This is a genomic window from Salegentibacter haimaensis (assembly GCF_054121495.1).
In genome coordinates this window covers 163,369-221,039 of the sequence record NZ_JBSYGH010000002.1, presented here as the reverse complement: position 1 = coordinate 221,039, position 57,671 = coordinate 163,369, and the positions used below count along the sequence as shown (strand labels likewise).

47 protein-coding genes and 1 tRNA gene (1 of these 48 running past the window's edge) are annotated in these 57,671 nt (G+C 39.6%); 26 read left to right on the top strand and 22 right to left on the bottom strand.

From position 1 onward, the window contains the following. Positions 1 to 10 precede the first annotated feature (10 nt). The 13 genes from ACW6QP_RS04295 to ACW6QP_RS04235 all read left to right on the top strand — a co-directional run bounded on the left by ACW6QP_RS04295 (position 11) and on the right by ACW6QP_RS04235 (position 12,091). Positions 11 to 1,414: a hypothetical protein gene (locus tag ACW6QP_RS04295; RefSeq protein ID WP_457909609.1), complete on the top strand. Its 1,404-nt coding sequence runs from the start codon at positions 11 to 13 to the stop codon at positions 1,412 to 1,414. A gap of 2 nt (positions 1,415 to 1,416) precedes the next feature. After that, positions 1,417 to 4,791, top strand: a complete 3,375-nt coding sequence (locus ACW6QP_RS04290) for a hypothetical protein (RefSeq protein ID WP_457909608.1) — start codon at positions 1,417 to 1,419, stop codon at positions 4,789 to 4,791. Position 4,792: 1 nt separating this feature from the next. Next, positions 4,793 to 5,725 carry a hypothetical protein gene (locus ACW6QP_RS04285; RefSeq protein WP_457909607.1) on the top strand — a complete coding sequence of 311 codons (933 nt, stop codon included), beginning with the start codon at positions 4,793 to 4,795 and terminating at the stop codon, positions 5,723 to 5,725. After that, positions 5,722 to 6,132, top strand: coding sequence for a hypothetical protein (locus tag ACW6QP_RS04280; RefSeq protein WP_457909606.1), 411 nt, complete (start codon positions 5,722 to 5,724; stop codon positions 6,130 to 6,132). Before ACW6QP_RS04285 ends, ACW6QP_RS04280 begins: the two co-directional genes overlap by 4 nt. A 6-nt stretch (positions 6,133 to 6,138) precedes the next feature. Then, entirely contained in the window at positions 6,139 to 7,452 is a 1,314-nt protein-coding gene (locus ACW6QP_RS04275) for a hypothetical protein (RefSeq protein WP_457909605.1), read from the top strand. Further along, positions 7,452 to 8,096, top strand: coding sequence for a hypothetical protein (locus ACW6QP_RS04270; protein ID WP_457909604.1), 645 nt, complete (start codon positions 7,452 to 7,454; stop codon positions 8,094 to 8,096). The genes ACW6QP_RS04275 and ACW6QP_RS04270 overlap by 1 nt, the downstream gene beginning before the upstream one ends. After that, positions 8,093 to 8,833, top strand: a complete 741-nt coding sequence (locus ACW6QP_RS04265) for a S1C family serine protease (RefSeq protein WP_457909603.1) — start codon at positions 8,093 to 8,095, stop codon at positions 8,831 to 8,833. The genes ACW6QP_RS04270 and ACW6QP_RS04265 overlap by 4 nt, the downstream gene beginning before the upstream one ends. Positions 8,834 to 8,843: 10 nt before the next feature. Then, positions 8,844 to 9,419, top strand: a complete 576-nt coding sequence (locus tag ACW6QP_RS04260; protein ID WP_457909602.1) for a thermonuclease family protein — start codon at positions 8,844 to 8,846, stop codon at positions 9,417 to 9,419. Positions 9,420 to 9,582: 163 nt separating this feature from the next. Then, entirely contained in the window at positions 9,583 to 9,963 is a 381-nt protein-coding gene (locus ACW6QP_RS04255) for a DUF805 domain-containing protein (protein ID WP_457909601.1), read from the top strand. A 48-nt stretch (positions 9,964 to 10,011) separates the two neighbouring features. Continuing rightward, the gene (locus ACW6QP_RS04250) at positions 10,012 to 10,440 is read left to right on the top strand and encodes a hypothetical protein (RefSeq protein ID WP_457909600.1); all 429 of its coding nucleotides are present in this window, start codon (positions 10,012 to 10,014) and stop codon (positions 10,438 to 10,440) included. Between the two features lie 56 nt (positions 10,441 to 10,496). Then, entirely contained in the window at positions 10,497 to 11,123 is a 627-nt protein-coding gene (locus ACW6QP_RS04245; protein WP_457909599.1) for a hypothetical protein, read from the top strand. Between the two features lie 237 nt (positions 11,124 to 11,360). After that, entirely contained in the window at positions 11,361 to 11,810 is a 450-nt protein-coding gene (locus ACW6QP_RS04240) for a glycoside hydrolase family 25 protein (RefSeq protein ID WP_457909598.1), read from the top strand. Continuing rightward, positions 11,780 to 12,091: a GH25 family lysozyme gene (locus ACW6QP_RS04235; RefSeq protein WP_457909597.1), complete on the top strand. Its 312-nt coding sequence runs from the start codon at positions 11,780 to 11,782 to the stop codon at positions 12,089 to 12,091. The genes ACW6QP_RS04240 and ACW6QP_RS04235 overlap by 31 nt, the downstream gene beginning before the upstream one ends. A gap of 14 nt (positions 12,092 to 12,105) precedes the next feature. Here the strand turns inward: ACW6QP_RS04235 and ACW6QP_RS04230 are convergent, their stop codons facing one another. Together ACW6QP_RS04230 and ACW6QP_RS04225 are read right to left on the bottom strand one after the other, a co-directional pair. Beyond that, on the bottom strand, positions 12,106 to 12,588 hold the full coding sequence (locus ACW6QP_RS04230; RefSeq protein ID WP_457909596.1) for a hypothetical protein: 483 nt from the start codon (positions 12,586 to 12,588) through the stop codon (positions 12,106 to 12,108). Beyond that, positions 12,585 to 13,352: a hypothetical protein gene (locus tag ACW6QP_RS04225; RefSeq protein WP_457909595.1), complete on the bottom strand. Its 768-nt coding sequence runs from the start codon at positions 13,350 to 13,352 to the stop codon at positions 12,585 to 12,587. Before ACW6QP_RS04225 ends, ACW6QP_RS04230 begins: the two co-directional genes overlap by 4 nt. A 386-nt stretch (positions 13,353 to 13,738) precedes the next feature. On the opposite strand from ACW6QP_RS04225, the gene ACW6QP_RS04220 reads away from it, so the two are divergent. From ACW6QP_RS04220 to ACW6QP_RS04205, 4 genes are read left to right on the top strand one after another with little or no spacing between them, the layout of a single operon-like run. Further along, entirely contained in the window at positions 13,739 to 14,308 is a 570-nt protein-coding gene (locus ACW6QP_RS04220; RefSeq protein WP_457909594.1) for a phage holin family protein, read from the top strand. Further along, the gene (locus ACW6QP_RS04215; protein ID WP_457909593.1) at positions 14,305 to 14,658 is read left to right on the top strand and encodes a M15 family metallopeptidase; all 354 of its coding nucleotides are present in this window, start codon (positions 14,305 to 14,307) and stop codon (positions 14,656 to 14,658) included. The genes ACW6QP_RS04220 and ACW6QP_RS04215 overlap by 4 nt, the downstream gene beginning before the upstream one ends. After that, positions 14,655 to 15,014, top strand: coding sequence for a hypothetical protein (locus tag ACW6QP_RS04210; RefSeq protein WP_457909592.1), 360 nt, complete (start codon positions 14,655 to 14,657; stop codon positions 15,012 to 15,014). The genes ACW6QP_RS04215 and ACW6QP_RS04210 overlap by 4 nt, the downstream gene beginning before the upstream one ends. Further along, positions 14,938 to 15,321, top strand: a complete 384-nt coding sequence (locus ACW6QP_RS04205) for a hypothetical protein (protein ID WP_457909591.1) — start codon at positions 14,938 to 14,940, stop codon at positions 15,319 to 15,321. Before ACW6QP_RS04210 ends, ACW6QP_RS04205 begins: the two co-directional genes overlap by 77 nt. A gap of 51 nt (positions 15,322 to 15,372) precedes the next feature. Here ACW6QP_RS04205 and ACW6QP_RS04200 read toward each other — a convergent pair whose 3' ends face one another. From ACW6QP_RS04200 to ACW6QP_RS04175, 6 genes are all read right to left on the bottom strand, one after another. Then, positions 15,373 to 16,683, bottom strand: coding sequence for a sugar porter family MFS transporter (locus tag ACW6QP_RS04200; protein WP_457909590.1), 1,311 nt, complete (start codon positions 16,681 to 16,683; stop codon positions 15,373 to 15,375). A 3-nt stretch (positions 16,684 to 16,686) separates the two neighbouring features. Continuing rightward, positions 16,687 to 17,802: a glycoside hydrolase family 130 protein gene (locus tag ACW6QP_RS04195; protein ID WP_457909589.1), complete on the bottom strand. Its 1,116-nt coding sequence runs from the start codon at positions 17,800 to 17,802 to the stop codon at positions 16,687 to 16,689. Between the two features lie 18 nt (positions 17,803 to 17,820). Continuing rightward, positions 17,821 to 19,293 carry a RagB/SusD family nutrient uptake outer membrane protein gene (locus tag ACW6QP_RS04190; protein WP_457909588.1) on the bottom strand — a complete coding sequence of 491 codons (1,473 nt, stop codon included), beginning with the start codon at positions 19,291 to 19,293 and terminating at the stop codon, positions 17,821 to 17,823. Positions 19,294 to 19,313: 20 nt separating this feature from the next. Beyond that, positions 19,314 to 22,361, bottom strand: a complete 3,048-nt coding sequence (locus ACW6QP_RS04185) for a SusC/RagA family TonB-linked outer membrane protein (RefSeq protein WP_457909587.1) — start codon at positions 22,359 to 22,361, stop codon at positions 19,314 to 19,316. Between the two features lie 221 nt (positions 22,362 to 22,582). Next, positions 22,583 to 23,611: a LacI family DNA-binding transcriptional regulator gene (locus ACW6QP_RS04180; protein WP_457909586.1), complete on the bottom strand. Its 1,029-nt coding sequence runs from the start codon at positions 23,609 to 23,611 to the stop codon at positions 22,583 to 22,585. 117 nt (positions 23,612 to 23,728) lie between these two features. After that, complete coding sequence (locus ACW6QP_RS04175; RefSeq protein ID WP_457909585.1) at positions 23,729 to 24,700, bottom strand: type I phosphomannose isomerase catalytic subunit; 972 nt, start codon at positions 24,698 to 24,700, stop codon at positions 23,729 to 23,731. 597 nt (positions 24,701 to 25,297) lie between these two features. Between ACW6QP_RS04175 and ACW6QP_RS04170 the strand changes: the two genes are divergently transcribed. After that, positions 25,298 to 26,248, top strand: a complete 951-nt coding sequence (locus ACW6QP_RS04170) for a Fic family protein (RefSeq protein ID WP_457909651.1) — start codon at positions 25,298 to 25,300, stop codon at positions 26,246 to 26,248. Between the two features lie 483 nt (positions 26,249 to 26,731). On the opposite strand, the gene ACW6QP_RS04165 is transcribed toward ACW6QP_RS04170, so the two are convergent. Further along, entirely contained in the window at positions 26,732 to 27,796 is a 1,065-nt protein-coding gene (locus ACW6QP_RS04165; protein ID WP_457909584.1) for an IS110 family RNA-guided transposase, read from the bottom strand. Between the two features lie 430 nt (positions 27,797 to 28,226). Here ACW6QP_RS04165 and ACW6QP_RS04160 point away from each other — a divergent pair, with 430 nt between their 5' ends. From ACW6QP_RS04160 to ACW6QP_RS04150, 3 genes are all read left to right on the top strand, one after another. Then, on the top strand, positions 28,227 to 28,655 hold the full coding sequence (locus ACW6QP_RS04160) for a hypothetical protein (RefSeq protein ID WP_457909583.1): 429 nt from the start codon (positions 28,227 to 28,229) through the stop codon (positions 28,653 to 28,655). A gap of 990 nt (positions 28,656 to 29,645) precedes the next feature. After that, positions 29,646 to 29,945: a nucleotidyltransferase family protein gene (locus ACW6QP_RS04155; RefSeq protein WP_457909582.1), complete on the top strand. Its 300-nt coding sequence runs from the start codon at positions 29,646 to 29,648 to the stop codon at positions 29,943 to 29,945. Then, positions 29,938 to 30,294, top strand: a complete 357-nt coding sequence (locus ACW6QP_RS04150) for a HepT-like ribonuclease domain-containing protein (protein ID WP_457909581.1) — start codon at positions 29,938 to 29,940, stop codon at positions 30,292 to 30,294. Before ACW6QP_RS04155 ends, ACW6QP_RS04150 begins: the two co-directional genes overlap by 8 nt. Positions 30,295 to 30,333: 39 nt before the next feature. Here the strand turns inward: ACW6QP_RS04150 and ACW6QP_RS04145 are convergent, their stop codons facing one another. After that, positions 30,334 to 30,774 carry a hypothetical protein gene (locus ACW6QP_RS04145; RefSeq protein ID WP_457909580.1) on the bottom strand — a complete coding sequence of 147 codons (441 nt, stop codon included), beginning with the start codon at positions 30,772 to 30,774 and terminating at the stop codon, positions 30,334 to 30,336. Positions 30,775 to 30,829: 55 nt separating this feature from the next. Between ACW6QP_RS04145 and ACW6QP_RS04140 the strand changes: the two genes are divergently transcribed. Together ACW6QP_RS04140 and ACW6QP_RS04135 are read left to right on the top strand one after the other, a co-directional pair. Beyond that, complete coding sequence (locus tag ACW6QP_RS04140; RefSeq protein WP_457909579.1) at positions 30,830 to 31,624, top strand: hypothetical protein; 795 nt, start codon at positions 30,830 to 30,832, stop codon at positions 31,622 to 31,624. Between the two features lie 414 nt (positions 31,625 to 32,038). After that, positions 32,039 to 32,677 (top strand): DUF6266 family protein, encoded by a 639-nt coding sequence (locus ACW6QP_RS04135; protein ID WP_457909578.1) that lies wholly within the window; start codon positions 32,039 to 32,041, stop codon positions 32,675 to 32,677. A gap of 201 nt (positions 32,678 to 32,878) precedes the next feature. Here the strand turns inward: ACW6QP_RS04135 and ACW6QP_RS04130 are convergent. After that, a tRNA-Arg gene (locus ACW6QP_RS04130) sits at positions 32,879 to 32,952 on the bottom strand. 45 nt (positions 32,953 to 32,997) lie between these two features. Beyond that, a complete protein-coding gene (locus ACW6QP_RS04125; RefSeq protein ID WP_457909577.1) occupies positions 32,998 to 33,450 on the bottom strand; it encodes a GatB/YqeY domain-containing protein in 453 nt (150 codons plus the stop codon). Between the two features lie 193 nt (positions 33,451 to 33,643). Between ACW6QP_RS04125 and ACW6QP_RS04120 the strand changes: the two genes are divergently transcribed. Both ACW6QP_RS04120 and ACW6QP_RS04115 read left to right on the top strand, forming a co-directional pair. Continuing rightward, entirely contained in the window at positions 33,644 to 34,543 is a 900-nt protein-coding gene (locus ACW6QP_RS04120; protein ID WP_457909576.1) for an alpha/beta hydrolase, read from the top strand. Positions 34,544 to 34,581: 38 nt separating this feature from the next. Then, positions 34,582 to 37,170, top strand: coding sequence for a glycoside hydrolase family 2 TIM barrel-domain containing protein (locus ACW6QP_RS04115; RefSeq protein ID WP_457909575.1), 2,589 nt, complete (start codon positions 34,582 to 34,584; stop codon positions 37,168 to 37,170). A 642-nt stretch (positions 37,171 to 37,812) separates the two neighbouring features. Here ACW6QP_RS04115 and bglX read toward each other — a convergent pair. The 10 genes from bglX to ACW6QP_RS04065 all read right to left on the bottom strand — a co-directional run bounded on the left by bglX (position 37,813) and on the right by ACW6QP_RS04065 (position 55,993). Next, the gene (bglX, locus tag ACW6QP_RS04110; RefSeq protein ID WP_457909574.1) at positions 37,813 to 40,086 is read right to left on the bottom strand and encodes a beta-glucosidase BglX; all 2,274 of its coding nucleotides are present in this window, start codon (positions 40,084 to 40,086) and stop codon (positions 37,813 to 37,815) included. Positions 40,087 to 40,116: 30 nt separating this feature from the next. Beyond that, the gene (locus tag ACW6QP_RS04105; protein ID WP_457909573.1) at positions 40,117 to 41,925 is read right to left on the bottom strand and encodes a family 43 glycosylhydrolase; all 1,809 of its coding nucleotides are present in this window, start codon (positions 41,923 to 41,925) and stop codon (positions 40,117 to 40,119) included. After that, positions 41,926 to 42,735: a carboxylesterase family protein gene (locus ACW6QP_RS04100; protein ID WP_457909572.1), complete on the bottom strand. Its 810-nt coding sequence runs from the start codon at positions 42,733 to 42,735 to the stop codon at positions 41,926 to 41,928. It abuts the gene before it with no gap. A gap of 68 nt (positions 42,736 to 42,803) precedes the next feature. Next, entirely contained in the window at positions 42,804 to 43,790 is a 987-nt protein-coding gene (locus tag ACW6QP_RS04095; RefSeq protein ID WP_457909571.1) for a metallophosphoesterase, read from the bottom strand. 146 nt (positions 43,791 to 43,936) lie between these two features. Then, the gene (locus tag ACW6QP_RS04090) at positions 43,937 to 45,301 is read right to left on the bottom strand and encodes a glucoamylase family protein (RefSeq protein WP_457909570.1); all 1,365 of its coding nucleotides are present in this window, start codon (positions 45,299 to 45,301) and stop codon (positions 43,937 to 43,939) included. A gap of 21 nt (positions 45,302 to 45,322) precedes the next feature. Further along, positions 45,323 to 46,660 (bottom strand): glucoamylase family protein, encoded by a 1,338-nt coding sequence (locus ACW6QP_RS04085; RefSeq protein WP_457909569.1) that lies wholly within the window; start codon positions 46,658 to 46,660, stop codon positions 45,323 to 45,325. A 173-nt stretch (positions 46,661 to 46,833) separates the two neighbouring features. Further along, positions 46,834 to 48,552, bottom strand: a complete 1,719-nt coding sequence (locus tag ACW6QP_RS04080; RefSeq protein ID WP_457909568.1) for a LamG-like jellyroll fold domain-containing protein — start codon at positions 48,550 to 48,552, stop codon at positions 46,834 to 46,836. Between the two features lie 4 nt (positions 48,553 to 48,556). Beyond that, positions 48,557 to 50,119: a RagB/SusD family nutrient uptake outer membrane protein gene (locus tag ACW6QP_RS04075; RefSeq protein WP_457909567.1), complete on the bottom strand. Its 1,563-nt coding sequence runs from the start codon at positions 50,117 to 50,119 to the stop codon at positions 48,557 to 48,559. Positions 50,120 to 50,129: 10 nt separating this feature from the next. Continuing rightward, complete coding sequence (locus tag ACW6QP_RS04070) at positions 50,130 to 53,132, bottom strand: SusC/RagA family TonB-linked outer membrane protein (protein ID WP_457909566.1); 3,003 nt, start codon at positions 53,130 to 53,132, stop codon at positions 50,130 to 50,132. A gap of 224 nt (positions 53,133 to 53,356) precedes the next feature. Further along, positions 53,357 to 55,993 carry a LuxR C-terminal-related transcriptional regulator gene (locus ACW6QP_RS04065; RefSeq protein WP_457909565.1) on the bottom strand — a complete coding sequence of 879 codons (2,637 nt, stop codon included), beginning with the start codon at positions 55,991 to 55,993 and terminating at the stop codon, positions 53,357 to 53,359. 220 nt (positions 55,994 to 56,213) lie between these two features. Between ACW6QP_RS04065 and ACW6QP_RS04060 the strand changes: the two genes are divergently transcribed. Then, positions 56,214 to 57,671, top strand: partial view of a sulfatase family protein gene (locus ACW6QP_RS04060; RefSeq protein WP_457909564.1) — the 5' portion only. The gene runs 225 nt beyond the window's last position; only the first 1,458 of its 1,683 coding nucleotides appear in the window; the start codon lies at positions 56,214 to 56,216; the stop codon falls past the right edge of the window.

The window sequence follows — 57,671 nt, the reverse complement described above, 5'->3', positions numbered from 1 at the left end:
AAAACACATTATGTCTAAATTATATGTATTCGGAATTGGCGGTACCGGGGCCAGAGTTTTAAAATCTCTGGGGTTCTTGTTGGCCTCCGGTGTAAAATGTAAAAGTTCTTCAGTTGTTCCCATATTAATTGATCCGGATGCTGCTAACGGAGATGTAAATAAAACGGTTGAAATTCTTCAGCGTTATAAAAGCATCAGAAGTAAGCTTTCCTTCGACGGTGAAACTTCTAATCAATTCTTCAAAACTGATATATCACCTTTAAATCCTAACTTCCGAATAAACATCCAGGATTCTAAAAAGAAGTTTAGAGAATTTATAGATTTTCAGGATTTAGATAAAAAGAACAAAGCACTAATATCTCTGCTTTTTAGCAAAAAGAATTTGAGTGCTGATCTTGAGGTGGGATTTAAAGGGAATCCGAATATGGGGAGTGTTGTTTTGAATCAATTCAATACTTCTAAGGATTTTGAAGACTTTGCCAGCAGTTTTTCCCAGGGTGATAGAATATTTATTATCTCCTCCATATTTGGAGGTACTGGAGCGGCCGGATTTCCCCTTTTGCTTAAAAATATTCGCTCGGCGAGTCCGGGATTAAATAATCACGCCTTACTGCAATCTGCTCCTATAGGTGCTGTTTCAGTGCTACCATATTTCGGTGTGAAAAAAGACGCCGATAGCGATATTGAGAAATCAACTTTTATTTCAAAAACCAAAGCTGCATTGAGGTATTACGAATATGGAGTTAACGATTCAGTTAACTCTATGTACTACCTGGGTGATAAATTGGTGAAAGATTACGATAATAATGAAGGTAGTGTGGCTCAGCAAAACGATGCCCATTTTATTGAATTGGCCTCGGCCCTGGCTATATTAGATTTTGCCAATGATACAGATATATCTAACAATAAAGTTAAAGAATTTGGCGTGGAAAACGAATCTTCCACGCTTACTTTTAATGACCTTAGTGACGGCACTAAAACCAGTCTTCTAAAGCCATTAAGTAAGTACTACTTCTTCCATCTCTATCTAAAGAATCAGCTGCGAAATAATTTGGAAGCCGATTTTGCCAAAAGGCTAAAGCTAAAAGAACCTTTCCTGAACGAGGATTTTTATCAAAAACTGAGCAGGTTTAATGATTATTACTGGGAGTGGTTACAGCAAATGAGCGGAAACCAAAGAGGTTTCGCTCCATTTACGCTTAACCCTCAGGAAGATGTTTTCAATAATATTAAAGGCCTCAAATCTCATAAAAGTTTCATAGGGATTAATAGCTTGAAGCATTACGAAAGAGTGACTGCAGGTCTTAACAAAACAGCAAAGAAAATGAACACTTCTGAAAGTATAGAAGACAGGTTTATGGAGGTGTTTTATGAAACTACCGATGATCTAATGGCAGATAAATACAAATTATAATTATGGCTTACGTATTCAGATTTCATACAGGAAGGAATTTAAAAGGCTGGGAAGACTCTAATCCGTTAAATGAAGTTGCTATTAAGGCAATCGAAGATCCTAATGGAGCACACTCAAGTAGAGAGATTACTTCTATTCCGAGCCCATTTGCCAGGATCGATTTGGTTAAAACTGCTTTTAAAGAAGTTTCTAATATTGGACCTGATGGGAATACTATCTTCCATAAAATGGTTTCAGATGCTTTAGATATAGGCCAGATCTTTTTCGAAGCCGATAAATATGCCGACAAAATCGAAATTATAAGCTGGGATAGAAAAGGAGATCTTGACAGGTTAATTGAATCTTCCAATCCGCAACATAGAATGCTGGGAGAAAGTTTAAGACTTTATCTTGAACAGGATCAAGAAACCTATAATTTTGATGCCTTATCAAAAATTTATCTGATTAATTATACTCGTGGCCCGGAACCATTAAATATTATAGGTGGTACCTCTCCATCAACCCTATTTTTTACCTCAGCTAATAAATATGAATTAGAGGGTTTTCAAATAGGCAATGATGTTTTGTTAGATGATGATTATCATCCATTATATCAACGGGATGAGGAATTTATAAAGTATCTCTTTGCTCTCAGAAATAATATTCCAAATTTTTCATCTAAAATGCCTGAGTTGGATAATTATTTCGAATTAACTTATAAGCATCTATCCAGAGAACTTAAAGATCAGGTTGGACAATTAGGAGATCATTATAAAAATCTTCCAAACCTTAATATCTCTGGTGGTGGTGAAATAGTTGAGGTACTGGGGATAAATCTTAAAAAGGCTAAGGGTAAACAGGATCTCATAAAGGAAAGTGATTTTGTGATTAAATCAGAACGATCAATTCAGGAAGAATATCTGCCATTAGTTCTACCCAACGAAATATATAATGCATCGTTGAAATACGTAAGCGCACCCTGGGACCCTAATAACAAAGCTCCACACAACGATTCAAGAGATTTAGACCAAAGAACACTTCCTGCAGATGGAAATAAATATCCTTATCTAACTATTAGTGATTTTCTTGAGCCAGTATTGATTAGAACCGAATTCCCTGTAGATAAAAACTACTTTTTAGATGGAGGGTTTAAGCCTCTGGATGATGAAAAGAAAGGATTTTTATTACCCCTTAAACCTCTTTTCTTTAAATATTTTTCTGTTGATACATTGAAGAATACCATAAATGGTGAAAAGGTTTTTGAAATGAACCCTTTAGCCAACAATTATGTTGAAGCTATTCTGCGAATACCTATTCAAAAAGATGCGCATATCACTTTTAGAAGAACTTATGCTAATCCGGTTAATCAAGCCCATAAACCTGAATATGATATAAATGCTAATAAAGGGGCTATTATAGAAAACAGGATCAATCTGGGAATTACTCCATTTTATAAATTTCCCGATTCCATCCACCAGGAATACAATATCGCCCTTTATGATGCCGATTTTGTTTTCGATAATAATCGCTTTGAGTTACATTACTTCGATGCAGAAAATAAGGCAGTACCAATGGAGAAGATCCACCAGGTACAACGACGATTTAAGCAGGAAGAAACTTATAATATGTTTGGAGAGGTCGTAAAATCTAATTTCGACTACATCCAGCTTAAACATAATTTTGCTTCTGGGATACTGGTTCCGCAATTTTTCGAACGTATTGGGGGTACCTCTCAATTTGATTTTTCAATAGACTTTGGGACCACCAATACCCATATCGAATATGCCATTGAAAAAGGAAAACCTAAACCCCTCGAAATTGAAAAATCAGAGAAATATCATATTGGAAGCCTAATTGCCTTTAAGAATTTTGAGGAAGTTTACTTAAAAGCGCTAAGAGATGATCTGTTTCCGGAAGAGATTCACTCTGATGACAATTATCAATTTCCACAGCGTACAGCAATAAATTACCATAAGCAAACCAACTTCAATCAACCTGTATTTTCCCTGGCTAATATTAGTATTCCCTTTAAGTATGAAAAGGAAAGTTTTGATCTAAATTCCAAAGTGCGAACCAATCTCAAATGGAATAGTGCCACTGGTGAAGATCAGAAAATTCTAATAAGCTTCTTTGAAGAATTGATTAAGATAATTCGAAACAAAATCTTGTTGAACGGAGGTGACCTGGCGAACACTCAAATTACCTGGTCCTACCCGGCCAGTATGCTGAAGTATCAACTTAACCTAATGGAGAATGATTGGCAGGAAATCATTTCTACATACCTGGGAGAAAAAGTAAAAATTAGAAAAGTTTGTGAGAGTTTAACTCCCTATTACTATTACTATAAATTTGAAGGTATACCCGCAATGGAGAAACCTCTGGTTTCAATTGATATTGGTGGGGGAACCTCAGATGTTGCAGTATACAGAGAAGAAGCTCCTATTCTTTTCAGTTCGTACAAATTCGCCGGGGATGCAATTTTTGGAGATAATTTTAACCGAAATATTAATATAAACGGATTTGTCAATAAATACTATTCTAAAGTAATTCAAAAACTCGATGAAAATGATCAAAGAGTTCTTATTGAAGCGGTGAATAAAATTAAAGACAGCAACTCATCTCACGATGTTATAAATGCTTTCTTTAGTCTTAAGGACAATAAATCCCTCAACGATCGAAATATTGATGTAGATTTTCTACAATTTCTTCGAACCGACAAGGAGTTTAAAATCATATTCCTTTTGTTTTATGTGAGTCAAATTTATCACATAGCCCAACTTTTAAAATCGAAAATGATTCCTATCCCCGGGGTTATTAGTTTCTCAGGTACTGCTTCCAAGTTGTTAACTATTATTGATGCTGGTCGTAACCACGAGAATCTTAAATACCTTGCTTCGGAAACTTTCAGGTATGTTTTCGAGAAAGAAAAACTACCTGATATAGACATTAAACTTCCCGATAATCCGAAGGAAATCTCCAGTAAGGGAGGCCTGTCGATTTCAAACGAACATAAATTTAACCTCGATGAGATCAAAGAAACTCTTATCACCAATTCTCAGCTTCAATCACAGAATAATAGTCGAATTAGTTATGAGAAAATCAAGGAATTTGAAAGTACAGCCATACAAAGTTTCGATGAATTTTTAAAGTATTTCTTCGAGCTTAATAAAACCTATTCCTTCCGGGATAATTTTGGAATCGAAAAAGCTACTTTGGATTTCACTCTCGAATTTTTAAATAAAAAGAAGGTTAATGCGCTTAAAACGGGCATCAAGAATAAGCTTAACGAAATTAGTAATGAAAGTGATGAGGAGATCAATGAAACTTTATTCTTCTATCCACTGGTAGGTACTCTTGGTGAACTGGCGTATGAACTGGAAAAAAAGAAAGTGAATTAGTATGAAGAAATTTAGTTTACTTATTCTTCTCATTTCGCTGATGTCGCTTGCCTGTGACCGGCAAGCCAGTCCTACCCAAACCGCCGGGATCAGAGAATCTTCTCACAGCTCTGTTGCGGAAAGCATTGAGCAGGAACCACTCCAATCACCGTCGATAAACGATTCCGTTGTAACAGCAGTTGATAAAAATGAAACAGAAACTGTGGAACCGGTATCACGTTCTGAATTTGAAAAGAATCCAGGCTGGATGCCTGCAAAAACCTCAGGTTATAACTGGTGGATGTTTGGAGCTATAGCATCACTTCTATTAAATTTCATGTTGATCTTTTTATTAAGAAAAACTGTCAAAAGTAAGGAGGCTTATAAGGATAGAAAAGACCACTATAAGGCCGAAAATCACAGTTTAAATACTCGAATCTCACAATTAATCTCCGATAACAATACTGTGATTCAGCAATATCAGAAGCTAAAGACGGGTAAAACCTCTACAAATCGTTTGAATTATCAAAAAAGGCAATCACCAGTTTATGATAACGAAAAACCGGTTGAAGTTGAACTGGAGGTAATTAATTCATCCAAAGCGGAAAATGAGAAAATCAATCCTCATCCGATAAACTTATATGCTGAAAAGGCAACCGATAATCAAATCTTCTCCCAGGTCTCAGATCAGCAGGATCAACATAAAAGTATCTTTAAATTAACTCTGGATAATGAAAATGCTGAAACGGCAAAATTTGAAGTTATCGATTCCGAATTTATTCTAAAACTGGTGGTTAATTCACCAGATACCTATTTATATCCGGTATGTAAACCAGAAAATAATAACCAGAACTTTTCAGGAGAAATTCTTACTACAAAACCCGGCATTGCTCATAGAGTTGACGGAAAATGGCAGGTAAAAGACGAAAATAAAGCAAGAATAAAATTTCAATGATGGAAGGACTACACGATATCATTCTGATAATTATTATAGGTGCTATTATCCTGTTTCAGTTAATTGTATTCAGGAATAATTACCGTAAGATTCAGGATTATAAAAAAACTATAGAAAAGGCTCGAAATTTTAAAATTGTGGAGGTGGCCGTACCAGAAGATATGGTTAAGGAGATAGAGGTAGATGAAATTCTACGAAATCCTGAAGCTTTTCAAAATGATTTTTCTAAAGTTTCATCTTCCATTATTGGAGCTGCCGAAGTGGATTCCTTACTGGAGTCTGAATCTGAAGAAATTGGATATGCTGGAGCTGACTTAGAAGAGTTCGAAATTTCTGATGCTGCTGAAGATGAGGAAGAGTATGAGAGTGATTTCGAATATGAAGAACCTAAAAATAATAAAAGATAAGCGCCGATGTCTGATAAAATAAATATTTCCCTAATCGACTATGAAGGTGAAAAAAATGAAACCCTGGAAGATATCCTCAATTCAGTTAATGGATATCTTCTGCGGAATAAAGGTGCGGTGAGTGACTTCAATCTGGTTAAAGATATTGTAGATCGCAATATCGATAAAGCCGATGACGAGATAAGCAATCACCTTCCCACCCCATTATATTTAGGCTTAATGGGGACTATGCTCGGTATTGTGGGAGGGCTCATTTTAATGCCGGCCGTTTCAGGCGGTGATACTGAAAATGCTATTGGAGGTATCGATGCCCTATTAAACGGAGTTAAAATAGCGATGATTGCCAGTGTTGTAGGTTTATTTTTAACCATTCTTGGCAACTATTTTTTCTTTAAAGCCCGAAAAAAAGTAGAGCATCAAAAACACGATTTTTTTACGTTTATTCAAACCCGCCTGTTGCCTATCCTATCAAAGAATACCTCCTCCAGTATCTATTCCCTGCAGGCTAACCTCCTAAAATTTAATAAGGATTTCACTATTAATATGAATTCCTTTAGTTCAACAGTTAATGAGGTGAGACAAACCTTCGATAGCCAATTGGAAGTTGTTCAAGAATTGAAAAGAATTGATGTTGCTAATATTGCTAAGTATAATATCGATGTTATGCAACAGCTTCAGATTTCCTTTAAGAAATTAAAAGACTTATCTGAATACCTGGATAATATGAATCACTTCATTGGTAATACCAGGGAGCTTAATTTGGCTATAAATCAGCAGTTAAAAAAGGTAGGAGAATTATCGGAAATCATTAACCGCTTCGATTCTAATGCCGGCACTATATCCGATAACTCAACTTACTTAAAAAGCCATTTTAGAAACTTTGACGCCCGTGAAAAGGCAATTAACGATCGATTAGCAGATTTCGATAGTAACACTGTAAAAATGATCGATAACCTTGAAAGATCATTCCATAAACGCCTGCAGGAATTTAATGATAAGGATGTAGAAATTCAATCTGGTTTCGATAAGCTTTTTGCCGATCTAAGAAAGAAAACTCAGGAAGTTTTTGATGACGAAGCCAGTAATATAAAGGCTATTAAAAAAGACGTAGATAACCTGAAAGGGGTCTCTACCGAATTATCAGGTCTAAATCAAAAGGTTACACAACAGGATAATACAATTAGAGAGTTACTTGATATACTTAAAGATAAACCTGTCCAAATGAAGCAACCTAAGTTTATCACCATCGGAAGTATTGTTTTAGCTTCAGTAGGCACCATAACCTGTGCAGGGATACTTTATAAATTATTCTTTAGCTAATGGCAGGAGGTAAAAAAAAGAACGACTTTTTCTGGGTTAGTTTTTCCGACCTAATGACTACGATGTTCTTTGTAATGCTGGTGTTGTTCGTGCTTACCGTGGTTTATTTAAAGATAGAGCAGGCAAAAACTGTCGCAAAAGTTGAGGAATTGGAAAAAATAGTACAATTGGAAGAACAGTTCAAACCTTTACAATCCGATAGCCAGTTCCATTATCTGGAAACCTGTAAAAAGTTTGTTGCTAAAGATCTAATGGGGCAGGAAATCTTTGAATCTGAAAAAACTGAAATACTCCCGGCTTATGTGAATACGACCATTCGTATTGGCAAAAAACTAGAACGTTTTCTCAATGAATTACAGACCCAAAATCCAGATTTCTCCTATCTCCTGGTAATTGAAGGTAATATGGCCAATACCTGGAATCAGAGATACGATAAGAATTCTCCCTATGCTTACAAAACCAGTTATGAGAGGGCCTTAGCGGTTTATAATCTTTGGCTTGCCAATAATATAAATTTCAGAAAGGATAATGTTGAGGTTCTTATCTCAGGGAGTGGTTTCCACGGTTTATGTCGCGAGCCTGTAGAAGATAACAATAAGCGATTCTCTATTCAGATTATACCAAAAGTGAGTAATAACATATGAGAATTCTATTATACATTTTTTGTGCGATTTTCCTTCTGATGGCTTGTAAAAGACCGGATCGAAGTAGATCGAAACCACCAAACACCGAAAGAAATTATTCTGGCAGAAATGCTACAATAGACCCAAATCCACCTGTGGTCCAAAATCCTGATAAAAGTGAAACTAATTTCGACAAGGCTTCACCTAAGAATATTTCCGATATGTTTCAGGATCTTCAAAAGGAAGTATTTATGGTCTTTACTTTAGATGAGTATGAGCAATTATCTCAGGGGAGTGGATTTTTTATTGCACCTGGAATAGGCATTACTAATGCACACGTTTTAGAAGATAGTGAAGATGCTGTTATAAAAATTAATGACAATTTCTATAAGATAACCAGCATACTTCAAAGTAGTAACTCAGGTAATTTAGACTACGTCATTTTTGAAACAAATTACAGAACCTCTTCTCCATTAAAAGTCGCTAAGCGGTCTCCTAGAGTAGGGGATGAAATTTTTGCTATTGGCAGTCCTAAAGGCCTGTCAAACTCCCTAACAAAGGGAACGGTTTCAGGTTTGCGAGCCAATAACAGAATACAGATCGACGCAACAATAGATCACGGAAGTTCAGGAGGCCCTTTATTTAATTTAGACGGCGAAGTTATTGGAATTACAACCTCTGGAATAGGTACTGGTTCAGAACTTAATTTCGCAGTAGATATTCAGGCCCTGCCATATAATAGATATATAATTAATTAAAGCAATTATTTTGAAATTTACCAGTTTCTTATTGTCCTTCTTATTCATCCTGGCCTCTTGCAAAAGAACGGTTAGCGGCAGGCAAAGTCTGGAAGCTCATAATTCTGAGCAGACGATGGAAGTCAATAATCCCGAAATTCTCGAGGAAAATAACGCTCCTGAAGGAAAGCTCCTGCTCAATGCAAGGATTATTCGTATCGTAGATGGCGATACTGCCGAGCTACTCTACAATGATGAATTACCCCTTATGCTGCGCCTGCAACATATAGACGCTCCCGAAAAAAGAGGTAGTCAGCCTTATGGTAATAAGGCAAAAACTGTACTCTCCGACCTCTGCTTTGGTCAACAGGTTACCATCGTAACCGATGGCGATTTTGATATGGGTGGCCGAATTATAGGTGAGATTATAAATGAAGATGGCTTGAATGTAAATAAAGAAATGGTCCGACTCGGATATGCCTGGCATTTTAAAAAATACTCTGACGATATGAGTTATGATGCCCTGGAACAGGAAGCCTGGCATAACAAAAGAGGACTTTGGCAGGAACCAAATCCTGTAGCTCCTTGGAATTACAGGAAAAAGTAAATAATAGCCGCCCGGACAATACCCTACTGCTGTCTGGGCTATAATTTCATAACAATTAAAAACCTTGGTTTGGATTAGTGTAGTTACGCTTATTATGGTGTAGTTATTTGGCTATAATATCCGAATTATTAAAAAGAATTAATCAATCTTAAACCTTTAAACTATGCATTATTATTTCAATGTTCTATCCAACTACTTTAATTTTTCAGGCCGTGCGCGCCGCAGTGAATACTGGTATTTTATACTGTTTAATGCCATATTCGCATTCACCTTTATGTTCCTGGATATCCTTTTAGGATTCTCAGAATTGGGTTATGGTGTATTATATGTACTGTATTCCCTTGCTGTATTTATTCCTGGAATAGCCGTAACAGTTAGAAGACTCCATGATGTTGGTAAAAGCGGCTGGATGTATTTTATTGTCTTAATTCCTATCATTGGAGCTATTTGGTTATTGGTGCTACTTCTCACCGAAGGCGACCACCGGCCCAATAAATATGGTCCCAGCCCATATACTACAGTCGCCGAAAATTACGCAACCTAAATTTCCCTTAGTTAATTGAGATAAATTCCAAAATTTAAATCTACAATTATGAAATCTCTCGTTTCTTTATTTATACTGATGTTTTTATTTCTTGGCTCCAAAGATACTCGAGCTCAGATCTTTCAGACCAAATCTCAAATTCTTGAAGAATTGGGAACCCCCGATAATACAGGAGTAGCTGATGACGGATCTAAGTACATCTCCTACGAAACCGAATACAATACCGAAGCCAGCGGAAAGTATACCCGACATAAAGTCCGCTACTTTGTTGAAATGGAGGATGGTACTGAAGTTTGCAATATGTGGATGATTCTGGAGCCTTCCACAGAAACCAATTCTTTTATCTCTTATTTTAGAGACAACTTCGTCAAAACCGATTATATGGAATATAAAGATTATGAAAATGAAATTTTATACGACGTAAGAGTTGAGGACGGAATTTGTATTGTGAAAGCCCGATTTGATAATATCAAATAATCTTCTTTCACAAAAATGGGCATAGCAATAAGATTGACTAATAATTATTATTCATTATGAACAACAATTCCAAAAATTTTATCTGGTTGGGAATTATCGCTTTCATCCTGGTTATGGGCTACCAATCTTATGTGAAAAGAAACCCAGTTGAAAAAGCAGTAGACAGTGAGCCTGAATTTGTAGATAATGTCGAAGAAATCCTTCTGGACTTACCCGAATCTGAATATAAAGGAAACAGCTTAACCAATGGTGCCAGCCCTTTTGGAATCCTGTATGGTCCCGGCAAGCATTCTCCTACCGATCATACCCTCACAATTAGAAACCAGGGTTCCAGTGATGTGGTGGTTTTTCTTAAACAAATAGATAATGACCACATTATACGAAACCACTACGTTAACGCGAATTCGGTGTATACCTTTAAAAACATTCCAAATGCAACCTGTTATGTGAAATTCTATTATGGCAACGACTGGAACCCAAATCTTAAGACTAAAAATCAAGTTACCGGTGGATTCGAATCCGATATACAATTTGTAGAATCCCCTGAAGATTTGATGACCTTTGAAGTAACAGAAGATGAGCACTACATTTATTCAGCTCAATACGAAATCACCCTGGAAACCCTGGAAATTGAAGGCCAGGCGCTTCAGGAAAAATCCGTATCCGCTGCTGAATTTTTTTAAACTTTATCACCGTTTTTAAATAACTAATTTGAATATCCCGGGCTTAAAAACTATAAATCCTTGCTCCAATTTTTAGATCCTCTTTTCAATTTTAAACAGCTGCACCCCATCAGGTTCTGGGGCTTTATTGTTATCCTTTTCCTGCTTGTAGCAACTTTTATTTTTTTACTTACGAAGTTAAAACCTCTAAAGAAGAAAGGATCCAAAAAATTAAAACAAAAGAAGTCCTGGCCCCCGATGCTTGTAATTATTTTTATCTTCGCCATTTTCGGAGCAGGTACCGCGTACCTGTATTTTTCTTACAGATCATCACCTAATACTATTGTTTCTTTTACCGGCCCTGAAAATACCTGGCTCACTCAAACTAAACAATCCTTCGGCATCGATATCTCCCATTATCAGGGAATAATAGACTGGGAGAAATTATCAGAATCAGATCACGATATCAATTACATTTTCATTAGGGCAACTATGGGCGCCGATGGCAAGGACTATCAATTCAAAAATAACTGGGATAATGCTAAAAAGAATAACTATCTCAGGGGAGCCTATCATTATTATCGCCCTAATGAGAACTCAGAACTTCAATTCAAAAATTTCTCAAAACGGGTCAAACTAAGTCCGGGAGATTTCCCTCCTGTACTCATATTGAAGAAATGGGAAAATACGGCACTGAGAACCTGGTAGCCGGGGTCTTGAACTGGCTGAAACTGGCAGAAGAACATTACGGAGTTATTCCTATTGTCTATACCGGAAGCATTTTTTATCAGCTTTACCTCAATGGGCGTATTGAATCCTATCCATTATGGATTGCAGCTTACTCCGGCTCCAACAGGCTCAAAGGCATCGACTGGCATTTCCACCAGTTCAGCGATAAAATAAGGATCAAAGGGATTCCTGCTTCCGTAGATGGAAATTCCTTCAAAGGAGAGATAGAAGAACTCCTGGAACTCCTTATAAAAACTTAGTTCAGAATTGTGATTTAGAATAACCTCCCTAAGGCTTCATTTAGTGGAATAGTTAAATCTATAGCAGTGAATTTTAGATTAAATCCATCTTTTAAGGGTTCGATCATTTTAGTAAATGATTTTAAATCCTTGGTGATATAGGCATCAATTTTTCTATTATGTATCTGAGCGAATAACTTCAAATCATTAATAACAACTTTCCGGTCTCCAAAATCCCCAAATTTTCCTAAACTCTTCAAATATGCTAAAAATTCTCCCGAGAATCTTGCATCAGTATAATCAAACTCTAATAGGCGAAAGACATTTAAGGAGAGAAGGTGCTCAGGATTATCGCCAACTGCATATTCACTAATAACTATTGTCGACAAATAAATGTCAATGTCATTTTCAATAAAATATTCGAAGTAATCTACACAATGTTGATGATATGGATCATCCCTTTTTAAAAGTCGGATACAAAAAGAGCAATCTACCAGGACGCTTTTTACTCCATTCATATACCTTCAGCTTTAATATCCCGAAGCCAGCTATCTACATCAGTAATTTTATTTAAATTTTCTGAAGCCCTGTCAATAACCTTGTCCAGCAAATTTTTATTAAAAACCGGTTTGTATTGAATAAATTCCAGCAGAACTAAATCAGACAACTTATCATCCTTTAGGCTTTTTTTCCCCCTAACTTTTATTCCATATGGTTTATAGGTTTTTTTCTCCCCATCCATTATTTGATCTTTAGTCGCCGAAATGGTTAAATTCCCATATTTTTTTGTCGAAATATGTAAGTTTGGATTCTTGCCGCCTTCCTGGTAAATTTCACCATATAAATAAAATTCACTCTCGTAGAACCGCGGAGAGATCATTTCAAAATTAGTAGTTTCATTAATAACTAATGACGATTCCTTGGATAAGGAATTATTTAGTTCAATAATGTAACCTTCACTTAGAGCCTTTTGTTGAAACTTGTGTATAATAGTTTGCCGCTTATAATCCAAAAAATCCAGGTTGTTCCGGTTTTTCAATTCATTGGTTAAACCATTGAATAAGATTACGGCGGTTATGGGTAGAAAAAAAGTATGTTTTGCAGAACCTTCCTTTAAATCATAGGAGATATGAGGTCGGTTCTTCTTTTCCTTTCTGTTAGGGTATAAAAAAGTTTCTACATCAGATATTAATTCCTTTACCTCACTAATATCAATGTCTTTGGGAGATAAAGAATTATCTCTGTTTGTAATCTTTATTTCTATGTAACCCTGTTCTTCCACAGCACTAAATTACAAAAATACCGGTTAAAAAGAACCTGATGTAATCTTAAAAACACACCAGCTTATATCCCAAATCTCAAATTTCAACTTAATCCAAACATTCCCCAATTAGCCAATTAACAAACTCACGAATCCCGAAGCAACGTCCCGAGACTCTTGACTCTTAAATCCTGACTCCACACCCAGGGAACCGGCAACCGGCAACAGGCAACTTGCAACACTTAGAACCCGAAACCCGCAACACCTAACCCAATCAACCTTGAATCTTAAATCTTAAATTTTGAATTTCCCGCAGGGAATCGGCAACGGGCAAATCCGCGCAATCCTAAAACCTTTTCCCTACTTCAATAAGCTATACCTCTACTTTCCCCGGAAATTAGAGAAGTATGAAACCTAAAATTCCCGGCTTTGCGGCCTTTGCCCAAAAACTCGCTACCCGAAACTCGGGGGCTTATTTTCTCCTGGCTACCCCGGGATCTATAAGCATAATCGGACTGCTCAATCTTGTCCTGGAACAAACCCCGGTCAAAGCTTTGGTGTTGCCTTTACTGGTGGCGGCAGTATGCCTTTTTGTGTATTTTATCACTTTTGTCCTGGACATTATTTCAGGACTAAAAGCATCCAGGTGCGAATCGGTGGCTGGGGTAGATTATTTCTCCAGTGCCAAAGGATGGAATTCAATCTGGAAGATCTCTGTGGTTTTTATCCTGGTGGTGGCCTCCTGTTTCTTTTCAATGCTTGCCGCCATTGCAGGGGTAAACTTCCTGGCTAATTTTTTTCTTTTTTCCGCAGGCATAGTGGCGATAATGGCTACACTTCTTGATGTGTATTCTATCGGTGAAAATCAGAAGCGCATTTCAGGCAGCAAGTCCAGGATCTTCGATTGGCTGGACCAGATCACCAAACTACTCAACCAGGGCATTCATCAAAAGTTGAAATCGATTTTCAGGATATGAAACTCAGCGAAAAACAGCAGATTTTCAGCAAAAACATCGCCCTGCTAATCTTCTTTGCCGATAGCCAAAACATCGGACTCACCTTTGGCCACGCCTGGCGATCGCTGGAAGATCAGAAACGACTGTTCGAGACTAAGAAAACTAAAACTCTAAACTCGCAGCACCTCAACCGGCTGGCGGTAGATTTCAATTTTTTTATCGGTGGGGTGCTAACCTATAAATGGGAAGATGTAAAACCTCTGGGAGATTTTTGGGTGAGTTTGCACCCTCAAAACCGCTGGGGTGGCGATTGGAATAAAAATGGCCTGCCCGACGGATTCATAGACACCCCTCATTTTGAAATGTTATGATACAGAAACAAACATTAATCCTGGCCGGGACTGTTTTTGGGTTTTTATTGATATCCATTTTGCTATTGGCTGCCCTAATCGAACAGAAACAGCAGAAAAAAGCCTATAAGCATCAATTGGAACTTTTAGAATCCCAATTAGAACAGCAAAAGCAGGAAAATATAAAAAAGGTTGAGGTATTGGAGGCCGAGGTAAAAAATCTAAACGAGAAAAATCAAGACCTCAAACAAGAACTTCAAAAACTTGAAAAATCCAGGGCACTTATTAACCGAAGATCTAATGAAAAGAAAGCTACTATTATTCGCATTACTACTGCCGATAGCCTTTATGGCGAGATCGCAAGACACTATAAATGAGCCATACCTTAGCATTCCCTATTGGATGGCAAAGCAAATCGCCCTGGATCTGGAAGACCGGGCAAGGCTGATGGCTTTGGAGAACATTTCAGCAATGGAGATTTCAACTTTAAGAGCCCTGATCACCAATCTTGAATCTTCCAATGCCAAGCAAACTCTACAAATAAGCTTATTGCAGGAAAATAACCTCATCCTCACCCGCCAGTTCCAATCCTGCAAATCATCCAAACCCGGCAACAATACTTTTCTATGGCTGTTGAGGTTGATGGGGGCAGTGGGGGTTGGGGTAGTGTTAGGTAGGATATAACTAAAACAGCCCGGGAATTCCCGAGCTGAATTAAGGCTAACAGACTAATTTTCAAACTTCTTGCTCTAAAGTTTTTCCTTTTGTTTCAGGGAATAATTTTAAAACGAAAAGTAATTGAAGAAACATTGCAAAAGCAAAAGCTCCGAAGGCATAGGTCCCTCCATTAGGTAGTTCGGCTACCACAGGGAATAACCAGGTTAAAATAGCTGCCCAAAACCAGTGTATAAATGTTCCGAAAGACTGGCCTGAAGCCCTTGCCTTATTGGGAAAAATTTCTGAAATAAACACCCAAATAACCGCTCCCTGGGAAAAAGCAAAACTGGCGATGAAGAATAGTATTGGAATAATCAATAAACCCGATCCGACAGCGGATTCATTTAAATAAAATGCACTAAAAACTAAACTAATGATCATCCCAATACTTCCCCATACCATTAATTTTTTTCTACCAATTTTATCAATCAAGGTCATAGCTAAAATTGTGAATACCATATTAACAAAGCCAACACTGGCTGCTTGCAAAAAAGCACTATCCTTTCCAATCCCAGACATTTCAAAAATTCTGGGGGCATAATACATAATGGCGTTAATTCCTGAAAATTGATTAAAGGTTGCCATCAAAAACACCAACATCAAGGGTTTAAAATATTTACGTTGAAATAAATTATCCTTTTTTACATTATTATTCAGGGAATTTTTAATGTTTGAAAGAGTTTTCGAGGCTTCCTTGTCACCCAAATTCTTTAAAATTTCCAAGCCTTCTGTATCTCTTCCTTGAAAGATTATCCAACGTGGACTTTTAGTGATGAAAAAAGTAAGTATGAAGAATATCCCTGCAGGAATTGCTTCTACTCCCAGCATCCATCTCCAGGCTTCAAAATCAATATTTAAATTGATGAAGTAATTAGAAATAAATGCCAGGAGGATTCCAAAGACAATACTAAACTGAAATAATCCTACCAATCTGCCCCGATGGGAAGCAGGAGAAATTTCAGATATATACATTGGCGCAATAACTGACGATGCTCCAACTCCGAGGCCTCCTAAGAACCTGAAAAACAGGAATAATTCCCAATTACTGGTTAAGGCACAACCAATAGCTGATAGGCCAAAAAATGCACCGATAACCAGTAATGAGTTTTTTCTTCCAAATTTTTGAGCCGGCCAAAAAGCAAAGATAGCCCCGATAATAGTTCCAATTAATGCAATGGAATTTGTGAATCCGTGTGAAATCGCATCCAGTTCAAAAAATTCTTTAAGTCCCTGTTCTGCACCTGAAATTACAGCGGTATCAAAGCCGAAAAGCAAACCTCCTAAACTAGATACTATAGCTCCTGTTAAGAGTTGTTTGGATAATTTCATTCTTTACTCTTCCTCTTCATTTGACTTCACCACGCCAACCATACTATCAGCGGTACCATAATATAGATACCAGGCTTCATTAAAGTAAACCAAACCCTCCAGAAATGTCGTTCCATCTTTATACTGTCCAGATTTTTCAAAAGGTAATTCAGGCTTAATAAATGGCTTATCTGATCTGTCTAATAACTTCCAGGGTTCATTCAAATCATACAGAGCCTGACCTCCGGTGTAAATTCTATTGCCTAAATCCTTAACTCCAATGTTTTGTGAATTTCCGGCATTATACATTACCACAATTCCATCTTCAGTAATTACTGGTGGCGGCCCGGCTTCAACCAACCAGGAATCAAAATAACCAGGTCTAGGACTCAAAACGGGGGCCAAATTACCTTCATAATCTTCAACAGGCTCCCAATTAATTAAGTCTTCCGAGCTGGCCAGCCAAATATGGGGTACTCCGTAATACATCCAGTATTTACCGTTAATTTTAGCAGCTACAAGTTTTCCGTCTTTTAATTCGGTAACAATAGCTCCAGATTTAGTTTCAGTGTTATGGTATTTACCATCCTTCCATTCCTGAAAAATTGGTCCTTTTTTCTCCCAATTTTTCAGATCCTCTGAAACTGCAACTGCAAGTCTTGGATATTCCCGGTTCCATTGGGTATAGGTTAACACATATAAACCGTCCTCGGTTTCTACAATTCTAGGATCTTCAGTACCGCCTGTCCACTCAAATTCTTTTTGATTATCATCTGCCGGATAGAAAATTGGCTCTTTTTCTCTTTCATAATTTTCACCATCTGATGAAGTGGCTAATCCAATACGTGAGGTGTGACCTCCAATTTCTTTTTCTCCTAGCTTTTCTTCTGCACGATATAAAACGTGAATTTCTCCATCTTTGACAATTGCCGCTGGATTAAAGGTAGCCATAGACTCCCAGTTAATTACCTTACCGGTCATTGGGTCCTTAAATTCTGTCTTTGAATCCTTTTCAATAATGGGTTGTGCGTTTTCAAACCTGTTAAATGGTCCCATCATCCAATCTTTCTCCAGGGTTTCCTGTGCAAATCCTAAAAATGTTGAAAGGATTAAAAATTTTATCAATAATAATTTTCTCATAATTCTAATATTTATCTTTTAATAACCTGGATTCTGTTCTATCTGACCGCCACTTCTGTCTATCTCACCCTGCGGGATAGGGTATAAGTAATTGTCCTGCTGAAAATTCTTTCCAAGATCAGTAAGGTACTCCAAAGCAATACCCCAACGTTTTAGGTCATTAAATCTATGTGATTCGAAACCTAGTTCTACTCTTCTTTCAGCTCTAAGAACTTCAATAGCATCTTGTTGACTTAAACCCTGCCCTGAATATTTTTCTAAATTGGGTGTCAGGTCATTTAGTGGAGGAGTATTTTCGGCCCTGGATCTAATCTGGTCAATAATTTCTAACCCGGCTTCAACGTCTCCTGTCATAATTAGGGCTTCCGCTTTCCATAATAAAACATCAGCGTATCTTATATAAATCTTATTGCCTGGTGAATCTTCATTTCCCTTATATTGACCATCGGTAGATCCCAGTAATTTATTTATTGATTGATTTTCTACATCAACTGTATACTCCAACCGGGGATCTCCCTCTTCAAATGCAGAAATAAAATCCTGTGAGGGTGCAACAAAGCCCCATCCCATTAAGGCAGCAAGACCATTCCCTCTACTGGGATTTCTTTGTTCCTGATGATCATAAGCAAATATTACTTCCGATTCTGCAAATTCCTTCTCAACATCGAATGAATCATAATAATGCTCATTTAATGAATAGAAACCATAGGATTCCAGTTCCTGAATGAAGCTTAAAGTAGAACTCCATTCTTCCCTATATAATGCTACTTTCGCCTGCATTGCCTTTACAGCTCCAATTGAAACTCTCCAGGGTTCATTAGGCGCCGAGTACTTTTGAACTGGTAAAAGAGTTACCGCTTTGCCCAGGTCTTCCATAATAAAGTTTTGAATTTCTTCTTTGGAAGTTCTGGAGGTAACTTCGTATGCCGCGGCAAAATCTTCTAATGGTTCAGTTAGTAATGGAACATCTCCAAAATGATTAATAAGATCAAAATAATAGAAAGCCCTTAGAAAATAAGCTTCTCCAAGCAACCTGTCAGATACTTCCTGAGACAAGCTGGTATTAGCCACTACTTCCTCATTTTCAAGTGTAGCAATCGCTTGATTAGCTCTTGATATACCTTCATAATTATAGCTCCAAATACCATTAAATGCCGGGTTGATTGAAGTGAAATTAAAAGCACCAATCTCATCCATCCAGGCTTGATCTCCATCTGGATTCCATTTCTTATTCATATCACCAGAGGCAATATCATGTAAGATGAAATCATTTCTGGTAACTGTACCTTCATTCCAGGCCCAATCCCCTATAATATTTAAAGTGTTGGATAATGTTTGATATGTTGAATTAACACTCGAAGTTATGGTATTGGCAGTTGGTTCACTACTAATTTGATCCTGGGTGATCAAGCCTATTGGTTCTTCATCCAAACTGCAACCCACGATGACAACGCTTAAAATTGCAATACCGAATTTTTTTATATTTTTCATAATACTATTTTTTAATGATTCTAAAGAGATATGTTTACTCCCATTAAAATGTTTAAAGCCTGAGGATAAGTTCCAAAATCAATAAGATCTGTAGATTCCGGATCCAAACCACTATAATTAGTGAATGTCAAAAGATTTTGACCTGAAGCATAAACTCTAAGATTTTTTACTCCAATAGCTTCATTTAAATTAAAGGTATAGCCCACCTCCAGGTTTTTTAGTCTTAAATAAGAGGCATCTTCAACAAATATATCTGAGACTCTACTACTACCGTTATCAGTAAAACTTACACGAGGAATTGTATTACTGGAGCCTTCACCATCCCAGCTATCCAGTACTCTATCTGTGAAATTGAAAGGACGGGTATCATAATCAATAATTTTCTTTAGATCATTATATCGTTCAACACCACTTACACCCTGGAATAGTATACTGAAATCAAACCCTCTGTAATTGAAACGGCCGTTTAATCCATAACTCACTCTGGGATTTGGATTACCGATAAAATCCCGATCCTCATCATTTATTACCCCATCTCCATTTAAATCTCTGAATTTTATGTCACCGGGTCTTTGTGGCGGGTTATTAGTACCATACAGGTGTTCATTAATTTCAGCTTCATTTTGATAAATTCCTTCTTGTACAAATCCGAAATATGCATTTAATGGTTGCCCCGGCTGGGTTCTTGTAACCCTTCCGTCGATATATGGTAAATTTGGATGTAATGAATTTACTTCATTATTCAGGCTAGCTATATTTCCGCTAATCTCGTACTTAAATTCATTGTCATAATTGCGGTAAGTTAAGCCAACTTCTAATCCGCTATTTGAAACTTCCCCCGCATTTAAGAATGTAGGTGAAACGTCCCCTACGAAACTGGGAAGCGAAATAGGTAAAAGAATATCACTGGTTACCTTTTTGAAATAATCTACGCTTCCGTAAACCTTATTACGATACAAGCCAAAATCAACTCCAACATTGGCCTGGGTAGTGGTTTCCCATTTTAAATCAGGATTACCATATCTGCTAATTAAGTACCTGTCAGCATCCCTTCTATAAAGGGTTAAATATGCGAAATTTGGAATCTCCTGATTTCCTAATTGTCCCCAACTCGCCCTTAATTTAAGTTCAGAAAGCCAATCTAAATCTGTTGTAAAATTCTCTTCAGAAATCATCCATCCGGCAGATACAGATGGGAAATACCCCCATTGATTTTCTTCAGCAAATCTGGATGAGGCGTCTGCACGTAAATTGGCAGTTACCATATATCTATCCTCGAAGGAATATGTCATCGATCCGAAATATGAAAATAAAGACCATTCTTCAGCAATACCTCCATTCCAAATATCTTGTTCAGTATCACCGAAATCCATATACCTGAAATTAGGCTGGGTGAAATCAAAGCGGGTTCTTGAAGCGTTTAATGTGGAAATTCTGGAATTTATGTATTCAGTACCTAAAAGGGCGTCAAATGAATGAGAGCCGAAGGTTTTTGAATATATTAAGCTATTATTCCAGGTAAATGTATATTCTTCCCCTCTAACTTCACTTAAGCTATTAGGCCTATTATGTCGCCCGAGGCCTCTGTCTCTTTCTGCTCCGCCGCCATCGTCATCTCCATAATTAACCCCAAAAGCTTTATTATGAAGAAAATTGATATCAGCTCCTAAATTACTTCTGAACCTAAGAGAATTATCTTCCAATAAACTATACTCAGCAAATAAATTTCCGAAAGTTTTAAAGGTTCTGGCAGCATCATCTGTAAAATGAGCCAAAGCGATTGGATTTTGAGAAAATTCATATTTACTACTCTCAAAATTCCCCGGCCCTTGATAGAAAGGTAGATCAGTAAAGGGGTTCTCTTCAGAATATGTTGGATCTGAAGGATCCTTTCTTACTGGAATAATAGGGGGTCTAAGAAATGCGTGTCTTATAATTCCAGGAGCATCACCACTAGAAGAAATTCGATCTTTATATTCATGAGATAATTGTAAGTTCGCACCTACCTTTAATCGATCAGTAACATTAGACTGGATATTAGATCTTAGATTGAAACGTCGGTATTGGTCATTATCATAAATCACAGGACCATTCTGTCCAAAATATCCACCTGCTAAAAAATAGTTGGTCTTATCATTTCCACCCGAGGTAGTTACCTGAGCACTATGAGTTCTCCCGATTTCAAATAACTCATCAAGGTAATTCACATCACCAAAATCAGATCTACCTAGCTCACCGGTATATGGGTTTTCTCCTTCATAACCAGCATTATTCCAGGCACGCTCCACTGTATTAATATATTGTTCGGCATTAAGCATATTTGGCAAATTGGTTACCCGCTGAAAGCCGGTAAAGTAATTTACTTCTATTCCTTTTCTATCAGAACCATCTTTGGTTTCAATTACAATAACTCCTCCGGCTGCTCTTGAACCATAAATAGAGGCTGCTGCAGCATCCTTTAGTACGGTCATCGATTTGATATCCGTAGGGTTTAAAAACCTAATTTCCCTGGTTGGAATTCCATCTACTACATACAAAGGATTATTATTACCAATTGTACCATTTCCACGAATACGTACTTCAATTTCATCTCCGGGAGCACCTGTACTTTGTGTTATATTAACCCCGGCTACCTGCCCTTGTAAGGCTTGATTTACATCAGAAACTCGTCTGCTTTCAAGATTGTCGACATTAACTGAAGATAGAGCACCGGTAATTGTACGCTCTTTTTGCGCTTTATACCCAACAACAATCATTTCATCCAAGGAAGAAACTTCATCTTGCATAACGACATCAAAAGTAGATCTGCCATCAATAGCCACTTCCTGAGTAGTGAAACCAATATAAGAGAAAACTAGGGTGCCATTTGGATTTTCCACATTAATGCTGAAATTACCATCAAAATCGGTAACTACACCATTAGAGGTGCCTTTCTCAATAACAGAAACACCGGGTAAAGGCATATTTCCATCAGTTACATTCCCGGTGATATTCTGGGCGATCCCGGTTCCCCAACTCATACCTGTTATCAGAAATAGAAGATAGAATAGTAATTTTTTTTGCTTCATAGTTCCATTATTTATTTGATTTAAAAATTTTAGATGTAAATCCAGAGAAAAAAGGTTTCTCATATTTTGTATGGATTTACCTGTTATTACAAGGCTATTCTCTCGAAATCGATTTAGTAAAACGTTTTACTAAGTGGCTAATATAGAGATGTACTTAGGAAAAACCAAAAAATATCTAAAAATTTAGATGAAATACCTCAAATCCTTGTGGAGGTGGTTTGCTATTGTGTTAAAACCGAATCACGAAGCATCAGTTCACCAGGAAGTACTCTTTTTAAGGAGTTTAGATTTAATTTTTTCTTCTCCAGAATTTCTAAGGTTCCTTGAATTAGTTCAGTGGCAAGTTCAGAGATAGGTTGCGCTATAACGCTTATAGGTGGAGAATGCAATTCAAAAACATCTCTTTCGTCAAATGAGATTACCGCAATTTCTCCAGGAATTTGAATTTCATTTTCCTTTAAAACCCGCAAGCCATTTATTGCAAGATTATTTGATGCAAAAAGAATTGCATCAATTCCCTCATTGTCTTTCAAAAATTTATCAATAATTCTCTTTCCTGTAACTGTTCTAACATCTTCAAATTTTAATAACAATCTATATTGTGTTAGACCGTGATTTCTTATTGCTTCCAAATAACCGGCATTTCGATCAACTAGGGGTGAAAGTTCAGATTCAATTCCGATAAAAGCTATATTTCTTCTTCCAGCATCATAAAGGGCTTCTACAGCTTTTTTTGCACTTTCTCTGTTTTCCAGAACCACGTAATTATGTTTAAAATCTTTAAAATATCTATCAAATACCATTATGGTTAATTGATCTTCATATATCAATTTTTTTAAATCATTACTGAAATGTTCCGGGGGAGTTATTATAAAAGCGTCAACCTGTCTTTCTTTAAAAAACTGGATTAATTCTAAAGTTCTTTCTCTGCTATTTTCAGTACTACAGTAGATTAAATTATATTCATTTTTAAACGCAATTTCTTCCATCCTTTTTGCAATGGCTGAAAAAAATGGATCTGAAATATCCTCTACCATAAATACAATTGACTTGGATTTCCCAGTACGCAGTGATTGTGCAGAAGAGTTTGGTTTATAGCCTACTTTTTCAATATAATTTTCAACCTTTTTTATAACCTCTTTACTTATTTTATTTTCAGCTTTATTATTAACGATGAATGAAATTGTAGTAATGGAAATACCCAATTCCTTTGAAATATCTTTCATAGATATTTTTTTCTTTCGTTTCATAAATTATAAATTAAGATTTGAGGTTGGGTGAAGAAGAAAAATCAAAGATATAAATTCTCCAGTTTTTTTATAAATGGAATCAATTGGGCGGGAGAATAATAAGTTATTTTGTGATAATTAATCAATATAGATTTCCAGAAGTTTAGCATTATTAGCTTTTAACTTCACATTAGAATTAATTGCCGGAATTAGTACTGTTTCGCCCTGATGGATACTTTCCACCTGCTTATTTACCTCAACTTCTGCACTACCTTCAACACACATTAGTATAACAAAAGAATCTATATTACTATAGTCCCTGGTAAGTTCACCCTTAACAGGTAAAAAATTGGTAGTAAAATATTCACAATGAGCAATATTGGAAGGTTTATTTAAAACCTTTTCATAGTTCAAAATATAGTCTGACTTTTTTTCAAAATCGATAGCATCTATCGCCAGATCGGTATGTAATTCTCTTTCTTCTCCATTTGAATCTACTCTGTCCCAATCATAAATTCTGTAAGTTACGTCAGAGGTTTGCTGAATTTCAGCTAATAGTACTCCTGCACCGATAGCGTGAACTTTACCGGTATTAATAAAAAATGCATCTCCCTCTGAAACTTTTTCAAAGTTTAATAGCTTGATTAATGTACTATTCTTTAAATGGTCAATATAGGTTTGCTTGCTTATAGATTGTTTAAAACCTAGATTAAGTTCAGCACCTTTATCGGCCTGCATTACATACCACATTTCCGTTTTTCCAAAAGAATTATGTCGTTCCCTCGCAAGTTGATCATTCGGATGTAATTGTACAGATAGTTCTGTTTTTGCATCAATGAACTTTATCAATAAGGGAAATTCCTCTCCAAAATCTTCAAAAACTTTTTTTCCTAGAAAGTCTGACTTATACTCTCTTATAATTTGATTTAAAGAATTCCCCGTCAGTTTTCCATTTTTTACAATAGAAATATTATCTGCAACTCCCGATATCTCCCAACTTTCTCCCAGATTCTTTTTATCTGATTTCTTATTCAGGATATCTACTAACTTGCTTCCTCCCCATATTTTTTCCTTCAGGATAGGTTCAAATTTTAATGGATAATTAATCATAAAGTTAAATTTAAGGGCCCAAATTAATTATATCCTTTTAATATCTCGATGCAATCCCTATTAATTTTAAAAGTATATCGGGATATCAAATTAAATTCACGAGAGCTTAGGAACCTATTTTTCAATAGAAGGTGGGCAGAAACTATAAAACATTGCGCTGGGTCTTGAAGATAAAGGGGAATATTCTATTGATGATTATTCATAGTGGGATCCACACCCACTTACGATTTCCCATAAATCCCAAAGCATTAATTTTTCTATCTTACAGGCAAGCGGTTTAGCCCTACATTGGCTGCTTGTTTTTAAAACTCGCTGATAAATAGTTTAGCCATTGAAAAAGGAATACAAGTTAATTTAGGGTTTCAAGTTCATTTAGAAAAATAAAAAAAAAGCAGTTCCCAACAATAAATTACCGCAATTACGGTAGGTTCGACTACGTCCGAATCCACTCGGAATACCTATCGTTGATGCTAAACCGAAAATTAACGCATCTGTATCAAACCGGTATATCAGACCGTTGCCCAATATAATCGTGATTTTCCTTTCAGTTGCGATAAATTGATTTTACTTTTGATAATATCAAATGATACTATCAAAATGAAGCCTCCGTACGAGATTACTCCGATTATTCTTAGAGTTATAACTTCTATTTCAGAGAAGTTAGGAGCGATCAATGCCACCTATCTAAATAAGCCTTCTCCTAAATTAAGAAAGGAAAACAAGATTAAAACAATTCATTCTTCCTTAAAGATTGAGGGAAACACTTTAACTGAAGAACAAATCACTGCACTTTTAGAGAACAGGAGAATCATCGGACCAAAGAAAGATATACAAGAGGTTTTAAATGCTATCGAGATTTATGAACATCTGGAAAATTATGATCCATTCAGTGAAAAATCATTTTTAAAATGCCATCAAGATTTAATGCAAAATCTTTTAGATGATGCTGGAAAATACAGAAAACAGGGGGTTGGAATAATGAAAGGTTCTGCAGTAGAACATTATGCTCCACCATATCAAAATGTGCCTTTCTTAATGAAGGATTTATTTGAGTATTTGCAAACTTCAGAAGAAATTGAACTGATTAAAAGCTGTGTATTTCATTATGAAATGGAATTTATTCATCCGTTTTTAGATGGGAACGGGAGGATGGGCAGATTGTGGCAAACTTTGTTATTAATGCAGAAATATCCTGTATTTGAATATTTACCTTTCGAGACTTTGATCAGCAATGATCAGGAAAAATATTATGCTGCATTATCAGATAGTGACAAGGCTGGAAATTCGACTGCTTTTATTGAATATATGCTTGGAGTAATCAATAAATCCCTGGAAGAATTACTCAATTTTACAAACAGAACTCTAACTGAAAAAGACCGACTTGATTATTTCTTATCTCTGAATAAGAGAGAATTCACTAGAAAAGATTATATGGAAGTATTTAAAGACATTTCCGGAGCAACAGCCAGTAGAGATTTAAAAAAAGCTGTGGAACTGAATTTATTTAAAAAGACAGGAGATAAAAACAAAACCCGGTACAGGATATAACCAGCCGCAATATCGGTTGTAACAATTTTCGGGTTTTACCGAAAAAGTTTAATTTTGAAAACCAATAAATGAAAGATCAGGCCAGCAAATCCGCGTCCCTTCTATGTTGTATATCAAATTTCAGACGACTTTTTTCCTATATTTAACATGTTAGCCTGAAGAGGAACTGAGCTCTGCTGGAGAGCAACTCAATAGCAATAAGGCTTTCGACAGTGAATATGGGTCCCTATTTAAAAGGGACCTTTTTAAATTCATTCATTGTCCACCATGGCTAAGTAAACTCAAGGCCTTTTAGCTTTCATTTATTAGTATCAGTAATATTATAAAACAGCCTTCTATTAACAGACTCTATGAGCTGCATCGTCTTGTTTAGTTTATATAAGTAAGTACGCCGTAGTCTACTAAATGACAGTCGTGAACGCTGCAGGGACGCGGAAACGGTCACACTTGGAAATTGCTGTTTTATAAATTACGTTCTTATTTCTATTTATATCCCAGTTCATATTTGGTTTGGTTATTCAGGACAAACCTCATCCTGCTTAATATCTTTTTAGTAATGCGTATGATTGCTTTGTTTGGCTTCATTCTATGACCTAGTCTTGTATAAGTTGCTCCCAAGGCCGGATCTTTTCCTATAGCTTTACAAGAGGCTTCAATCAAAATATCTCTTAAAATTCGATGCCCTCTGGGCGTGATTTCTCCAACCCGGTCTTTTTCTCCAGAAGAATTTGTAGACGGAACCAGCCCGATAAAACCACATAATCTATCTAGGCTTTTGAACCTTTTTATGTTCTCAATCTCTGTCAGGAATGTGATGGCCGTGATATAGCCTACTCCAGGGATAGATTGAAGTAGTTCTATGTTTTCTCGATACCAAGGAGTCGCTGAAAGTGCTTTAACCTTTCGGTTGACTTCAAGCTTAAGCGCATGAAAATAATAGTACTTTGCTAAATGTCCCTCCAGCGTTTCTCGGAAGAAACCAATCTTCACTTCAGCAAGCCATTTGACAAATTTTCTAGTCCATTTCTCTTTGCTTAAGTCTTCCGGAATATCAATACCGTTGCAATGAAGAAAAGATTTGATTTGGGTCTTAGTTCTTGCAAGGTCTCGCGCAATGGTCTTTCTCAATCGAACAAGACTTCGGTCTGTCAAAGTCTCTAAGGAAGGAATGTAAATTGGAGTCAGCTCTCCATTCTTTAAGGAACGGGCGATCTTTTTGCTATCCCTCGAATCATTTTTCTGCACCTTTTCTTTTCCAGTAGTGGGAACATCTGCAGGATTCACCACAATGGACTTAATACCCAGTTCTAGTAATCGATAATGAGGCATAAAACCGGCAAAGCCAGCCTCATAAGCACTGAAATAGCTCCCGCCAGGATAGTTCTCCTCTAGGTGGTTCAGGAGTGTCTGAGCATTAGGATTTTGCGAAAAGGTTTTCTGGTAATACGGTTCCATCATGACCGTTACATTCCAACTCTTAAGGTGAGTGTCGATACCAATATAAATATTTTGGCCGGTGAAGTCGAATTGTGTACTTTGTGTTCGCATAGGTTTTAGATTTTAAAGTAAGTAACTAGATATTACTATATTACAATAATCATCTGAAACTTATGCTTTTATCCTTTATACAAACATAGGGCCTACTCCCACAACTTGCGATAAGCGAAACCGTACCCACGAAGGCTATAAGAAGATAATGCGAAATTAAATGGTAATAAATATGGAATTTTTGAAAAGCGAACCTAAAGCTATAAAGCTAACTTATGTTCTGGCTCTTTTAGTATTTATTTTCAATACCTTTTTGTTCATTAAAGAAGGTAAAATTAATGGTTATCTTACCGTAGCTTTTAGCCTCATTCTGATAATTTTCACAATCCGTCTTACAATTTTTTCTGCTGAGAAGAAATAATTCGGAGTTTTAAAGTCAGACCCTAAAAGTTAAATAAGCAGCTTTTAATTAGTTTTCAAAATCATTTCAATGAAGCAGATCATAATAAAATATTCCCCTAAACGGCTCAAACAAAGCTTGATTTTTGGTGTGTTCTGGACGATTCTGGGTTTTTTGAAATTGAATTATACAGAAATTATTAGCTGGATTGATTATGGATATTTAGTTGTAGCGGTTTTGTATTGGACCACCTATTTGTATGAGAAAAACCGGCAATATCTAACAATAGACGCCAACTCGATCCGTAAAAATACGCTACCCGCTAAAAGAATCGATATTTCAGAAATAATTCAAATTAAAAAGTTTCCGGGGAAATATATTTTAATTAGTGATTCAAACAGGCTAAGCATCAATATCGATCTAATCGAAAAGGATTCTTTAATTCAACTCAACCAAATCCTGGCAGAATTAGATTTACCGGAAACCAACTCACCTTTTAAAAACCTTGAAGCAAAGTAAAAAATTACAATTGCATTTCTGAATGCGGAATTTAACTTAGGCAGCGGTGATTTAAACAACCAGGGCAGGTAAAGCGGTGTTCGTCAGTCGTTCCATTTTGTTCCATAAAGCACAATTGCAAAATGATTTTATCTTCCCCTTGCTGGCGGGGAACTCTTTGAAGCAGTCTATTCCTAATAAAAATCCAACTCCATAGCATTTTGCACTTGCCCCTCCACAGCTCAAAAAAACCTTCCATCCTCAGGTTTTTTAAGCTGCTGCGGTTGCTTTATTTCACACATTCCACTCCTTCCTCACGCGTTGCTCCTTTTTGCCCTTAAAATCCAAAGCGGTCACCCTGCCGGGTGGCTTAAAATTTAAGGGCAAAACCGCAACTTCATAATGTGCGAGCCTGCGAGGTCACAACGGCTAATTGGCTGTCACATTTTTTGTAGGTAGTTTTCAAAAATAATTTTTTAAAAAACAGCAAAGCCTTCGGGGCATAAGCGCTTTGAGTAGTACCCGCCCACGGACCCCGAACTAAAAGAACAAACCGGATAAAAAAAGGGCCAACGGCCCCAAAGCCCTTATTTACCCCCACACCGGCCTGTGTGGCAAAGCTCCGTGGCTGCGCTTTCCCCCACACGCCTAAATTCTACTAATCACAGAAAATTGAGTTTTATTGTCGGGCCCTGTCATCTTGAGCGGTCCCGATAGCTATCGGGAGAGGAACAAAAAATGCGCCAGCCAGCGTGATACGTAGCTGTGGGCCGCCCTGCGTCGCCTCGTATTACAAGCGAAAAATGCACGGTAGAACCAGGGAAAATTCAAAAATCAAAATAATAAAAAAATCACCGGCTCCTGCGGGCTTTCCCCACACCACCGTTGTTCCTGCTCGCAACGGCTCGCAGCCGATTGGTGTACCTGCCCCTTTCTAAAAGCGAACAGGTTACAACTTCCTCTTAGCCTATTTGCCAATTTTTAAAATAGATTTTTCACTAAATTTGAGCTATGAAGATCCCCGAAAATCATATAGCTTCTTTAAACCGCCTTTGTGAAGAACACAATGTGGAAAAGATGTACCTATTTGGTTCGGCTTTAAATGAAAATTTTTCTGATAAAAGCGACCTCGATTTCCTCGTGAAATTTAAACCTATCGACCTGGCCAACTATTTCGAGAATTATATGAGCTTCAAAGAGGATTTAAAAAACCTGCTCGGGAGAGAAATTGATTTGGTAGAAGAACAAACTTTAAGAAATCCAATCTTAATTAAATCCATAAACCAGTCAAAAGAATTGGTCTATGGATGACAGAATTTTAAAGTGGCTCTTTGATATTAAAATAGCTATTGAAGAAATAGACAGTTATTTTGAAGGTACCCAAATAGACTTCCAGGCATATAAGAAAAATCTGATGCTCAAGAGAGCTGTCGAAAGAGATTTAGAAATAATTGGAGAAGCTATTAATCGAATTATAAAACGAGATCCCGAATTCACCCACAAGATTACAAATGCAAAAGCGATAATCGGATTAAGAAACCAGGTGATCCACGCCTATGATAATATTTCTGATGAGAACATTTGGTCTATTTTAATCACTCATCTCCCAAAGTTAAAAACTGAAATTGACTCCTTGATCGTAGATGCCCAGGAAAATTAAGTTAGCCGTATTGCCCTGCATTTTTATCACCAGATAATTTTACAACTTCCGATTCTTCATCCTGCGTTTCAACTCCAAAAACTTCTTCTCAAAAGCTTCAGGTTCCAGGTACAGCTCTTTTTCAGCTTCAAAAAAACGAAGTTCCGACTGGATAAAGCCATCGCTCACCTCCACATCTTTCATATGCCGACGTAATTGTCGCTTAACCGTAATCTTCCAGAGCTTTCCCGGGCCCATATAGTAAGTACATTTCCGCAGAAACTGATTCTCCATCACATCCCTTATCCAGGTTACCACGGCCAATATCACCACCTTCGAGCCAGGCTTCACCCGTTTTCCAGAGAAAAAATAACCAAATTCAAAACCTGAAAGTTCATCAACTACAGCTTCCACATCCCGCAGATCTTCCCGGGAGCTTTCGTTTAATTTGGTTTGTTCTTCCATAGTTGAGCTAAGGTTATTCCTGGTTAACTGCTTCAAAGCCGGCAAAACTTCTATCTTTTTAGTAACTTACAAAGAATATATTTCAAATTCTATGCGAAAATTACTACTTCTAATAATTCTATTCCCGGGCTTTTTGTTTGCAAATGACTATGAATGCGTCCCGGGACACATATCTTATTTACCCGAGTCGAAAACCATTAGCCTAAATCCTAAAATTATAATTGAGGGCAGCGGTTACATTCAAAAGCTTTTACAGCAGTTTAAAGATAATCCGCCTTATCTCGAAAATGCTGCGGGAGACAGGGTTTTATTGCAGCTTGAAGAAATCAATGTTGGTCAAAGAGGTATAAGTCAGGGCTTGTTTTCTCCTACAGAAAAACTTAAACCAAATACCGAAAATTTTCCCAATTATATTTCAGGTACCGAGAATAAGCCTGCAAATCCTGAAAAATATGATAGGTTGGAGAAAGAACATAAAAGAGTAAAATGGACGACCACCACTACACCGGCCGAGGCATTGAATCAGGAGCTTGAAATTAATTTTTTGGAAAATCAGGTTGAATTTTACGGCTGCGGCCCTGAGGCTTTTTTGATTTTTGAATTGGAAAATACAAACGATCAGGAAATCTGGTATCATACCGAATTAGTCGATCTGCAAACAGGAGAGTCTCATTCTTATATTTTAGATGTGTGGAAAGACGCACTTTATGTAGGCCACGGGATGTGTTCAGGCGCGTTCAGCTATTCTAAAGAAGGCGAATATAAAGTTCGCTTCACGCCAATGAATATCGATGGAGAAAGCCTGGCTACCACTGACTGGTACACTTTTGAAAGCCCCTATGTAGGCGCCGATAATCCCTGGGAAATGTTGTTCAGCAAAGAATAACGAAACTCAAAATTCAAAAAAAGAAACCAAAGCTAAAAATGCTCCGCTGGCGCAGCCAAGCTCGGAGCCCTGCGGGTTTCAGCGGAAATCTCCATCCTCAAAGATTTTTTTGCTAATTCAGAGCTAACTAATTTCGGATAGTATTTCCACTGAAAAGCTTGTCTGCTGGCTGCGCATTTTAAATAGACGGCTTTCTTTTTTCTCCTTTTTTCTTTTGAAAAATAGAAGGGAGGGGGTTGCTCCAATGAGCAATGTTGTGCAGCCCTGGGCAAAGCCCCCTCTAAATGTCCCGACCTTGACATTTTCTCCTTATTTCAGCCTCGAATTGAGAGTTGAAAACAGGGACCTTCTCCGTACCATCTCCGTATCAACTCCAGTCAAAAGCTCATTTATTAACCTTTAAATTCTTATGTGATGGGAATTATTAGACAAGGCGTGCTGGGAGGGATTTCCGGAAAGATCGGGAACATCGTGGGAGCCAGCTGGAAAGGTATCAACTACCTGCGCATCAAACCGGCCAGTTTGGCCAACCCAAGAACTCCGCTGCAGGTGAATCAGCGCAACAAGTTCCAGGCGGTATTGGAGTTTCTTCAGCCTAACCTGGGATTTTTGAAAGTAGGATTCAAGTACCTGGCCAACAAGCAGAGTGCTTTTAACGCAGCGATGTCTTACACGCTGAACAATGCGATCACCGGGATTGCCCCCAACTTTAGCGTTGATTATGCTCAGGCTTTGGTTTCCCGTGGGAACTTGCCGGGAGTGCTAAACGGCGCGGCTAACTTTTCTGCTTCCGGGCAGATTGGCTTTAGTTGGGACGACAACACCGGTGGCGAGGCTGTGGCTACCGACAGGGCGATGCTCCTGGTGTACAACCCGGCGAAAAAAGAATCCACTTACACCGTAGAGGGAGTCGGCCGGTCTGCCGAGGCAGAAACCCTGGCCATCCCCGGATCTTATGCCGGTGATACCGTACACGTGTATATGGCCTTTGTTTCCGAAGATGGAACCAAAGTATCCAACAGCGCTTATCTGGGTACCGGAGTACCTGCCTAGATTTTTGTGTGTTTTAGGTATGAAACCGTCTTCCCTGAAATGGGGGAGGCGGTTTTTTTGTGTGGGATAATGATGAATCCCTGTGAAGTAATTCTAAAAAAGATGGACTAAATATGGACTAACTTTCAGTTTTTTAAGTCCGTAAAAAACAAAACCCCTTGATTTCTCAAGGGGTTTGGGCGTATAAACGCATTTTGAATGTGACCGCGGGAGGATTCGAACCCCCAACCCTCAGAGCCGAAATCTGATATTCTATCCAGTTGAACTACGCGGCCGGCATTAAACCTCACAGGTTCTAAAAACCTGTGTGGTCTATACTCTTATTTGCTTAATTTTTTCTTTACGATCATCGAAATGGTCTTGCCATCGGCCTTACCAGCTAATTCCTGGCTGGCCACTCCCATCACTTTTCCCATATCCTGCATTCCGCTGGCTCCGGTTTTAGCGATGATCTCATCTACTTTAGTTTCAATCTCTGCTTCGCTAAGTTGCTCGGGCAAAAACTGCGCGATTACCTCAGCCTGCTTTTCTTCAGGCTCCGCAAGATCCGGTCTACCCTGTTCTCTATAGATGGCAGCACTGTCTTTGCGTTGCTTTACAAGTTTTTGAAGTAGTTTCAACTCCTCATCCTCGCTTAGCCCCTCCTTAGACGCGCTTTCAGTATTGGCAAGAAGAATAGCACTTTTTACCGCACGCAATGCCTCAAGCTTCACGCTGTCTTTAGCACGCATCGCTGCCTTCATCTCGGTCATTACATTTTCCTGTAAACTCATATCTTAATTGTGTCATTTCCGCCCCTCCTAAAAAAATCGGGAGCGGAAATCTTATTAATCCCTTTTTCCAAACCCTAAACTATCGGGAACAAAAATCATATTTCCGCTGCGAATATAAATATTAAAATCGATTTCTGCCCTGCTTCTCCCTGCAAAAATAAGTATCTTGGCCTATCACGACAAGCCATTTCAAATGAGAATTTTAGTTTTTATCAGCCTGTTTTTTTTAAGTTTTTCAGTTTCAGCACAGCAGCGTTTTATTGATGAAACTTTCCAGCTTCAACCTACTAAAACCCACACCTACGCGACTAAAGACGGGCAGGCCCTTCAGCTGGATGTTTATATGCCTGCAAAAGATAGTTTGCAGCAAAGACCTTTGATCATTTTTATGCACGGCGGCGGATTCGCAGGCGGGACCCGCACCAATGAGGCTGAAGTCAAATTTGCCGAATCGGCCGCAAAAAGAGGTTATGTGGCGGTGCAGATTTCCTATCGCTTAACCCGCAAGGGTCAATCTTTTGGCTGTGATTTCGAAGCTGAAGGAAAAATGCAAACCTTCCGCCTGGCCGCTGAAGATTTTATGGATGCCCTGAATTTTATGATTTCTGAAAAGGAAAAATTCGGAATAGATCCTGAAAAGATCATCGTTGGTGGCAGCAGTGCCGGGGCTGAAGCCGTGCTCAATGCAGTTTATAACGAACGCCTAATGTTTAAAGACCTGGTAGGATACGAAAATTTCAGTTTCGCCGGAGTCTTCTCCCTGGCCGGGGCCATAGTAGATGCCAGGTATATTACCGAAGAAAATGCTATACCCGGGGTATTCTTCCACGGCCCCGAAGACAACCTGGTACCTTATGCAACCGGGCCACATCATTGGTGTGACCGCGACAAACCAGGTTACATCATCCTGGACGGCTCCCGCACAATTACCGAGAAACTTAGAAAACTTGGCGCTTCTTATATGCTCTACAGTTTTGAAGGTGGCAAACACGAACACTCCGGTATGCCCTTCGATTATTTCTCTGAAATATTTGAATTTTTCAACTCAGCTTTCTTGAATGGCGAAAAGAAACAGATTGAAATTCTGAAATAGCTCTATAATTACCCTACATCTCTGAAAGTCTAAATTAAATGAAAAAGTTAAGCCTCCTCTTATTGCTATCCGTGAGTTCCCTGTTTTCTCAGCGCTCGGTTCAAACCATCAACTCTGCCTGGGAATTTCAACTGGAGAATTCAGAAAAAACCAGCATTGTAAACATCCCTCACACCTGGAATGCCGAAGATGCCTTTCGGGACGGAAAGGAATATTTCCGCGGAAAAGGAACCTATCAGAAAACAATTTTCGCCCCGGAAACCTGGGGACAAAAACAGATCTTCCTCAAGTTTGAAGGCAGCAACCAGATCACCAGTTTATTTGTGAACGGTAAAAAAATTGGAGAACACCGCGGGGGCTATACCGGTTTTGTGTTTAATATTTCTGAAGCCTTAAAGTTTGGTCAAACCAATCAGGTAAAAATTGAAGTTGATAACGCCCATAATACCGATATTCCACCACTGGATGCCGATTTTAACTTCTATGGCGGAATTTACCGGGACCTGGAACTCATCGTAACCGATGCTGTTCATTTCGAACTGGAAAATGAAGCCGCCGGAAACCTGCTTATCAAAACCGAAAAGGTTTCAGCTACTAGGGCCAGTATAGATTTTGAAGCCCGAATTCTCAACGCTTCCGATAAAAGGAAAAAGGTAAAGCTCGAGGTTAATATTTTTGATCCCTCTAATAAACGCATCAGGACTATCACGCGGGAGCTAAACATTAAAACTTCTGCCAGCATTAAAGTGAATCTACAGGATCAATTACAAAATCCCGAATTATGGTCTCCCGATACTCCCAATCTTTATAAACTGGAAGCCCGCCTGGTAGACCAGGCTACAGGGCAAATTCTGGATAATTTTGATTCGAAATTCGGGTTGCGTTGGTTTGAAGTAGATACTGAACGAGGTTTTACCCTTAACGGAAAGCCGCTAAAATTGATTGGAGCCAACCGCCATCAGGACTTTAAAGACCTGGGCAATGCGCTTCCCAACTCCCTGCACCGAAAGGATTATCAAATGATCAAAGATATGGGTGCCAACGTGATTCGTACGGCCCACTATCCGCAGGATCCTGATGTTTACAGGATTTGCGATGAACTCGGTTTGCTGGTTTGGACCGAAGTTCCTGTAATTAACGATGTTACCGATACCGATGCTTATCACGACATTTCTCTTAAAATGCAACGGGAGCAAATTTTGCAGTTTTACAATCACCCTTCGATTGTGATGTGGGGGCTTATGAATGAAATTTTTATAAGGCTGGTTTTTAATAACCAGATCACCGAAGAGGAAAAAGAAGCCAAGATAAAAACTTCGGTAGCACTGGCCGAAAAACTGGAAAAGGAGACAAAAAGGCTGGACCCACAACGCTTGAGCGTAATGGCCTTGCACGAAAATGAACTGTACAACGAATCGGGCATTGCCGATATTCCCGATGTAATAGGCTGGAATCTTTATTTTGGCTGGTATTCTCCCGGCCTGGAAAGTTTCGGAGAATTTTTAGATGAACAACATCGCCGCTATCCCGATCGGCCACTGTTTATTTCTGAATATGGTCCCGGCGCCGATGTGCGGCTGCAAACCGACACTCCCCGCCCCTGGGATTATTTTGAGGAATATCAGTTGAAGCTACACCGAAGCTATATCAACCAGGTTAAAGAACGAGATTTCGTTTTTGGAATGACCGCCTGGAATTTCGCCGATTTCGGCTCTTCCTTCCGCCAGGATGCCGCGCCTTATATCAACCAGAAAGGTTTGGTGAATATAGACCGAAGCAAGAAAGATATTTATCATTATTACCAGGCCCGGCTTTTGGAGGAGCCGGTTTTATATATCGCGGGCGCCAATTACGAAAATCGCTTTCCGCAAGATGAAAATGAAGAGAATATCATAAAGGTTTTTTCAAATGCTTCGGAAGTAAAATTAAAAGTCGATAATCGGGAATTCACCACAGAAGTAGAAGACGGAATCACCATTTTTAAACTGAAGCTTCCCGAAGGAAAACACCAATTGACCGCAAGTACTGAAGACGCAGAACATCATAGACAAATCGAAGTGAAATTCAGAAAAAATATGTTGAAGAACCTGCCAAAACAGCCGCTTATAATAAATACCGGCGCGCAGGTACATTATACCGATCCTGTAACCCGCGAGGTATGGATCAGCGATCAGGAATATTCTGCAGGCAGTTTCGGATTTGTAGGTGGAAATGCATATCAGAAAAACAAAAGCAAGTTTCAGGGCACCGCCTCAGATATCCAGGGTACCAAAAACGACCCGCTTTTTCAAACGATGCGGGAAGCAATGCAGGCCTATAAATTCGATGTGGAAGCTGGAGATTACCGCATCAGCCTGCTCTTTGCCGAACCCGAATACAATGCTTCTGAAGAAAACATCTATAATTTAAGCCAGGCCCAAAAAGAAGAAATTCCAGGTTTAAGGAGTTTTGATGTTTCGATAAATGGAAAAACGGTTTCTGAAGATCTTAACCTGGCCAGGGATTACGGCCGAATTCGTGCAGTGGAGATTTCATATTTAGTAAAGGCTAAAGATGGAATTTCGGTAGAATTTAAGGAAATTTCAGGAAAGGCAATTTTGTCGGGAATTAAATTGGAGAAATTGTAAACTGAATTATGTCGCACCTTTGGAGCTCAATTTTCAAAACGCAGCTGTTTTCTATAAATATGCTGCCTCGCTGAGGCTGGATTATATCAGGTAGAATTACACGAAAAACCTCACAGGTCTCGGAGACCTGTGAGGTTTGTTATTAGCTGAGGCTTTAGATAATTGCAACTTGCTGAAACACCCAGGCCCCGCAGGGGCGAAATATTTCAATTTCATTCGATATAATTCTTTGTTGACAACACCCAAAATTATGTCGCTCCTTTGGAGCTCAATTTTCAACAGGTACCCGGTTTCTATATATATTCCGCCTCGATGAGGCTGAATTTTACCTGGGAGAACTTCCAGTTCCTTTAGAGGTGATAAACCTGACAGGTCTTGAAGACCTGTCAGGTTTGTTTTTAACTGAGGCTTTGAAATACTGCAACTTTTTGAAGTCACGTCCAAGCCCCGTAGGGGCGAAATATTTATAGAAGCGAACGTCTTAGCAACTTTGGAGCTCCGTAGGAGCGGCATAATTCTTCATAAAAAATCATTCCTCCTACTCTCAAAATTCATAAAAACAAAAAATCCCGCCGGAAAATCGACGGGATTTAACAATCCCTGGGGCAGTAGGGTACCCCGGAACCTTTATTTCAAAAAATATTATTCCTCTACACGAAAACTTCCTGTGAATTCCCCGGCAGAGCTTCCTCCCACGAAAAATTCAAATTCACCCGGTTCCACTACGTAGTCAAGTTCGGCATTGTAGAATTTCAGATCCTCGCGGCTAAGCTCAAATTCTACGGTTTTGCTCTCCCCTTTTTTCAGCGAAATCTTTTTAAAACCTTTCAATTCTTTCCCGGGAGGAGTGATGCTTCTCACCTTATCGTGGGTGTATAACTGCACCACTTCTTCCCCCTCATAATCTCCGGTATTGGTTACCTCAACCGAGATTGTAAGGGTTTCCTCTCCACTAATGCTTTCCTTATCTACTTTGGCTTCAGAATATTCAAATGCTGTATAGCTTAGCCCATATCCAAATGGAAGTAATGCTGAATTTGGCGCATCCAAATAGTTGGATTTAAACTTCTGAAATTCGGTATCTGAAGGTCCCGGTCTTCCGGTTATTTTTCTGCTGTAATAAACCGGGATTTGCCCTACGCTATGAGGCCAACTCATCGTAAGTTTTCCCGACGGATTATAGTTTCCGAAGATCAAATCGGCGATAGCATTTCCGGCCTCAACCCCGGGGTGCCACACCTGAAGTATATCTACGGGCAACTTCATCTCCTCCGAAATATCCAGCGGGCGACCGCTCATAAGCACTAACACCACGGGCTTGCTGGTGGCGGCCAATTGACGAATAAGTTCTTTCTGGCTATCGGGAATTCTAATGTCGGTTCTGTTAGAAGATTCTCCACTCATTTCACTGGCTTCTCCCACTACAGCTACGACTACATCGGCGGCATTGGCAACTTCAAGGGCCTCTTCCAGCAATTCTTCCGGGGTTTCTTCAGAATATAGAATTTTTGGACCCAGGGCATTTACATTTTCAGCAAATTGTTTGTCATCGCTGATGTTCGCTCCTTTGGCAAATGTCACCTTAGCCTGTGGAACTACATTTTTAATTCCTTTCAACACCGGGATTGAAAGCTTATGATCCCCGGTTGGCGCCCAGGTTCCCAGCATATTGGTTTGATCGTTGGCCAAGGGCCCAATCAATGCAATTTTAGCATCCTTTTTAAGCGGAAGTACCCCGGCATCTTTCTTAAGAAGCACGGCAGCTCTGGCAGCTACTTTTCTGGCAAGTTGACGATTTTCGTCTGAAAGGATATCTTTTTCAGGGCGGCTCTCGTCTGAATAGCGGTAAGGATCATCTAAAAGCCCGAGTTTATGTTTAGCCTCCAAAATTCTCCTGGCTGCAGTGGTGATGGTTTCTTCGGAAACTTTTCCTTCTTCTACCGATTTCTTCAGCGTGGTTAGAAAACCTTCTCCAACCATATCCATATCCAGCCCGGCATTGATCGCCAAAGCCGAAACAGCCTGCAGGTCTCCCAGCCCGTGGGCGATCATTTCATTTACCGAAGTATAATCGGAAACCACGAAGCCTTCAAAGCCCCATTCTCCACGAAGCAAATCGGTTAATAACCATTTATTTCCTGAAGCAGGCACCCCGTGAATATCGTTAAAAGAAGTCATCACGCTGGCTACTCCCGCATCTACAGCGGCCTTATAAGGAGGCATATATTCGTTGTACATTCTAAGTTTGCTCATATCAACGCTGTTGTAGTCACGACCACCTTCAGCAGCGCCATACAGTGCCATATGTTTTACGGTTGAAAGCATGGTATGAGGTTGGGTAAGATCTTCACCCTGGTAACCTTCTACCATAGCCCTGGCCACCTGGGCACCTAAAAACGGATCTTCCCCGGCACCTTCGGCTACGCGGCCCCAACGAGGGTCCCGGGCGATATCTACCATTGGAGAGAAATTCCAGTTAATCCCATCGGCAGTAGCTTCTTTGGCAGCTACCTGAGCGGTCTGCTTGATAAGCTCCATATCCCAGCTCGCTGAAATTCCCAGCGGAATTGGGAAAGTAGTTTTATATCCGTGAATCACATCAGACCCGATTAGCAGCGGAATCCCCAATCTGGAATTCTTTACGGCAAGTTCCTGGGCCTGTCGTACTCTTTCAGGGCTGGACACTCCAAAAACTCCTCCTACGTTCCCGGCTCGTATTTTGGCTTCCACATCTTCACTCACCACCGATCCGGTAGCAACCCCTCCACCCGGAGTGAGCAGGTTTAGCTGGCCAATTTTTTCTTCCAGCGTCATTTTTTCTAATAGCTCTTCTACTTTCGGAATACGCTCCTGGGCGTGAAGCGCAAAGGCTCCGGCCATAAGGAAAAGGCTAATTGACAGATAAATCTTTCTCATTTTCATTTGGTTTATTAATCAACAAAATTTTTATTCTACGTGAATAATCTCAGAACGATCTGAAATTCCATTTTCATTAAAGGCTTCGATTTGAAAGTAATATTCGGTGTCCCGGTCCAGGTTGCGCATAAAATGTTCGTTTGCATCATAGATCAACCAGCCGTGGTATAATTTATCGGGCGCAATTCCCCAGCGAATATTGTAACCCTGGGCTCCCTTCACCGGATTCCAGGTGAAAGCAGCATCTCTTCGGTCTTCCTGGCGTTTAATCTCAAAACCTCTAACCTTAGCCGGCTTTTTACCAAAACCTTTTCCAAAAACCCTGATTTCAGATAAGGCAAAATTATTGCCCGGCACCTCGATATTATTGTAGCGCACATACTTCCCTTTTACAGGCTGATTCAGCGGCAGGTAAGCATTTGGGGCGTCTTTAAAACTTTTGCTTCGGTCTACTACGGTTTCCCAGTTCTTTCCATCTTCGGAAACTTCCAAAGTAAACCTGTGGCGTAACCCTTCGGTTCGGGTATAAATACCAGATTCTTCATCGTGAAAATTCAGCTGAAAAGCATAAATATTCCCGGGATTTAGCATCTCGATCTCCACCCATTGCTCATCATTATTGGCTTCGGCAACCCAGAAAGATTTCGGACTTTCATCGGTAAGCACTTTCGAAATAATTTTTCCTTCAGAATTTTTCTCCAGGGGCATTTCGGTGATATCGAATTCACCATCGGTAGAGGTGCTTTTTCTAATTTGTTTCATCGAAGAAGAAACAGTAGCTTTTCCTTTATACGAGAGCAACATCCAGCCATTATGAAGCCCGGCCTTTGTAGGGTGATTCGGGCCATATAACGGATAATCTCCATAACTGGTAAGGGCGTACATCAGGCCATCTTCATCAAAATAAGTTGGAAACATATTGAGCCTGCGTTCCCAGTGTGAATTGGAAGCCAGGGCCACCGTCCCGAAATGCCAGTATTGCCCGTTGGTTTGTTGAACTGTAATCCCGTGGCCCGCTCCATTGGCAAAGCCTCCGGGTTTAAAGCTCATCGGGTTATTTTTCATATATTCAAAAGGCCCCAGGGGAGAATCTCCCACATAGGCCGCATCGGCATACACATTGAATTGAGTGCCAGGCGCAGCATATTGCAAATAATATTTGCCGTTATGCTTGGTCATCGAGGCGCCTTCCATATAACCTTCTTTTAAAGTAGGATGAAAATTGTTCTCTCCAAAGCGCTCCCAGCCGTGTTCTTCTTCCACAAGGTTGATGAGTTCTTTCTCCACTCCGGTTTCTAGAAAACGATCGTCTTTATCGAGCATTTTCACCTTTAGCGGATGCACATTCGACGATCCCCAATACAAATAGGTTTTGCCGTCATCATCGATAAATAATTCGGAATCCTGGATATTTGTGGAAATGGAAGCCGTTGGAGTCCACTCCCCTTTTTTTGGATTATCGGTATAAAGTATACTGCCATATCCTGCGGGATCACCTGCAAAATACACCAGCAAATCCTTGTAGTTAAAGGCGGTTGGCGCGTTGGAACCTTCAAAAAACCATTGTTTGGGTTTAATGAATTCCCAGTTGATCAAATCTTTGGAATGCCAGTAGCCAAAAGAGCGGGTAACGAACATATAATATTCGCCCTGAAATTCAATTACTGCAGGATCGGCGCCCGAGCGGTAGGAAATATTCTTGCTGGAATTATAAACCATATAGGTATAATCAATATCCAGCGGATTGATATAAGTTTCGGGAACGATCTCTTCCTGAGCAGAAAGAAAACCGCTAAGAAGCAAAGCCGTACCTGCAAATATATTTCTGAAATTTTTCATCTATTTATTATTTTCATTTTCCAGACTATGCGAGAACAACCAGGGCAATAAATGAGGCTCGGCAAAGGCTGAATCCCAGCTGTTGTGATTGTCATCGGGATAAAGCGAGAGTTTCGCGTTCCCGCCATAGTGGTTGATCATTCTTGCCATTTTTTTAGAATTATCTGGCGGCACCACATCGTCTTTCTCTCCATGGAAAAGCCAAATATTGAAACCTTTGCGGTAATCTTTGGCGATTTCAGGATTAGCACCACCGCAAATGGCAAAGGCTGCGGCGAACATTTCAGGTTTTTTATAAAGCAACTCGAAGGTGCCCATTCCACCCATTGAGAGGCCGCCCAAATAAATTCGATCTCTATTTACAATATCTTCTGAAGAAATTTTTTCCATTAAATCCATTACTAATTGTAAAGATTTTGTGGCCGGTTTTTCATTCATAAAATCGAACTGAAAAGGAATCGTATCCCTTTTTACTTCAACTTTTGCCCAGTAATCTTCTTTAGGCGCCTGCGGAAAGATCACGATGGCGGGAAATTCTTCCTGTTTTTCTAGAAATAATTTACTGCCGTGGGTGAGTTGAGCTTCATTGTCGTTTCCCCGTTCGCCGGCACCGTGCAGAAATAAAACCACAGGATATTCATTTTCTTCAGAAAAATTCTTCGGAAAAAGGATGCGATACTTCAACGTATCTCCATCTTTTATAAAATGCTCTTTTTTGAAGTCTTCTTTTTCCTGAGCTTTAGTTGAAAATGGTGCACTAACAAGAGTGATCAGAAAAACCACCGATGCGATTAACAATCTATTTTTCATTTCTTTTATTTTTTAAACCTAACAGGTTTGGTTATTGAGACTTACAAGGTTTTGAAAACCTTGCAGGTCTATTGAAATTCTACATTTTCAAAACTGAACTGTTGTTCTTCCTCCTCCTTATATTCATCTAGCACAGGGGAATAAGTTTTCACCTCGATTTTTCCCTTTCCAGGGTAGATTTCCAGGATTCGAAGAAATCCGTTACCCCCATTTTCTGAACCTTCCACTCCTTTCTGATAGTTTGCGAGCATCTGGTATACCTTATTGCCATTTATTCCCTCGCTTACCAGGGTACCTACCCCAGATTTAAGAATATGCCCGGAAAAGACCAATTTCACATTAGGATGCTTTTTCAGCATTTCTTCCCAAACCTCTCCGCCATTATTCGGGCTTTCTGCCCCGGTATCTTTTCCTATCCCATAATTTTCGGGCAGCCACCAATCTTCGCCATCGTGATGGGTATTATCCTCATAAACGTGGGCGTGAGTGACCATAATAAAGTTATGATCGGGGAATTTTGCGATCATCTCGTTAGCCCAGTCCAGGGTTTTATTTCTCGGACCGAATTCCAACGATAAAACCATCCATTTTTGACCTTCAGCAGTAAATTCCTGTAAAAGATTATCTACAGTTCCTTGCGGAAAAGAGGCTACAAGATTTTGCATTTCATCCGGAGAAAAGAATTTATTGGCCATAGCGGTATTTCGGGTATCGGCAAATTTCCCGGCCTCACTACCCATATCGTGATTACCCAAAGCAAAAGCATAGGGTAAAATGCCGTCAAGAAGTTCAAAACCTTTTTTTGCAATTTCCCATTCCTCCTGATTATTATTCTGGGTGATATCACCTACATGCATCACAAAAGAAAATCTGTCTCTATTATCTGCCAGCCATTGCATCTGCTTCAAATAGATTTCGGGATATTCTTCTACATAAGTTTGAGTATCTGGCAGCACCACGATCTCAAATGATTCTTCCTGGGCCAGCAATGATAAAGGCAGCATCAGAAAAATCAACAAAATCAAAGTGATAAGATATAATAGTCTGTTTTTCATTTTTTATTTTTTGAACTTCATAGTCTCGATGGCTATGAAGGTCTTTCTGTGTTAAACCTGACAGGTTTTAAAAACCTGTCAGGTTTGGATTTAAGGTTTTCTTCGAGACCTACAAGGTTTTAAAAACCTTGCAGGTCCAGATCATCCTATTCAGAAACTGTAAATCCTAATCTTTCCAATCCTTCCTGTACCTCAGGAGCCTGCATAAACAGGTCCCAGATAAGTCCGGTACGATAATTCTCAATCATAACCACCTGCGGGCCCTGGTCTATGGCAAGGTAGCGCTGGGCAGCCCAGTCTTCACCTTCCAGGCTGTAGGCATCATAAAAACCGGCAGGTCCCCAAAGCAAATCGTTTTGTTCTTCATAGAAATAACGCATTGCACGAAGCGATTCTTCAGGAGTATAAGGGATAGAGCTTATTGCAGCGGTTGGAGAAACCACACCCCTGTCAGTATCTGGAGAATGGGCAGTATAACCTATGCCGTCATCTTCATTTCTGGTGTAACTGGCAGTGAGACCCCAGGAATTCTCATTATAGGTTTCAAAACCTTTAGGGTTCTCTACGCAATAATTATAGTTGATCAAACTATGGTTCACATTTAAGTCCCAGTAATTGGCATATTTATCTTCCAGACCAGTGGGATTAAGCCCCAGGTAAGAATAATGTGCCCAGAATAAGGGACCTCCCTTGTCGCCACGAGTGTTGTGTTTTAAAATAAGCGGCAAGCCATAAGCTTCCACATCGGTTACTATGTCGCCGCCACGGGCCCAGCCTTTATGGTAGGCATCGGCGTCTATAGCGTGCTCTGGAGAAGAAGCGGCCATAACGTATGTGATGAGACATTCATTATAACCTTCAATCATAAAGTCCATTTCCCACTCATAATCGGGAGACCAGTGCCAATAAATTCCATCTTTATTGTTGGTGTACCAGTTCCATTCGATCCCATTCCAAAGCTCATCGTATTTTTGAGCCACGGCCTGTTCCTGTTCGTTACCGTCTTTTAAATATTCCCGAACCACGATAAATCCCTGGGCCAGGAAGGAAGTTTCTACAATATCGCCTCCATTATCTTTGTCGCTAAAAGCCTGAACATCTCCGGTTTCACCATTTAACCAGTGTGACCAAACCCCGTGAAACCTGGGTGCATTGTCCAGGAAATCGGCAATTTTATCTAAACGGGCCACTGCTGAATCACGATCGATCCATTCCCGCTCCATTCCCGAAACTATGGCCATAAGGCCAAAACCGGAGCCTCCGGTGGTCACCACGTGCGCATCATTTTTTGGATATTCCCCGTCGGGATGCCAGCGTTCACGTGCCATTCCTGAATTTGGCTCGGCATATTCCCAGAAATATTTTAAAGTCTGTTTCTGAACGGTGTCCAGCAAGGCTTCATCGCTTAAGGTTGCCTCACTTTCAACTTCGGGTTCGGTTTTTTTATCATTCTTACAACTCACTCCGGCAATCAAAACTAATAGGAGTAGGCTAAGTCTTAAAGTGTTCATATAAATTGGATTTTCGGATAATTAATAATTAAAATTTAATCGGTCGAGGCCTCGCTGCACTTCTTCATCGGCCATAAACAAATTCCAAAGCAGTCCGGTTCTGTGATTTTCGATCATTGAAATTATGGGTCCCTGATCGATCGCCAGGTAGCCATCGGCCACCCAGTTTTCTTCTTCAGAAAAAGCATCGTAAAAGCCATAAGGTCCCCAAAGCTCATCTCCCATTTCTTCGTAGAAATAGCGAAGGGCTTTCATAGATTCTTCAGGAGTATAAGGAAATGAAGACAAGGCTGCCGTTGGAGTGATCACGCCCAAATCGTTGGCGGGACTGTGAGCTGAGTAACCTTCGTAATTATCGCTGGCGGTAAAACCCCAGCTGTTTTCTCCATAACCTTCAAAATTTCTCGGATTATCTATCGCGTAATTATAATGAATAAGGCTATGAGCCCGATTCTGTTCAAAATAATGCGCATATTGATCGCTAAGATTTCTTGGGTCTAAACCAATAAATGAATAATGCGCAAAGAATAAAGGACCTCCATAGGCTGGCCCCAGTGGGAGATCTATACCATAATGCTGGCGGTTATTCACCATATTTCCGTTTGAAGCCCAGCCCTGATGATAAATTTCAGGTTCAATAGGATGTGTGGGTGAGCCGGCTGCCAAAACATATACGATTAGAGATTCATTCCAGCCTCTTATGGGCAGGTTCATCTGGAATCCAAAATTTGGAGACCAGTGCCAGTAAAGCACATTTTCGCCCTGGGTGTACCAATCCCATTCCACGGCTTCCCAGAGAGCAGTAATTCGTGCGTTTAAATCTTCTTCTTCGGAAAAATACTGGCGGGCAATTAAAAGTCCCTGCATTAAAAATGCGGTTTCGACCAGATCGCCTCCATTATCCTTTTCACTGAAAGCTCTGGTTTCCCCTGAATCATCCAGATACCAGTGGGAAAAAGCGCCGTGATAGGTAGGCACGTTTTCCAAAAAATTAAGGATTTTGTCGAGTCTTTGTACGGCCTGGTTTCGGCTAATCCAGCCGCGTTCAACCGCAACTGGAAAGGCGGCGATTCCAAAGCCTGAGCCACCCATAGTCACTATATTGTCTCCCTGACCGCCATAGGCTTCAGCCTGGGACCGTTCTTTTGCCAAACCAGAATTGGTGCCGGCAAATTCCCAGAAATATTTAAAAGTAGTCTGCTGAACTTTTTCCAGTAGTTCGTCATCGTCAAGTACCTCTACGTTATCTTTATCCTTATCTGCTCCCGGAATATAAGGTTCCTGATATCCGGGGCCAGAATCGTTAGAACAGGCCGAAAAGATCATTAACATTCCCAATACATAAAAAACTCTCAGCATAGCCAGATCTTTAAAAATGAGTATCCTCCCCCCACAATTTGAAGAGGTTAAAAACTTATAAATTGTTCGTATTATATTTTGAAAACTGAACTTTCCACATAGAATTTTTAGTGGAAAATTTAAAAAAGAGGCTGACAGCAAGACAAATCCTGAGTCAGCCTCTTTATTTTAAATTACTCGCCCATTGCGGCCTGAATATCTTCCTGAGTCAGGACTTTGTTGTAAAAACGCAACTCATCCAAATAACTCTGGTCTGAAAGGTGTCCCCATTCAGTAAAACGAGGAGCGCCCGACATAATGGAAACTATATCGGTTCCTGTCCAGTCGATTCCTCCAAAAGAAGATTCTCTCACCGGCTCACCGTTAATGTAAACGATGGCAGTAGATTGAGATATAGTGAAGGCCAGGTGAACCCATCCTGCGTCGTTAGGAACATCGGCTGCTGTTCCACCATCTACCCAGGTATCGGCACTTCCGTCACCAACATTCAATTTAAAGCGCTGGTGGCCTTCAGCTCCATTTTCACGGAAGAATCTGAATCCTGAGGTTCTGTCATTCTGCGCATCAGGGCTATCGGCATCTTCAGGACCTACCACGATGATTCCCGCGCGGTTGGGGCTGGCGTTTAATTTATACCACATAGTAGCACTAAATTCCTCACCTAAAAGCCCGGCAGAAGGCATTGTTAAATATGCGCCCTCGGCACCGGCATAGGCATTGCTACCTGCAACACTCTCCCCGGCAAAACCTGGAGAGCCAACTTCGGTTACCTCACGATTGGCCACAAGATCATTGTAATTTCCATCAAATGGCATATCTAAAGTGATAGAAGATGCATTGATAAGATCCTGAATTTCAGCCTGAGTCATAGCGCGGTCGAATAACCTAAGCTCATCGATCACACTGTTAACATCTGAGTTATGATTCCAGTAGCTAAAGGTTTCACCCCCGGCGCCAATGGTTAATTGCTCTACGCCCGTCCAATCTATTGCTCCGGTTAGATTTCCGGTATTGATAGGCATTCCGTTCACATACAATATACTTTGAGAAGGGGTTATACTAAAAGCAATATGCACCCATTCTCCATTAACCGGTACAGAGCCGCCATCATTCCAGCTTTCCCCGCTTCCGGTTCCCACGTTTAATTTAATGGTTTGAGATTCGGCATTACCTTCTCTGAATAATCTAAATCCTTGCTGGCGCTCTTCATTAGCACCCGCTACAAGTATGCCCGCACGATCTGCTTCGGCACTCATTTTATACCAAAATACACCTGTGAATTCACCACCAAGGTCTTCCTGGTTCAAAGGAACATCTATATAAGCTCCTTCAGCACCAAGATAAGCGCCAGAACCTAAATAAGAGTTTCCGGTAATTGCAGGGCTTCCGGTTTCTTCAGCCTCATAAATATTTACAAGTTCCATGAAATCCCCGTTAAACGGCATATAGAAAAATTCACCTGCATATCTTGGAGTATATGGAGGCTCTTTGCTAAAGCTAACCGATTTTGTGGTAGTATTCCCGGCAATATCGGTTGCATTTATGGTTAGCGTATGCTCTCCATTGGTCACCTGGTCGAAAGTAAGCTGTTCCTTTACGATTCGGTAATCCAGGAAATCATCGTAAGTAGCGATTTGATTTCCATTTACCAATACTTCAATATGATCTACTTCAATATCGTCTATAACTTCAAAACGAATATTTACCGAGGCTACAGCTTGAGGTACCTGGATGGTAGCCCCATCGCTGGGAGATTGAATATTAATCTCTGGAGCCCCTGCATCGGGCCCCGGGTCTATTTGTGTTAGCGGGTCAATTCCATCATACTCACAAGAGGCAAAACCCACAGCGAGAAATAAGAGTCCAAAAACGGATTTTATATAATTTTTCATACTTCTAGTTTTGCTGGTTTAATATTGAATTCATTAATGCATTTGCCTGAAGTGGCAATGCATCGATCTGAGCCTGAGGATAAGGAAGGTATTCCAAACCTGCATTAAAGCTTCTGCCATCATAGCTTAATTCCTCATATTTATCGTGGCGAATCATATCAAAATATCTAATTCCCCATTCCATCGCCAGCTCAGCAAACTTCTCATCCAAAACATCCTGATGGGTTACCCCGCTAATAGAGGGCATATCCGCACGGTTTCTTACCAGGTTCACGGCTTCATCGGCAGAGATGCTGGTTGGGTTCGCTCCCAGGGTGATGGCTTCAGCATACATCAAAAGCACTTCAGCATAACGAATAAGAATTAAATTCTTTCCGGCGCCATAAGTATTCCTACCATCGGTTAACTGGGTTGAAGGCAGATAATGCTTCCCACTTGAAAAAATAGCTCTTTCGAAGTCGTTAATCACGTCACCTGAAGGAGTGGTATTGTTTACAAACGAAGGAAGATCGGTATAGCCATCGGCTTCAAGCTCTGCGATTCCGCGATTGGTAAATAGCACACTTGTAGAAAGTCTTACTTCTTCATCACGATCTAACATGAATTTGATGAATTTTAAACTTGGCTCATAAAAGCCCCATCCACTTGTTGCGTTCTCCCTTGCTGGAGTCCAGTTTTGTGGTCCAAATGGTGCGTAGTTATGATATAGCTCATTTCCTGAAGGAGTTCCATAATCTGAATATTGCAACTCAAAAAGACTCTCATTGCTCAATTCACCCGGCTTTTTGAAAAGCTGGTAAAAATCAGGATATAGCGAGAATTTCCCTGAAGCAATGATTTCCCCGGCCGCATTGGCTACTTCCTGATAATTCTCCAGTTCCTGGTGAGCCAAAGCTTTCATAGCATAAGCGGTGTAACGGGTTACGCCACCCATCACATCGGTGCGCTCATTAGGCCTTACAGCCGGAAGGTCTTCTATGGCCATATCCATCTCGTCTGAAATAAACTGCATAATTTCAGCTTTGGAAGAAACTCCCATTTGGAGTTCTTCCTCGGGCTGGTTTGAAGTGATGATAAATACATCTTCCCAAACTCTGGCCAGGTTAAAGTGCAACCAGGCTCTCATCACCATAATTTCGGCGATATACTGGTCGGCACGGGCAGCATCGGTCTCGTTGGCAAACTCCTTGAAATTTTCAAGTTGTAAGATAGCCGTATTCATATTAATGATATCATTGTAATGTACATTCCAAAGGGAATTGTACATCCAGTAATCTTTATCATAAATAAAAATGTCGGTATCGGCAAAAGGCTGTTGGTCTCCAAGCCCACCTGCATTTACGTCATCTCCACGAACTCCAAGCAAAAGTGGTTCTTCCCATCCACGGGTTGCCAATTCATAATAAGAACCTATAAGCGGCTGAATCATGGTACTGGCATCGGTATAATCAAGGTCGCCCGTATCTAATTGTCCCTCACGCACGTCTAACTTGTCGTGGCAGGAAACAAATCCTACCCCCATTAAGAGGGAAAGCATTACTATTTTTATTGAACTATATCTTTTCATAATATTTTTTTTAGAATTTTAAATTAACACCCAGGGTGTAAATTGCAGGCACCGGATAGGTTTGTCTGTCTACTCCATCTGGAACTTCAGGGTTAAACCCGTTGTAGTTAAAAATCGAAACCGGCTTTTCTGCAGTGAAGTAAATTCTGGTACGTGGCAGGCCTTCGCTTACGATATTATAAGCAATCTGCACATTTTGAATTCTGAAGAAATCTCCATCTTCTACCCAAAAATCGCTTAATCTCTGGTTCCAGGCTTTTCTTAACCCGGCAGAAGAAGGATACGAATTACTGGTACCTTCACCGTGCCATCTGTTAATTGCCAAATCGGCATCCATATTGGTGTCCTGAGTAAAGATGATTTCTCCACGCTTACGGTTAAGGATCTTGTTCCCGGTTTGTCCGTAGAAATCCATAGAGAATTCCCAGTTTTTATACATCATTCCAATATTTCCTCCAAAAGTATACTTTGGAAGGAATGAGCCCAGAATCACCCTATCTGCATCGTCGATAATACCATCTCCATTCTGGTCGCGGTAAATTAGGTCTCCTGGCTGCAGGTTATTGGCCACAGCTACAGGATCGTTATCGATTTGCTGCTGGTTCTGATAAACACCTACTCTTTCGTAACCGTAAAATCCTAATAAAGGTCCGCCAAGTATTGTTCTCTGACGAAATTCAGCCGAACCTGAATCTATATAACCTCTATCATCTTCAATAGAAATAGCCTCATTTTTTAGAGTGGTAAAATTTGCTCCAATTCTATAGCTAAAATCTTCTGAAACCTGGTGGTTCCAGCTGGCGCTTAATTCCAGACCCTGGTTTCTTATAGTACCAGAATTTCTGTCAACACTTCGGTTTACAATAGGAATATATACCGGCAAAATCGCATCATGAGTATCTCTTATATAATAGTCTCCATTTACAGATAGCCTGTTCCCTAAAGTTTCAAGATCAAAACCAAAGTTTCTTTCTTCGATCACCTCCCAGGTATTATTTGAAAATACACTGGTTGCAGTTAATCCAGGCCGGGGTTGATTTCCTATTGGAGTAGTAATTACGTTAATGGTATTTGACCCTGCACTGGCAGCAACATTATCGTTACCCAGTCTACCCCAGCTCGCTCTTAATTTAAAGAAATCAAGGAAGTCGGCGCCAGACATAAATTCTTCATCAGACACTACCCAACCTAAACCTACAGATGGGAAATATCCCCAGGGGTCTCTGGTGAATTTTGAAGAACCATCGGCTCTAAGCGTAGCGTATAATAGATATTTATCTTTATAATCATAGGCGATTCTTCCGAAGTAAGAAATTCCGTAGAATCTTCTTCCTATTTCGCTTACGTTATTACTGAAGGAATCCTGATCGGCAAAATCTAAATACCAGCTGGTATCCAGGCTTATCCCGGTAATATCAAATCCGGTAGCTTCGAACTCATTTCTTGCCTCGTCTCTAAAGGAAGCTCCCAACATTGCCGTAAGATCGTGATCTCCAAAACTATCCTGATAGGTTAATACATTATCCCAAAACTGATTGGAAAAATTATTATTTTCCCTCTTAATACTTGATCGTCTTTCAAAATTATTTCCAAGAGTATATGGTAAATTCACCTCTCTAATTTCAAGGCTGGAAAAGTCATGACTATAAGTAGTTTTAAAGTCTAACTTGTCTTCAATAATATCATATTGAACAAACATGGTAGTCATCAACTTTCTGATTTTCTGTCTGTTCTCATTATAGGCCATATCCTGGAAAGGGTTTTGAGTACCTCTGTATCCAAGATTCTGAGCATTGGAGTAACGAGTCGGCCCCGCTTGGGTGTTGGTTTCATCTATAACAGGCATTACAGGAACCGCAAAATAGGCACGGAACCAGGCGCCATTCTCAGGAACAAACTTGGTAGCGTTACTAAATATGGTATTTACTCCGGCTTTAAGACGATCGGTAATATCCACATCAATTTTTGAACGAATATTGAATCGTTCGTAGTTGTTCTTCATATCCAGGATACCTTCCTGCTCGGTATAGTTGGCACCAAGAGCATAAGCAACTCTCTCTCCTCCACCATTGGCCGAGATACTATGGTTTTGTATTAAACCATGTCGCAAAATTTCTTTGTACCAATCGGTATTTACATCTGGAACATTAGGATTGATACGACTACGCCCGTATCGCTGAATGGCGTTGTTGATAAAGTTTACATCGGCCTGAGAACCAGATTCAAGCGCCATAGTATAAAACTGCTCGGTATTGGCCAGTTTCACAACATTTTGAGCTCTCTGAATCCCGGTGTATCCATCATACTCAAACTGAACTTTTTGGTTTTTTCTACCCGATTTGGTTTCGATAATCACAACTCCGTTTGCAGCACGCACCCCATAAATAGCAGAAGAAGATGCATCTTTTAGTACATTGACACTCTTAATGTCTTTGGTATTCAAAAAGTCTATATTATCGTATAAAGTACCATCTACTACATATAGCACATTGGTAGCATCTCCAAAAGTTCCCAAACCACGAATTCGCACAGTTGGCGAATCTCCGGGAGAACCGGCGTTTACAATCTGCACACCCGATACTTTCCCCTGTAAAGACTGCATTACGTTTGCAGTAGGCGTTTTTTCAATTTCCTCGGCTTGTATGGTGGCGATAGAACCGGTAAGGTCACGTTTGGTTTGAGTACCATAACCTACAACTACCACTTCGTCCAGTTGTCCTGCATCTTCCTGCAGTGTTACATTATACTCATTGCCTGCGCCTATTGTTATCTCCTGAGCCGCAAAACCCAAAAATGTAACTCTAAACACATCACCTTCCACCACATTTTCAAGGCTGAAGTTTCCGTCGAAATCTGTGACATCAAAGATGTTTTTATCGACGACTTTAACCTCTGCACCCGGCAAAGGCATTCCACTGGGGTCGGTAATCACCCCGCTAACATTTTTTGTATCCTGCGCGAAGGCATTGAAGCCAAATAGCAGGATTAAAAGAGTAAATAATTTAAATTTCATAGGGTCGGATTTTTACTGAATTTTACTGAAAGATAAGCCCAGAAAGGCTTTTTACGCAAACGATGTAGTACACAACTGCTACTACAAAGAAAAATCCCATTCAATTTACTGAAAAACAGACAACTAACCCAGAAGTGAAGTAAAATATTTAAGTTAAATTTTTATAATGTAGTAGTAATGTTGTGGTGATTTTTACAGGGTTTAAGAAGAAAATGTCCCTGGTCCTAAAAATTTTTGATAAGAAAATTTGTAAGATTTTCCTTTTTATCCAGCCCCATTTTTTTGCGCAATCTATAGCGATGAACTTCAACTCCTCTTACCGAAATTCCCATAAGTGGAGCTATTTCTTTAGAACTCAAATTCATTTTTAAATAAGAGCATAATTTTAAGTCCTTGTTGCTTAATTTCGGATAAGTTTCCAACACATCTTTGAAGAAATCGGCATGCAATTCGTTGAAATTGGTCTCGAAGACCTTCCATTCGTCCTTATCTTTTATCGCCTTGTTGATTTTGGTCATGATATGCTTCATTCGGTATTCGTTGGAGAATTTATTTTTGTCCCTGGCCAATTCCCCCTGAATTTCCATCAAAACCTCATTTTTCTTGGCGGCTATCATCGTAGAATTAGCAAGTTCCTTGCGTTTAAGGTTAATTTCATTTACAAGCCGTTCCTTCTCTATTCGGTTTAAGCGCTCCTTATGCTCTTTTTCGAATTTTGCTTCCAACAGGAGCTGATGTTTTCTAAGTTTTTGCTTGTTAAACCAGTAGAGCAGACCCAGCCCGGCAAGAAATATAAAAATATAGGCCAGTCGCATAATTCCTGAAAGATACCAGGGTGGATTTACTCTAAACGCAAACCTGCTTTCGGCGATTGAAGAGTTCTGCGGAGCGAATCCGCTTAATACTAACTCGTAATCCCCGTGGGGTAAATTTTGAAAGTTTAGCTTACCGTTCTCCACCTTTCCTTTTATAGTATCCTTCCCTATCAACTCATACCTGAGTTCAGCCAGCCCGGCAGAAGGAAAAGCTGTGGTAAAACTAACCTCCCGTGCATCCTTATAGCTAAGCACAGGTTTTCCTGATATTTCCAGCCTTGAGTTTATATCTTTAAAAGCGGTTATAAAAGGAGGTGATAACGCCAGGCTATCGAGGCTCTTTTCTATTTTCTTAATATTAATACTGGCAAACCCATCGTTTAAAGTCACTAAAAAAACCGAGTCGTTAGCCCTGATCATTTTTTCATTATTCTTCACCAACCTGTTTTGCAACTGGCTTGAGGGAATAATAATTTCAGAAGAACGAAAGTCGGTATACACCAAAGAATTGCTTTCATTACCCGCAAACCAGTACGAATCTCCATAATCGTAAAGCATTCGATATCCCTGAAACCTTTCCAGTTCAGGAAAAATTTCGATGCTATCTTTAAAGCTGTTATACCTGTACCACCTGTCATCATTCTGAATTGCAAGCTGATTGTTGATTTTGGAAATATGAGGATTGTAATTTTTCTCGCCATTTATACCCTTGAGCTTGGTAAGACTTTTTATCTCATCCCGTTGTTCATTGAGTTCCAGTCGATAAATACCTTCATAGGGGTGAGCCGCCCACATGGTATTTTCGGTTTCAAAAATTATATTCTTGACCGGGAAATTTATTCCTGAAAGCGCTTTTGCTTCATTTTTGGCAACATCATAGGCGGTAATTCCGGTATAAGTTCCGAAATATTTAAAATCGGAATTTCCAGGAGCCTTAAGCCCTTTAAAACTACCGGTTCTTCCTTCAATCTGAATCAATTTCTTATTCTGAATTCTATAAGTACCTGTATTATGGTTGGCGTATAAAATTCCATCTATCAATTCCAAATTCCAGGTATGCCCCTCGGCCCCTTCCAGCATCACGGGGGTTCTGGAGTCTAGGGTATAAATCCCGGTATTACTGGCGATATACAGGTTGTTTTCAAAATATTCCAAATCATAAACCGCCCCCAGCTGGCCAGACTCATCGGTATAAAATTTAATCGCACTATTTAACTCCACACGGTCAATTCCATTATCCAGACTCAACCAAAGATGGTTGCCGTGTATGGCCATTCCCAAAACTGTGTTATTTTGAAGTCCGCATTGGCGGTTATAATTTTCTATGCTTTGATCTGCAAGGTTATATTGAATCACTCCATTTTTAATAGTCCCCAAAAGGAGTTTATCTGGTTCGGAAATTACCAGGTGATTCAATTCTGAATTTTTTATCTCATTTCGAAGCTGCGAATCGGATACCAATCGAACTCTTGATCCGTCATAAAAATAAAGGTCGTCTCTGGTTGCGATATATAATCCTTCGCCTGAACCCACCAAATCCACCACGGTTTCCTGTTTTAATACTTCCTGATTTTCAATAGGTTCCAATTCATTTTCTTCATTCAGAAAATAAAGACCATCTCTGCTTTTAGCGATCAATAGCCGATCCCGGAACGGAATCATCTTATTACTATTAACATCCAGCACTTTTTCTATAGCAGTGCCGTCATATTTATAGACAGCCCCAAAAGACCTGAAATATATAGAAGAATTAAAGGATAGAATTTCCCAGAACTCCTCGCTTCGTAATTCATATTCTTCCAGTAAAGGTATGAGGGAGGTATACTGCATCTCCCCAGTATTATCCCGGGCCCAGTAGCCAAATTCCTGATACGAACCGGCATAAATACGACCATCGTGATAATAAACACTGCGCAGAATAGAACCGCTTTTAAGGGGGAATAATTCCCAGTTCATCCCATCGTATACCAACAAGCCCTGATTATTGGCCACATAAACCACTCCCAAGTCATCCAGGCTAATATCCCAGTTCTGGCTATCGGCCATATATTGGTCCCAGGAATAATTTTGTATGGGTGGCGCTAATTCCTGCGAAGAAAGAGATAATACAGGGAATAAGCAGAAAATCAGTATTCTAAGCGATATTTGTAGAGGGCCTGTGTTCAAGTTGAGCAGTTTTTGTTGTGGTTAAAAATTATAGCAAATCTACATTCTTTTGTAGGTTTAGAGAAATTTTATGAATTCATACTCGCGAAAACCTTTTCTTATGCATCCCCAAAACTTCAGATTTGTATTTTTTCTGCTCTTGTCATTAATATTGGTCTCCTGTAAAAACAAAGAAGAATCTACTACAGAAGAAAAAAATAAACGGCCCAATATAGTTTTCATCATGACCGATGATCACGCTACCCAGGCTATTAGTGCCTATGGGCACCCGATAAGTCAACTCGCTCCTACTCCAAATATTGACCGTATCGCTCAAAACGGAATAAAATTCAACAATAATTTTTGTACCAATTCTATTTGTGGGCCCAGCCGCGCCGTTATTCTAACCGGGAAACACAGCCATCAAAATGGTTTCAGGATGAATGGTGATGTTTTCGACGGTTCACAGGCAACTCTTCCCAAATACCTCAAAGAGGTGGGATACCAAACGGCACTTGTAGGAAAATGGCATCTACACGGTTTGCCAGAGGGTTTTGACCATTGGAATATTCTTGTAGACCAGGGAAATTATTATAACCCCGATTTTATACAGGGAAATGACACCACCCGGGTGGAAGGCTATGCAACCGATATCATCACCGAGATGGGCTTGGACTGGTTGAAGGAGAACGGAAATTCAGACAAACCCTTTATGCTTATGGTACAACATAAAGCTCCCCACCGAAACTGGATGCCGGCTCCAAGACATTTGAACTTATATGATTCAATAGAATTTCCTTTACCCGACACTTATTTTTCAGATCACGAAAATCAGCTGGCTGCACAACAACAATTGCAAACCATCTATGAAGATATGTACGATGGTCACGACCTAAAGCTGAGTATAGAAAAAGGAAGCGATTCTTTAGCTCATAATCCCTGGACAACCGATTTTGAGCGAATGACGCCCGAGCAGAGAAAAACCTGGAATGAAGCCTATCGTCCAAAGAATGATGCTTTTCATGACGCAAATCTTTCAGGAAAAGAATTGGCTGAATGGAAAGGCCAGCGCTATTTGCAGGATTATCTCGCCACTGTGGCATCGGTAGATGAAGGAGTAGGAGAAATCCTGGATTATCTGGAAGAAACCGGCCTGGATGAAAATACCATTATTATATATACCACCGACCAGGGCTTTTACCTGGGAGAAAAAGGATTTTTTGACAAGCGATTCATGTATGAGGAATCCCTGGCAATGCCCTTGCTAATGCAATATCCAAAGGAAATTAAAGCCGGCACCGAAATTAACGCCTTAACCCAGAATCTCGATTTCGCGCCCACTTTTCTTGATTTTGCTGAAGCTGAAATTCCCGAAGATATGCAGGGCCGTTCCCTTCGCGGCCTGGTAAACCGCAGCACCAACGAAGCCGATTTCCGCAATGCGATTTACTATCATTACTATGATTTCCCGGCATTTCATATGGTAAAACGGCATTATGGCGTGCGAACCGACCGCTATAAATTAATCCATTTTTATGATGATATAGACTTCTGGGAACTTTATGACCTACAGGAAGAT

Coding starts and splice junctions, on each gene's coding strand:
- ACW6QP_RS04180 (WP_457909586.1), bottom strand. CDS start 23,611: ATGAAACGAAAGAAAAAAATATCTATGAAAGATATTTCAAAGGAATTG.
- ACW6QP_RS04280 (WP_457909606.1), top strand. CDS start 5,722: ATGATGGAAGGACTACACGATATCATTCTGATAATTATTATAGGTGCT.
- ACW6QP_RS04150 (WP_457909581.1), top strand. CDS start 29,938: ATGGATGACAGAATTTTAAAGTGGCTCTTTGATATTAAAATAGCTATT.
- ACW6QP_RS04165 (WP_457909584.1), bottom strand. CDS start 27,796: ATGCGAACACAAAGTACACAATTCGACTTCACCGGCCAAAATATTTAT.
- ACW6QP_RS04090 (WP_457909570.1), bottom strand. CDS start 45,301: ATGAACACTTTAAGACTTAGCCTACTCCTATTAGTTTTGATTGCCGGA.
- ACW6QP_RS04065 (WP_457909565.1), bottom strand. CDS start 55,993: ATGGCCGATAGCCAGAACTGGGATATTAGCCTGGATGACTTGGGAGTG.
- ACW6QP_RS04235 (WP_457909597.1), top strand. CDS start 11,780: ATGGGAAAATACGGCACTGAGAACCTGGTAGCCGGGGTCTTGAACTGG.
- ACW6QP_RS04140 (WP_457909579.1), top strand. CDS start 30,830: ATGCGAAAATTACTACTTCTAATAATTCTATTCCCGGGCTTTTTGTTT.
- ACW6QP_RS04285 (WP_457909607.1), top strand. CDS start 4,793: ATGAAGAAATTTAGTTTACTTATTCTTCTCATTTCGCTGATGTCGCTT.
- ACW6QP_RS04125 (WP_457909577.1), bottom strand. CDS start 33,450: ATGAGTTTACAGGAAAATGTAATGACCGAGATGAAGGCAGCGATGCGT.
- ACW6QP_RS04230 (WP_457909596.1), bottom strand. CDS start 12,588: ATGAATGGAGTAAAAAGCGTCCTGGTAGATTGCTCTTTTTGTATCCGA.
- ACW6QP_RS04250 (WP_457909600.1), top strand. CDS start 10,012: ATGAAATCTCTCGTTTCTTTATTTATACTGATGTTTTTATTTCTTGGC.
- ACW6QP_RS04070 (WP_457909566.1), bottom strand. CDS start 53,132: ATGAAATTTAAATTATTTACTCTTTTAATCCTGCTATTTGGCTTCAAT.
- ACW6QP_RS04295 (WP_457909609.1), top strand. CDS start 11: ATGTCTAAATTATATGTATTCGGAATTGGCGGTACCGGGGCCAGAGTT.
- ACW6QP_RS04095 (WP_457909571.1), bottom strand. CDS start 43,790: ATGAAAAACAGACTATTATATCTTATCACTTTGATTTTGTTGATTTTT.
- ACW6QP_RS04075 (WP_457909567.1), bottom strand. CDS start 50,119: ATGAAAAGATATAGTTCAATAAAAATAGTAATGCTTTCCCTCTTAATG.
- ACW6QP_RS04215 (WP_457909593.1), top strand. CDS start 14,305: ATGAAACTCAGCGAAAAACAGCAGATTTTCAGCAAAAACATCGCCCTG.
- ACW6QP_RS04135 (WP_457909578.1), top strand. CDS start 32,039: ATGGGAATTATTAGACAAGGCGTGCTGGGAGGGATTTCCGGAAAGATC.
- ACW6QP_RS04080 (WP_457909568.1), bottom strand. CDS start 48,552: ATGAAAAATTATATAAAATCCGTTTTTGGACTCTTATTTCTCGCTGTG.
- ACW6QP_RS04085 (WP_457909569.1), bottom strand. CDS start 46,660: ATGCTGAGAGTTTTTTATGTATTGGGAATGTTAATGATCTTTTCGGCC.
- ACW6QP_RS04155 (WP_457909582.1), top strand. CDS start 29,646: ATGAAGATCCCCGAAAATCATATAGCTTCTTTAAACCGCCTTTGTGAA.
- bglX (WP_457909574.1), bottom strand. CDS start 40,086: ATGAGAAAGATTTATCTGTCAATTAGCCTTTTCCTTATGGCCGGAGCC.
- ACW6QP_RS04105 (WP_457909573.1), bottom strand. CDS start 41,925: ATGAAAAATTTCAGAAATATATTTGCAGGTACGGCTTTGCTTCTTAGC.
- ACW6QP_RS04270 (WP_457909604.1), top strand. CDS start 7,452: ATGGCAGGAGGTAAAAAAAAGAACGACTTTTTCTGGGTTAGTTTTTCC.
- ACW6QP_RS04240 (WP_457909598.1), top strand. CDS start 11,361: ATGCTTGTAATTATTTTTATCTTCGCCATTTTCGGAGCAGGTACCGCG.
- ACW6QP_RS04210 (WP_457909592.1), top strand. CDS start 14,655: ATGATACAGAAACAAACATTAATCCTGGCCGGGACTGTTTTTGGGTTT.
- ACW6QP_RS04195 (WP_457909589.1), bottom strand. CDS start 17,802: ATGAGAAAATTATTATTGATAAAATTTTTAATCCTTTCAACATTTTTA.
- ACW6QP_RS04220 (WP_457909594.1), top strand. CDS start 13,739: ATGAAACCTAAAATTCCCGGCTTTGCGGCCTTTGCCCAAAAACTCGCT.
- ACW6QP_RS04175 (WP_457909585.1), bottom strand. CDS start 24,700: ATGATTAATTATCCATTAAAATTTGAACCTATCCTGAAGGAAAAAATA.
- ACW6QP_RS04170 (WP_457909651.1), top strand. CDS start 25,298: ATGAAGCCTCCGTACGAGATTACTCCGATTATTCTTAGAGTTATAACT.
- ACW6QP_RS04160 (WP_457909583.1), top strand. CDS start 28,227: ATGAAGCAGATCATAATAAAATATTCCCCTAAACGGCTCAAACAAAGC.
- ACW6QP_RS04275 (WP_457909605.1), top strand. CDS start 6,139: ATGTCTGATAAAATAAATATTTCCCTAATCGACTATGAAGGTGAAAAA.
- ACW6QP_RS04190 (WP_457909588.1), bottom strand. CDS start 19,293: ATGAAAAATATAAAAAAATTCGGTATTGCAATTTTAAGCGTTGTCATC.
- ACW6QP_RS04245 (WP_457909599.1), top strand. CDS start 10,497: ATGAACAACAATTCCAAAAATTTTATCTGGTTGGGAATTATCGCTTTC.
- ACW6QP_RS04255 (WP_457909601.1), top strand. CDS start 9,583: ATGCATTATTATTTCAATGTTCTATCCAACTACTTTAATTTTTCAGGC.
- ACW6QP_RS04200 (WP_457909590.1), bottom strand. CDS start 16,683: ATGAAATTATCCAAACAACTCTTAACAGGAGCTATAGTATCTAGTTTA.
- ACW6QP_RS04100 (WP_457909572.1), bottom strand. CDS start 42,735: ATGAAAAATAGATTGTTAATCGCATCGGTGGTTTTTCTGATCACTCTT.
- ACW6QP_RS04185 (WP_457909587.1), bottom strand. CDS start 22,361: ATGAAGCAAAAAAAATTACTATTCTATCTTCTATTTCTGATAACAGGT.
- ACW6QP_RS04120 (WP_457909576.1), top strand. CDS start 33,644: ATGAGAATTTTAGTTTTTATCAGCCTGTTTTTTTTAAGTTTTTCAGTT.
- ACW6QP_RS04290 (WP_457909608.1), top strand. CDS start 1,417: ATGGCTTACGTATTCAGATTTCATACAGGAAGGAATTTAAAAGGCTGG.
- ACW6QP_RS04265 (WP_457909603.1), top strand. CDS start 8,093: ATGAGAATTCTATTATACATTTTTTGTGCGATTTTCCTTCTGATGGCT.
- ACW6QP_RS04115 (WP_457909575.1), top strand. CDS start 34,582: ATGAAAAAGTTAAGCCTCCTCTTATTGCTATCCGTGAGTTCCCTGTTT.
- ACW6QP_RS04205 (WP_457909591.1), top strand. CDS start 14,938: ATGAAAAGAAAGCTACTATTATTCGCATTACTACTGCCGATAGCCTTT.